Origin of the sequence: Cryobacterium sp. W22_MBD10_FK3 (genome assembly GCF_052113745.1) — a bacterium.
Lineage (GTDB): Bacteria > Actinomycetota > Actinomycetes > Actinomycetales > Microbacteriaceae > Cryobacterium.
Window position 1 is genome coordinate 1 of record NZ_JBGQOH010000007.1, and the last position, 56230, is coordinate 56230.

Annotated in this window: 57 protein-coding genes and 1 tRNA gene; 37 read left to right on the plus strand and 21 right to left on the minus strand. The window is 64.9% G+C overall.

Annotation, left to right across the window (positions count from 1 at the left end):
* Positions 1–114: 114 nt before the first annotated feature.
* The 5 genes from ACEN2M_RS09040 to ACEN2M_RS09060 all read right to left on the minus strand — a co-directional run bounded on the left by ACEN2M_RS09040 (position 115) and on the right by ACEN2M_RS09060 (position 4943).
* Positions 115–267: a hypothetical protein gene (locus tag ACEN2M_RS09040; RefSeq protein WP_441647789.1), complete on the minus strand. Its 153-nt coding sequence runs from the start codon at positions 265–267 to the stop codon at positions 115–117.
* Between the two features lie 157 nt (positions 268–424).
* The gene (locus tag ACEN2M_RS09045; RefSeq protein ID WP_441647790.1) at positions 425–1087 is read right to left on the minus strand and encodes a hypothetical protein; all 663 of its coding nucleotides are present in this window, start codon (positions 1085–1087) and stop codon (positions 425–427) included.
* A gap of 724 nt (positions 1088–1811) precedes the next feature.
* Positions 1812–2381: a hypothetical protein gene (locus ACEN2M_RS09050; RefSeq protein ID WP_441647791.1), complete on the minus strand. Its 570-nt coding sequence runs from the start codon at positions 2379–2381 to the stop codon at positions 1812–1814.
* 268 nt (positions 2382–2649) lie between these two features.
* Positions 2650–3258, minus strand: a complete 609-nt coding sequence (locus ACEN2M_RS09055) for a DUF4232 domain-containing protein (RefSeq protein WP_441647792.1) — start codon at positions 3256–3258, stop codon at positions 2650–2652.
* Between the two features lie 1019 nt (positions 3259–4277).
* Positions 4278–4943, minus strand: a complete 666-nt coding sequence (locus ACEN2M_RS09060; protein ID WP_441647793.1) for a DUF6226 family protein — start codon at positions 4941–4943, stop codon at positions 4278–4280.
* Positions 4944–5121: 178 nt separating this feature from the next.
* Between ACEN2M_RS09060 and ACEN2M_RS09065 the strand changes: the two genes are divergently transcribed.
* Positions 5122–5415 carry a hypothetical protein gene (locus ACEN2M_RS09065; protein ID WP_441647794.1) on the plus strand — a complete coding sequence of 98 codons (294 nt, stop codon included), beginning with the start codon at positions 5122–5124 and terminating at the stop codon, positions 5413–5415.
* A gap of 182 nt (positions 5416–5597) precedes the next feature.
* Positions 5598–6353, plus strand: coding sequence for a hypothetical protein (locus tag ACEN2M_RS09070; protein WP_441647795.1), 756 nt, complete (start codon positions 5598–5600; stop codon positions 6351–6353).
* A 799-nt stretch (positions 6354–7152) separates the two neighbouring features.
* Here ACEN2M_RS09070 and ACEN2M_RS09075 read toward each other — a convergent pair.
* The 3 genes from ACEN2M_RS09075 to ACEN2M_RS09085 all read right to left on the minus strand — a co-directional run bounded on the left by ACEN2M_RS09075 (position 7153) and on the right by ACEN2M_RS09085 (position 9369).
* Complete coding sequence (locus tag ACEN2M_RS09075) at positions 7153–7458, minus strand: hypothetical protein (protein ID WP_441647796.1); 306 nt, start codon at positions 7456–7458, stop codon at positions 7153–7155.
* A 511-nt stretch (positions 7459–7969) separates the two neighbouring features.
* Positions 7970–8785 (minus strand): class I SAM-dependent methyltransferase, encoded by an 816-nt coding sequence (locus tag ACEN2M_RS09080; RefSeq protein ID WP_441647797.1) that lies wholly within the window; start codon positions 8783–8785, stop codon positions 7970–7972.
* A 167-nt stretch (positions 8786–8952) separates the two neighbouring features.
* On the minus strand, positions 8953–9369 hold the full coding sequence (locus tag ACEN2M_RS09085; protein WP_220607240.1) for a hypothetical protein: 417 nt from the start codon (positions 9367–9369) through the stop codon (positions 8953–8955).
* 552 nt (positions 9370–9921) lie between these two features.
* Here ACEN2M_RS09085 and ACEN2M_RS09090 point away from each other — a divergent pair.
* Positions 9922–10281 carry a hypothetical protein gene (locus ACEN2M_RS09090; RefSeq protein WP_441647798.1) on the plus strand — a complete coding sequence of 120 codons (360 nt, stop codon included), beginning with the start codon at positions 9922–9924 and terminating at the stop codon, positions 10279–10281.
* 157 nt (positions 10282–10438) lie between these two features.
* Here ACEN2M_RS09090 and ACEN2M_RS09095 read toward each other — a convergent pair whose 3' ends face one another.
* On the minus strand, positions 10439–11104 hold the full coding sequence (locus tag ACEN2M_RS09095) for a DUF6226 family protein (protein ID WP_441647799.1): 666 nt from the start codon (positions 11102–11104) through the stop codon (positions 10439–10441).
* 469 nt (positions 11105–11573) lie between these two features.
* Between ACEN2M_RS09095 and ACEN2M_RS09100 the strand changes: the two genes are divergently transcribed.
* Positions 11574–11885: a SecDF P1 head subdomain-containing protein gene (locus ACEN2M_RS09100; RefSeq protein WP_441647800.1), complete on the plus strand. Its 312-nt coding sequence runs from the start codon at positions 11574–11576 to the stop codon at positions 11883–11885.
* A 284-nt stretch (positions 11886–12169) separates the two neighbouring features.
* On the opposite strand, the gene murJ is transcribed toward ACEN2M_RS09100, so the two are convergent.
* Positions 12170–13720, minus strand: coding sequence for a murein biosynthesis integral membrane protein MurJ (murJ, locus tag ACEN2M_RS09105; protein WP_441647801.1), 1551 nt, complete (start codon positions 13718–13720; stop codon positions 12170–12172).
* A gap of 429 nt (positions 13721–14149) precedes the next feature.
* On the opposite strand from murJ, the gene ACEN2M_RS09110 reads away from it, so the two are divergent.
* Both ACEN2M_RS09110 and ACEN2M_RS09115 read left to right on the plus strand, forming a co-directional pair.
* Positions 14150–14572 carry a nucleotidyltransferase domain-containing protein gene (locus ACEN2M_RS09110; protein WP_441647802.1) on the plus strand — a complete coding sequence of 141 codons (423 nt, stop codon included), beginning with the start codon at positions 14150–14152 and terminating at the stop codon, positions 14570–14572.
* A gap of 406 nt (positions 14573–14978) precedes the next feature.
* A complete protein-coding gene (locus ACEN2M_RS09115; RefSeq protein WP_441647803.1) occupies positions 14979–15245 on the plus strand; it encodes a hypothetical protein in 267 nt (88 codons plus the stop codon).
* A gap of 291 nt (positions 15246–15536) precedes the next feature.
* On the opposite strand, the gene ACEN2M_RS09120 is transcribed toward ACEN2M_RS09115, so the two are convergent.
* Positions 15537–16013 carry a hypothetical protein gene (locus ACEN2M_RS09120; RefSeq protein ID WP_441647804.1) on the minus strand — a complete coding sequence of 159 codons (477 nt, stop codon included), beginning with the start codon at positions 16011–16013 and terminating at the stop codon, positions 15537–15539.
* Between the two features lie 180 nt (positions 16014–16193).
* Complete coding sequence (locus ACEN2M_RS09125) at positions 16194–16625, minus strand: hypothetical protein (RefSeq protein WP_441647805.1); 432 nt, start codon at positions 16623–16625, stop codon at positions 16194–16196.
* A 162-nt stretch (positions 16626–16787) separates the two neighbouring features.
* On the opposite strand from ACEN2M_RS09125, the gene ACEN2M_RS09130 reads away from it, so the two are divergent.
* From ACEN2M_RS09130 to ACEN2M_RS09145, 4 genes are all read left to right on the plus strand, one after another.
* Positions 16788–17195 carry a RidA family protein gene (locus tag ACEN2M_RS09130; protein WP_441647806.1) on the plus strand — a complete coding sequence of 136 codons (408 nt, stop codon included), beginning with the start codon at positions 16788–16790 and terminating at the stop codon, positions 17193–17195.
* 164 nt (positions 17196–17359) lie between these two features.
* A complete protein-coding gene (locus ACEN2M_RS09135; RefSeq protein ID WP_441647807.1) occupies positions 17360–17698 on the plus strand; it encodes a hypothetical protein in 339 nt (112 codons plus the stop codon).
* A gap of 429 nt (positions 17699–18127) precedes the next feature.
* Positions 18128–18292, plus strand: coding sequence for a hypothetical protein (locus ACEN2M_RS09140; RefSeq protein ID WP_441647808.1), 165 nt, complete (start codon positions 18128–18130; stop codon positions 18290–18292).
* A gap of 355 nt (positions 18293–18647) precedes the next feature.
* Positions 18648–19277 (plus strand): recombinase family protein, encoded by a 630-nt coding sequence (locus ACEN2M_RS09145; RefSeq protein ID WP_441647809.1) that lies wholly within the window; start codon positions 18648–18650, stop codon positions 19275–19277.
* 45 nt (positions 19278–19322) lie between these two features.
* Here the strand turns inward: ACEN2M_RS09145 and ACEN2M_RS09150 are convergent.
* The 3 genes from ACEN2M_RS09150 to ACEN2M_RS09160 form a co-directional block, all read right to left on the minus strand.
* Positions 19323–19394: transfer RNA gene (locus tag ACEN2M_RS09150), tRNA-Arg, on the minus strand.
* A 128-nt stretch (positions 19395–19522) separates the two neighbouring features.
* Positions 19523–21043 carry a DUF222 domain-containing protein gene (locus ACEN2M_RS09155; RefSeq protein WP_441647810.1) on the minus strand — a complete coding sequence of 507 codons (1521 nt, stop codon included), beginning with the start codon at positions 21041–21043 and terminating at the stop codon, positions 19523–19525.
* A gap of 178 nt (positions 21044–21221) precedes the next feature.
* The gene (locus ACEN2M_RS09160; protein ID WP_441647811.1) at positions 21222–21854 is read right to left on the minus strand and encodes an iron ABC transporter ATP-binding protein; all 633 of its coding nucleotides are present in this window, start codon (positions 21852–21854) and stop codon (positions 21222–21224) included.
* A 43-nt stretch (positions 21855–21897) separates the two neighbouring features.
* Here ACEN2M_RS09160 and argS point away from each other — a divergent pair, with 43 nt between their 5' ends.
* The 9 genes from argS to ACEN2M_RS09205 all read left to right on the plus strand — a co-directional run bounded on the left by argS (position 21898) and on the right by ACEN2M_RS09205 (position 34015).
* A complete protein-coding gene (gene argS, locus ACEN2M_RS09165; RefSeq protein WP_441647812.1) occupies positions 21898–23574 on the plus strand; it encodes an arginine--tRNA ligase in 1677 nt (558 codons plus the stop codon).
* A 2-nt stretch (positions 23575–23576) separates the two neighbouring features.
* Positions 23577–24365 carry an LmeA family phospholipid-binding protein gene (locus tag ACEN2M_RS09170; RefSeq protein WP_441647813.1) on the plus strand — a complete coding sequence of 263 codons (789 nt, stop codon included), beginning with the start codon at positions 23577–23579 and terminating at the stop codon, positions 24363–24365.
* 143 nt (positions 24366–24508) lie between these two features.
* Positions 24509–25981, plus strand: coding sequence for a diaminopimelate decarboxylase (lysA, locus tag ACEN2M_RS09175; RefSeq protein WP_441647814.1), 1473 nt, complete (start codon positions 24509–24511; stop codon positions 25979–25981).
* Positions 25978–27315 carry a homoserine dehydrogenase gene (locus tag ACEN2M_RS09180; RefSeq protein ID WP_441647815.1) on the plus strand — a complete coding sequence of 446 codons (1338 nt, stop codon included), beginning with the start codon at positions 25978–25980 and terminating at the stop codon, positions 27313–27315. The genes lysA and ACEN2M_RS09180 overlap by 4 nt, the downstream gene beginning before the upstream one ends.
* A complete protein-coding gene (gene thrC / locus ACEN2M_RS09185; RefSeq protein ID WP_441647816.1) occupies positions 27315–28436 on the plus strand; it encodes a threonine synthase in 1122 nt (373 codons plus the stop codon). The genes ACEN2M_RS09180 and thrC overlap by 1 nt, the downstream gene beginning before the upstream one ends.
* Positions 28433–29386, plus strand: coding sequence for a homoserine kinase (gene thrB, locus ACEN2M_RS09190; protein ID WP_441647817.1), 954 nt, complete (start codon positions 28433–28435; stop codon positions 29384–29386). Before thrC ends, thrB begins: the two co-directional genes overlap by 4 nt.
* Before the next feature lie 345 nt (positions 29387–29731).
* The gene (gene rho, locus ACEN2M_RS09195) at positions 29732–32356 is read left to right on the plus strand and encodes a transcription termination factor Rho (RefSeq protein ID WP_441647938.1); all 2625 of its coding nucleotides are present in this window, start codon (positions 29732–29734) and stop codon (positions 32354–32356) included.
* On the plus strand, positions 32356–33435 hold the full coding sequence (gene prfA / locus ACEN2M_RS09200; protein WP_441647818.1) for a peptide chain release factor 1: 1080 nt from the start codon (positions 32356–32358) through the stop codon (positions 33433–33435). Before rho ends, prfA begins: the two co-directional genes overlap by 1 nt.
* 97 nt (positions 33436–33532) lie before the next feature.
* The gene (locus ACEN2M_RS09205; protein WP_441647819.1) at positions 33533–34015 is read left to right on the plus strand and encodes a GNAT family N-acetyltransferase; all 483 of its coding nucleotides are present in this window, start codon (positions 33533–33535) and stop codon (positions 34013–34015) included.
* A gap of 45 nt (positions 34016–34060) precedes the next feature.
* Here ACEN2M_RS09205 and ACEN2M_RS09210 read toward each other — a convergent pair whose 3' ends face one another.
* From ACEN2M_RS09210 to cysK, 3 genes are all read right to left on the minus strand, one after another.
* Positions 34061–35089: an isopenicillin N synthase family dioxygenase gene (locus ACEN2M_RS09210; protein WP_441647820.1), complete on the minus strand. Its 1029-nt coding sequence runs from the start codon at positions 35087–35089 to the stop codon at positions 34061–34063.
* Between the two features lie 127 nt (positions 35090–35216).
* Positions 35217–35795, minus strand: coding sequence for a serine O-acetyltransferase EpsC (gene epsC, locus ACEN2M_RS09215; RefSeq protein WP_441647821.1), 579 nt, complete (start codon positions 35793–35795; stop codon positions 35217–35219).
* 39 nt (positions 35796–35834) lie between these two features.
* Positions 35835–36770 carry a cysteine synthase A gene (cysK, locus tag ACEN2M_RS09220; RefSeq protein ID WP_441647822.1) on the minus strand — a complete coding sequence of 312 codons (936 nt, stop codon included), beginning with the start codon at positions 36768–36770 and terminating at the stop codon, positions 35835–35837.
* 136 nt (positions 36771–36906) lie between these two features.
* On the opposite strand from cysK, the gene prmC reads away from it, so the two are divergent.
* The 15 genes from prmC to ACEN2M_RS09295 all read left to right on the plus strand — a co-directional run bounded on the left by prmC (position 36907) and on the right by ACEN2M_RS09295 (position 49563).
* Positions 36907–37749 (plus strand): peptide chain release factor N(5)-glutamine methyltransferase, encoded by an 843-nt coding sequence (gene prmC, locus ACEN2M_RS09225; protein ID WP_441647823.1) that lies wholly within the window; start codon positions 36907–36909, stop codon positions 37747–37749.
* Positions 37746–38225: a GNAT family N-acetyltransferase gene (locus ACEN2M_RS09230; RefSeq protein ID WP_441647824.1), complete on the plus strand. Its 480-nt coding sequence runs from the start codon at positions 37746–37748 to the stop codon at positions 38223–38225. The genes prmC and ACEN2M_RS09230 overlap by 4 nt, the downstream gene beginning before the upstream one ends.
* Positions 38226–38281: 56 nt before the next feature.
* Positions 38282–38983, plus strand: coding sequence for an L-threonylcarbamoyladenylate synthase (locus tag ACEN2M_RS09235; protein WP_441647825.1), 702 nt, complete (start codon positions 38282–38284; stop codon positions 38981–38983).
* The gene (locus ACEN2M_RS09240) at positions 38980–40206 is read left to right on the plus strand and encodes an MraY family glycosyltransferase (RefSeq protein ID WP_441647826.1); all 1227 of its coding nucleotides are present in this window, start codon (positions 38980–38982) and stop codon (positions 40204–40206) included. Before ACEN2M_RS09235 ends, ACEN2M_RS09240 begins: the two co-directional genes overlap by 4 nt.
* On the plus strand, positions 40203–40694 hold the full coding sequence (locus tag ACEN2M_RS09245) for a hypothetical protein (protein WP_441647827.1): 492 nt from the start codon (positions 40203–40205) through the stop codon (positions 40692–40694). The genes ACEN2M_RS09240 and ACEN2M_RS09245 overlap by 4 nt, the downstream gene beginning before the upstream one ends.
* Positions 40695–40872: 178 nt before the next feature.
* A complete protein-coding gene (gene atpB / locus ACEN2M_RS09250) occupies positions 40873–41658 on the plus strand; it encodes a F0F1 ATP synthase subunit A (protein WP_441647828.1) in 786 nt (261 codons plus the stop codon).
* A 57-nt stretch (positions 41659–41715) separates the two neighbouring features.
* Complete coding sequence (gene atpE, locus ACEN2M_RS09255; protein WP_088455448.1) at positions 41716–41946, plus strand: ATP synthase F0 subunit C; 231 nt, start codon at positions 41716–41718, stop codon at positions 41944–41946.
* Positions 41947–41957: 11 nt separating this feature from the next.
* Positions 41958–42515, plus strand: a complete 558-nt coding sequence (locus ACEN2M_RS09260) for a F0F1 ATP synthase subunit B (protein ID WP_441647829.1) — start codon at positions 41958–41960, stop codon at positions 42513–42515.
* Between the two features lie 5 nt (positions 42516–42520).
* A complete protein-coding gene (locus ACEN2M_RS09265) occupies positions 42521–43318 on the plus strand; it encodes a F0F1 ATP synthase subunit delta (RefSeq protein WP_441647830.1) in 798 nt (265 codons plus the stop codon).
* A gap of 87 nt (positions 43319–43405) precedes the next feature.
* Entirely contained in the window at positions 43406–45043 is a 1638-nt protein-coding gene (gene atpA, locus ACEN2M_RS09270; protein ID WP_441647831.1) for a F0F1 ATP synthase subunit alpha, read from the plus strand.
* 88 nt (positions 45044–45131) lie between these two features.
* On the plus strand, positions 45132–46031 hold the full coding sequence (locus ACEN2M_RS09275; protein WP_441647832.1) for a F0F1 ATP synthase subunit gamma: 900 nt from the start codon (positions 45132–45134) through the stop codon (positions 46029–46031).
* 18 nt (positions 46032–46049) lie between these two features.
* Positions 46050–47513 (plus strand): F0F1 ATP synthase subunit beta, encoded by a 1464-nt coding sequence (gene atpD / locus ACEN2M_RS09280; RefSeq protein WP_066593686.1) that lies wholly within the window; start codon positions 46050–46052, stop codon positions 47511–47513.
* Positions 47514–47515: 2 nt separating this feature from the next.
* Positions 47516–47782, plus strand: coding sequence for a F0F1 ATP synthase subunit epsilon (locus ACEN2M_RS09285; RefSeq protein WP_441647833.1), 267 nt, complete (start codon positions 47516–47518; stop codon positions 47780–47782).
* Between the two features lie 32 nt (positions 47783–47814).
* Complete coding sequence (locus ACEN2M_RS09290; RefSeq protein ID WP_441647939.1) at positions 47815–48561, plus strand: YaaA family protein; 747 nt, start codon at positions 47815–47817, stop codon at positions 48559–48561.
* Between the two features lie 9 nt (positions 48562–48570).
* Positions 48571–49563 (plus strand): malate dehydrogenase, encoded by a 993-nt coding sequence (locus ACEN2M_RS09295; protein WP_441647834.1) that lies wholly within the window; start codon positions 48571–48573, stop codon positions 49561–49563.
* A gap of 4 nt (positions 49564–49567) precedes the next feature.
* On the opposite strand, the gene ACEN2M_RS09300 is transcribed toward ACEN2M_RS09295, so the two are convergent.
* Together ACEN2M_RS09300 and ACEN2M_RS09305 are read right to left on the minus strand one after the other, a co-directional pair.
* Positions 49568–50170, minus strand: a complete 603-nt coding sequence (locus tag ACEN2M_RS09300; protein ID WP_441647835.1) for a DNA-3-methyladenine glycosylase I — start codon at positions 50168–50170, stop codon at positions 49568–49570.
* Positions 50167–50676: a methylated-DNA--[protein]-cysteine S-methyltransferase gene (locus ACEN2M_RS09305; RefSeq protein WP_441647836.1), complete on the minus strand. Its 510-nt coding sequence runs from the start codon at positions 50674–50676 to the stop codon at positions 50167–50169. The genes ACEN2M_RS09300 and ACEN2M_RS09305 overlap by 4 nt, the downstream gene beginning before the upstream one ends.
* Before the next feature lie 132 nt (positions 50677–50808).
* On the opposite strand from ACEN2M_RS09305, the gene ACEN2M_RS09310 reads away from it, so the two are divergent.
* Genes ACEN2M_RS09310 through ACEN2M_RS09320 form a run of 3 tightly spaced genes read left to right on the plus strand, consistent with a single transcriptional unit; the run spans position 50809 to position 55507 of the window.
* On the plus strand, positions 50809–51771 hold the full coding sequence (locus tag ACEN2M_RS09310) for an aldo/keto reductase (protein ID WP_441647837.1): 963 nt from the start codon (positions 50809–50811) through the stop codon (positions 51769–51771).
* A gap of 35 nt (positions 51772–51806) precedes the next feature.
* Positions 51807–53540 (plus strand): ABC transporter ATP-binding protein, encoded by a 1734-nt coding sequence (locus ACEN2M_RS09315; RefSeq protein WP_441647838.1) that lies wholly within the window; start codon positions 51807–51809, stop codon positions 53538–53540.
* Complete coding sequence (locus ACEN2M_RS09320) at positions 53537–55507, plus strand: ABC transporter ATP-binding protein (protein ID WP_441647839.1); 1971 nt, start codon at positions 53537–53539, stop codon at positions 55505–55507. The genes ACEN2M_RS09315 and ACEN2M_RS09320 overlap by 4 nt, the downstream gene beginning before the upstream one ends.
* 87 nt (positions 55508–55594) lie before the next feature.
* On the opposite strand, the gene ACEN2M_RS09325 is transcribed toward ACEN2M_RS09320, so the two are convergent.
* A complete protein-coding gene (locus ACEN2M_RS09325; protein ID WP_441647840.1) occupies positions 55595–56227 on the minus strand; it encodes an acetate uptake transporter in 633 nt (210 codons plus the stop codon).
* Positions 56228–56230: the final 3 nt, after the last annotated feature.

A 56230-nucleotide genomic window follows, 5' to 3' on the forward strand; every position in this document is an offset into this window, starting at 1 on the left:
ATGAGTGGGCAGTTTCCATGGCCACCAGCGGGCAATTCTGCTGGCCGCCTACGGGCAGTTCCTAATGGCCATTGACACATCCCGCCGGGCACTTTCAAGCGGGGCTTGCAACGCCTAGATTCTGGGTGCCTTGTCGGCAACTTGCGCTTCCAATATGGCCAAGGTTTTCTCGCTTGCATTGCGAATGCGATGTAGGGCACCAATGATGCTGATGCTGGCGAAGAGGACCACGAGTACCAGGGCCAAGAGAAGAAAGTTCGGATCCATGGGGACGATTCTTGCATGACTGTTCACGCCCGATTGATGAGCGTCATTTCTGCAGCGAATATGTCTCGTATCCCATGGGTTTCGAGGCGCTCAGGTTGCGAGACATTTTGGCCCGTTGGATCGCCGAAACACTCCCCAGCCGTCACCGCAGGGAGGGTCATTCCACCAGCCGGTAACCCTGCACTTCGGGAGCTCCGCGCAAGACGTGCTTCATGATGACCCGGCCGTACCAGCCGATGTCGAACTCGTACTCGGCGCCAACTTGAAAAGAGGACGCAAGCTCCTCTTGCTCATCGGAAGTCACACCTCTGGAAATTCCCAAGGGACCGCAGTTCGCCGTCGAGATGACGACCGCGGGCGTCGACACCGACCCTCTCAAACCGCCCGACGCTGTCCTCGGCTCTGCCGACACCACCACACAGCGCACGCTTTCAACAGCGATCGTGTTCCACAGCGGGCTGAACAACACACCCACAGCAACCACGACCGTAACTAGGAATACCCCGAAGGATAACCAGAAAGTTCTTGGCTTGGTCGCCTTCGGTCTTGCAGGGTTACCCGTTGTCGGCATTTCCTTCTTCACCTTTTCCACTACCAGCCACCTGCATGAAGGCCCGATGAAGGCCGGCTCCAGTCCTTGGTTCCCCACCGCAACGACGAGCCCGCCAAAACGGTCGACCAGCGGCTCCGCCGAACTTCTCGAACAGGCCTCACTCCAGCTTTTCAGAGGACCATTGAACTGGTGCAGACGACCTCTAAAACGGAAACCGTTTGCTAAACCTATCGAATGCAGGACCCCAGGACGCGGGGACAGCCGCATAACAAGTCTCTATGTCTCGAAACCCTACGGATGCGAGACAGGTGCAGATGCGCGACACGTCGCATGTCGCTCGTCACGTTAACAGGCGGCTTCCTGCGTCGCGTATCCCATGGGATACGAGGCACATAAGATACGAGACATCTCGTCTTAGTTCGTGCTCGGGCCAGATGACTCTTTTGTACGCTCAGCCAGGGTTTGCACATAGTGCGATGGCACGAGGAGGGTAGTGATTCGGTGGATCCAGTGGAGTCTCCCGTTGGTTCAGTTGTGTTCTGGCTCGTCATCGCTATCTCATTGACCCTCATCCCGGCAATATTCACTTGGTGGCTTCTCGCCCAGCACATGAACAACCGCTTAGCAAACACCGAAACCCCACCACGCGGAGTCCGCTGGCATTTCCTGCGGTTCGGCCCGACCGCACTGCTCGTCTCTGCCGCTGGGTTCTCATGCGGGCTTTGGATATATTCAATGTCGGAGAGAATGGGCAGATTCAGTCCGTACCTGATAGTGCCCGCGATGGCCTTGATGGGGAGTGGCGTTCTTGCGTTCATGATGAGTATGGTGCTGTGGGCGTACTCCAACTCGCCACCAAAACGGGCATGGGACGCTGACTAGCTGCGTCACGTAACCCATGCGTTTCGACACACCGAGGTTGCGAGACACTTCACCCGTGAAAAAATGGAACGGCTTGGGCCCGCTGAAGCGGGCGTTGTTGCGAGGCGTATTATGCACCTACGCTGCTTGGCTTCCCCGGAGTCACCATCAAGTAGATTCCGCCGATGAGAAGGACCACCAGCGCGAAGATTACTGCGCTCAGTGCCGTGGACTCGAGCCCAGCTAGAACGACAGCGGACGGCTCCGTTCCGATGCTGCAGTGGATCTGTGTCGGTAGGAGCGTCGTAGACATTTTGAGGGTCTTGCCCACCCCGCCGTCGGCATCGACAAGTGCGGACCAGCAAACCGAGCGCCATTCCTCGCCACTTGGGAGCATGAAAGCGGTGAGGGCGAAAGGCCAAATAGCAAGACCGAGTGCACCGCCGGCGGCAGACAGCGCGCCCGCCACGAAGCGTGCAGTCTGCCCGATATCTGTCGTCCAGACGAAGAATGATGAGACGAATGCAACGCCGGCGCCAGCCAGCAGAAGGATGAGAGCTGAACCGCTGGCGTAGTTGGTCTCCGGAAGGTCGAAGCAGGAGACGATGAAAGACGCGATGAGGACGGACAAGCCGACCCCGTAGCCGCCGATGGCGGCGCGTGCCTCTCCTTGGGTTACCTTCTGTTCTTCGACGGTCACGGTTGAATCCTAGCCATCGGGTATCTGGGTGATGAGGCCTCGCGGTCCTGCCCCGTGGAAAACCCATGCTGGCATTCGACGGCAGCGCGTTCAGACGCAGCGAAGCCGCGCACAACGTCCCTGCGGATGCCGTACTAGATGAACCCAGGAGGCGGCCCCAGTCTCAAAACTAATGGGATATGAAACACGTGAGTAACGAGACAGTGCTTCAGATGTGCAGTCTCAACAGGACTACGGCCTGCCGAGCGCAGCGCGGCATCCGGCGGAGTCAGGATACAGGAACGAGTGACCCGACCGTGAAGTCGGTCCAAGCGTCGCCGCAGACCTGCAGATCCGCTGGCGCGTCAATGCCCGGGCCAGCACCGTCCGATGTGACGAGCACCTGGATTGTCGTCACGGTCGCCGGTGTGCAGTCGTACGTTGCGACGTACGTGAGGAGCGCTTCTGCCTGTGCCGACTCGCCCGGGGCGAGCGCCCCGGCCTCCGGCTCGATGGGGCCCAATATCTTGTCGTCACGGCTGGCGAGATGGGTGCCGTCGGCGCCGAGCAACAGCACACCGGGGCTTCCGGAATACGTGCAGGATCGCTCCGACACGTTCGTGAGCACGATCGCGAGGCCCTCCCGGGTCGCTGTAGAAAGGTCGGGACGCTCCACAAGCTCAGCGGCGAGCTGTTCGTCCTGACACCGGTCGTTTGGCCACACAGGTTCCGCCGCTCCGGCGTGGGGGGTTGCAGTCGGGGTCAAGCTCGACGCGGGTGCGCTGGCCACAGTGGGCTCCGGAGCCTCGGCGGCCCCATCGGCGCATCCTACGAGCGCGAAAGTGGGCAGCATCAGCAGCGCGGTTAGAGCGATGCGGCCAGTCCAGGTCATGAGCATAGGGCGAATCCTTTCAACGCACGGGACAGGTCTGGGACAGTCGATGACGACTGTCCCGTACTGCAGCGTCCAGATCTGAGCAAAGAGTCCCCCGTCCGTGTAGATCAGGAGCTGCCCCGCTCGTAGCCTGCCGTTGCTGCAACGACCGAACTCACTGCGCGTCCCTATCCTCCCAGCGCGCCATAGCCGGCGTGTCCTCCGGAACGCACCCATTTCAGGTGACACCAGAAGCGGGTCTCACCGACCATGCACCTTTTGGTCCCCTTCCAACGCAGTACGTGGAGAGGGGGTACATGCCAGCTCGACGTCAGATCGCGCCGCTAAATCATGCGACTCGAAGCGCATTGTGGCGGCGTTCTGTATCGCCATCTGGCACACCGACCTGAGCGCCCACGGTGGCTCAGAGCGTTTGGCCAGCGTCTTGTATTCCCTGGGTTATGAAGCACTCAGGTTATGAGGGACCTTGGCGGCATCGGCTCATACAGTCGGGGCGAGACTTCATAACCCTCGCTGGCCACGCTCGATGTCGGCTCGCAGGTCCGACATGGCTCGAGCCAGTTCCGGGTCGGAGGATTGAAGATCCCGAGCAGCTGATGGGCTGAGCCGCCGCCGCGAGGACAAAAAATAGAAAGCCGCCAGAATCACGAGAGCGAGCCCCAGACCACCTCCAGAGATGAGCACAATCATGAGAGCACCGGCAGTCATAGGAGTTCCATTCATCGGTATTTGGCGAACCTGTCGCCTCCAGACTCACATAAAGGGCAGATCAATGATATTTATTGACCGAATTGAGCACCTAAATTTGAGGGCAAGAATGCTCCCTCAACCCAGCTCAGCGCTCTGCCCGAGGGTTGTGCGGTGTAGTCCCATATCCCATGGGTTTGTAGACAGGGAGGTTACGAGACAGTCGATCTGAACTGGGGCGGTAGACACACGACGTGTGCCATATCGAGAACTCGTCGAGGAAGTTGATTTCGGGGCTGAGATTCGGTGTGACCGAGGCACCTTGGTTACGAGCGTCAGGGGACGGCGTTGGCATCGTGTTGGGAGCGCAATGGCCAGGAGTTCCACTGGCCCGAAGCCGGTATTGCAGTTCGCGCAGCCACCACCCGCTCGGTGGGTAGCTCCTGGGTGCTTGTGCGCCCGGCTTGCATCCCACCGCCCAAATCATCGAGCCGATATTCGATCCAATCGCCCGACCCAGGCGCGAAGCTCTCTGAGTAGCCCCCGGACACCACGGTACGCACGGTCCATTCGAGCTGATCTATCAGTTCCGTGACGTTGTCGTCACAAGCGTCGCAGCCGCACGCGGGGAAATGGAAATCGTGTAGGGAACCCGCGTGGAGAAATACACCAGGAAACCGCGAGAGGACAAAGGTGAGCGGGGCCGCTGCATGCTCCCGTGGCACGATCCTTACTGCTTGAACAACATCTCGCGGCTGGAGAAGAAGGTCGGCAGCGGCGCTCGATGATCTCTCGACGTCAACGTCGAAAGTGCTCCGCAACCACTCGACGAGTGCGAGGGCGACGTCGTGAAGTGGCGCGAAGCGTTCCAGATTACTCAATCGCGAATAGGCGTCTTCGGGTGGGGACTCCCCTCCCCATCGATTGCCGTAATCGATTGGGACGCCCTGCTCGTCGCGATAGATCCCCACTGGGATCGTGGGGCGTCGATACTCACTCATGGTCACACGCTAGTCGTCAGCGTTCTCATCATAGAGCGATCCCTCCCGGGCGCTCCTCCGCCGTCTCGAAACCCATGGGTTATGAGGCCGTTGGGTTAATAGAAAGTCTGCGGTCGCCAGTTGCAGCGGCCCCGAGGAGCGCCCAACTCAAGCCCACAGCCTGAGTACGATCGACGCCATGAGCGGAATCAACGAAGCCTCCAAAGCCCCGGACTGGATCATTGACCTGAGTCGTCCCGTTCGTCAGCCCATGAGAGATTCACGACTGGACGACGCTCGAGCGGCGCTCATCCAATTGCAGGACCAATTGAGTCCGCTGGACACGGCAGCAAAGCGAGTGGAGGCCGTGCTCCGAGACTGCGCAGAGATCGGAATGACTAGCGATGAAATCGCGGACCAGATCTCCTTATCGATGGAAGTCGTCAAACGCGTACTAAACGGCGGTTCCCTGCTGGGATTGGACTACGACTAATCCGTCTCGTATCGCATGGGTTTCGAGGCGCTTGGGTTTCGAGACATCTGGCCTGCGGATCAAGCCAACGTTCCCGACACACAGACAGGCAGGGGCGTGCCTACGCCCCGCGTAGTCGGTAGAGTCGGGCGTGCACGGGGGTCGTGCGGGGTGCCGTGTCGGGCGCCGGATATGGGGGGATCATGCGTCGTTCGAAATCAGCCCTGGTCAGATCAGTGGCCTGCCTGCTCGGGGTGGCCCTCGCGCTGACGGCGTGCACCGCCTCGCCGCCGGATGCCGGTGGGACCGAGAGCGCCGAGAGCGTGAACTCGGCGGACTGGCCCGCCGTTGAGCTCAACGGCACCGGTCCTGTCGAGAAGATGATCGACGTGCCAGAGGGCGCAGCGTCGTTCCGGGTGAGCTTCGTCTGCGTGCGCGGCAATTTCAGCCTCTCTTTCAGCGGTGCCAAGCAGAGTGACCGCCGCGGCGGCTGCCAGGGCACGCGTACCTACCTGTTTCCGGCGCCCGAATCCGCGCTGATGCAGCTGTACATCTCCGTGCCGGCCGACTCGCATTTCGCGTTGACTGGCGAGTTCACCACTGACGTCTTCAGCCCCGATCCGCTCATCACCGACGCGTGCACGCAGCTGTCGGAGTACATGAGTGTCTATCTCAACGCCGACCAGGGTTACCTACAGGGCGACGTGAGCGCCGAGGAGTGGCGCGTGCAGATGGATGAGGCTGCGGGCATCATCACTGAGCTGCAGGACACGGCCACCGGGCTCATCGCCCTGCAGCTGCCCGCGCTGGTGGAGGGGATGTCCTCGCCCGTCGTCGTGCCCGGCTACTTTCACGAGCAGCACTCACCGACCGAGATGGATGCGGCGGGCACGATCGTCGGGGACGTCTGCGGCGACAACGGCTCCGGGATTGTGATCATGGCCGCCTACGGCGGCTGACCCCTTTAGCGACTTGTCTCAGAGCGCGCTTTGGGAGGCTTCAAAGGGACGATTTGCGGCAAGTGGCGGTGGGGAGCGCATCTTTTGGTGCTACTTGGCGGTGGACTTTGATCGTGGTGGGGCGTTTGAGAATTCCGACAGAACGGCGCTTATTACAAGTGCAACGAGTCCTGCTATCCCCATGATCATCAGACAGAACCTGATGGACGGACTGAGCATTTCTCTGTCAGGGCGTATAGACCAGAAAGGCAACCCGCACAAGGTGACTATGGCGCAGATGAGTGGTGCTGTCGGGCCGTACCGGAGGAAGTGCCAGCGGCTCCCGCCTGTTGGGGCTCCGACCTTTCTCCGCCGCCTGTTCACGAGTAGAGCGATGAGCCACCAGATGATCATGACAGGGATGATGGCTAGCGTTACAAAGGCGATGATGTAGAAATAGGTGTTGTCGAAAGGACCGTAATACGGGTCCGCCTCCACTAGTTCACCTCCACAGTCCGTACATCATTTGCATCCAGTGGGTCTTAGCTGCCTAAGCGCTCAAGTATTCCAGTTTCTCGGCTGGCGTTTCGTGAGATCTCGTTTAGCCTTCAACCTGGTGGAGTCCCGTCTCCGACTTTCAACGGTCGGAACCCGCTCGGTTCCGCGCGGTGTCTCGAAACCTTAGAGATGCGAAACAGGTCCAGTTAGGAGACAAGTCACCTGCCGCAGGTCGCTTGAGCAGGCAATGCACCGCTCTCGACATGTGATGTCGTGTGCAGCAGCCACTCGAGGTTTCAACAAGACGTATTTGGAGTGCTGCCTACAGTTTGAGGGAAGTCTGGGCTGCCGCATCCCCTGTGCAGCGAATATTCCGCCTGAAGAGGTGACCATGAATCGTCTCCGCGATACAAGCAAAAAGAACGCCCAGACCGACAGAGAGCACTGAGACGAATAGAGCCGCAATGGTCCCAAATGAGCCCGTCGCCAGCAAGGACTCCCAGGTCTCGGCCGTGACTTCCAGCTGGAGCGTTGCTAGCAGACCTGTTGTCACGAAGTATCCCAGGCCGAGACCGGCGACGCCAGCAAGCGTCCTGACCGTGGCGGCAATCGCCGAAACCTTACTCATGGACCCAATTATGTCGTCAGTAGGAGAGTTGCGCCCCGGCATGCTGACGAGCGAGCGGCGGCGCGCGCTCAGAGGACCCCCCCCGAGAGATAACCGAGCTCCTGCCTCCAGTTGGCCGCATACAGAATCGCTCCTGCCTGAGTTGAGTTGGCCGCACCCTGGGCCTCCTCCCAGAATCTGCACCTTTGGCGCGACGACGGAGCGGGACTGAGCGCCTCGGAGCTGAACCGTGACGTCAGCACCGGCCGACACTCAGACCTAAGCTTCCGCGCCTACTCATCAAGCACCGTCAGCCAAGGCTTCGGTGTCTCGTATCCCTACCGATGCGAGACAGGTCAGGTTGCGAGACAAGTCAGCTGCCGCTCGTTTAGTGGATAGGAGAGATCTCCCACGTCTCGTATCCCATGGGTTTCGACACCATGAGGTAACGAGACACCCACCTGCGCGAAGCAGATTGCACCGTGCGAGATGCTCGGCACCTGGTGTACCGGGCTCCCGGCCAAAAGAGCCATCAGCGGGACGCGTCGTAGACCAATGAATACCGCCAAAAGAGCCGTCGACGAATTCGTGCTCCGGGTAGGAAACGTGCAGCCTCAGCAGCTATCTCTGAGAGCGATTCGCGTGCTGGTGCGGTAGGAGCGGTCATGCCCTCCGGAGCGTCACGTGCGCGTCGAGGGTGCTTTATCAGACCCATCATCGGATTCGACAAGAGCGCTCCGAACGAGACCAGGCGATCAGCTCGCGTTGACTCGCGATAACACCCCACGATCACGAGACGTCCACCGGGGTCAAGAGCCGAAGCGAGATCTTTCATCGTTTCTTGAAGCGGTAGATGGTGCAGCACTGCGACGAGCGTGATGGCCCCGAATTTGTCGCCTCGGTCTCTCAGCTCGAAGGACTCCGGTCGGATCTCGACGGCCTCATTGTCCGCGAATCGTTCGGCCGCGATTCTCGCGGTTGCTTCGTGGGGTTCCAAACCCGTGATCGTCCCTGCCCACGGAATCAGACGAGCTACAAGGTTTCCGGTTCCGCACCCTACGTCAAGAACTTTTTGAGCTCCACTCGACCTCACCTGGCGGACAACCCACGGGCCGTAGAAGTCGTTATGGCTCCAAGCGTGAGCGGCATTGAAGCGATTGAGCCAAGCAATGAAGTACACCGGCTCAGCGTACCGAGTGGGTTCCGCTGGGACGCCCACAAGCGAGCCTTTCAGACGGGCACTCACCCAAAACTGGTGGCTCCAACATCGTCGGGTAGCGGCGGCAGCGGTTTGAATGTCTTGGCATCGAGCCCGATGACCCTGGGTCACACGCACAAGGTCGTGCACGTCCCTCCGGTGTCTCGTATCCCTACGGATGCGAGACAGGTCCAGATACGAGACAAGTCACCTGCCACGCGCCGCGTGAACGAAAGATCTCAAGTGTCTCGTATCCCATGGGATACAAGACGCTCTGGTTTCGAGACACCTTGCGCATGCTCAGTCGCCGACGTCGATCAGCCTTCGGGACCGTTTTCTAGCGCGCATTTTTCCGGGTCGATCCCAGCCTCAATCATTTGCGCCCAGACCTGTTCGGACGACTCTTTCGGTGGCACTCCGGCCGCGGTTAGGCAGGCCTGATAAATGATGGTGGCGGTTGAGCTGTCTTTGTTCTGGAACTGCCATCGCTCATCGACGCGTTGGAACTCGCCAAAGTAACACCGGTCATAGTCGCCGGAATCATAGGCAGCACTCGACATTGAGAACGTAATGATGTCCGCATCCTTCTCAACACCCACCAGCGGCTGCTCGGCTTTCACCATGCACGCCTCGAAGCGGTCGAAGGCCGCCGTGTACTCCTCTTCCGACACGCCGCCTACCAACTCATCCAGCTGCTGATCCGACGCCACAACTTCCGGCAGGTTGTCAAGCACGACAGGTGCGTTATCTCCCGACGCTGGGGAGGCTGAACATCCTGCGAGCGACAGCATCAACATCGCTGCGACAGCAAGCGCAACAGAAGCTGACTGAGACATGTTCGCGGCGCTTGTGTACATGAGTCCCCCCAAGAGTCGGCTGCTACGTCACAACCTGGCTGAACTCTAGATGGCACTGCCCATGCGGTCAATGGTGCTGGTGCTCGGAAGAGGCGAGCGAGCGGTCAACGAGCCACGTTCGGGCGGCTCAAGGAGGTATCACCAGTCTCATATGGCATGGGATACGAGGCACTTGGGTTTCGAGACACCTCACTTCGAGAGTTACGGGGTCGAGGGGCTTGCGACCGACGCACGTTCAGGTGAATCCTGAGCCACTGACACTCGACGTGTTGGGAAGCACATCACCGACGAAGGCGGCCAGAAATGATTCTCTTGAGCCCCACCGATCCATCCGTCCCGATAGCTTGGGACGCGGGTTCGACGCCCGGCACGGACATCTCAATACGTGTCGGAGCGGACGTTGAGCCGTCTGCTTTCATCATTCGCACTATGGAGCGCACCGGTCAGCGGATGAACGACGCGGGGCAGGTCACAGGGGTCGTCGATGACGCACGAACTATGGCGGAGCTGGCCGTTAGAGAAGCCCTTCTTGTCATGCTTGACCAGACCTACTCGCGAGACTCGCTGGCCATCCGAATGGAAGAGATTGCCGAGGAGGCCAGTGTCGTGGACTGGTCGGAGTGGGAGTTCACTCAGATCGTTGTCGATGGAGTCGGCTTCGCTCTTCGAGTTCGGCACCAGCAGCCGCCAGGTTTCGTAGCCATCGCCGACTTGGGTACCGCCGTGGTCACCATGCGCGGGAAGGAACTGCCTGCTGACCGCCGGTTCACTCTTCATCGCCGCCTGTAGAGTCTCACAACCAATGGGTTTGTAGACAGGGAGGTTACGAGACAGTCGATCTGAACTGGGGCGATAGACACACGACGTGTGCCATATCGAGAACTCGTCGAGGAAGTTGATTTCGGGGCTGAGATTCGGTGTGACCGAGGCACCTTGGTTACGAGCGTCAGGGGACGGCGTTGGCATCGTGTTGGGAGCGCAATGGCCAGGAGTTCCACTGGCCCGAAGCCGGTATTGCAGTTCGTGCAGCCACCACCCGCTCGGTGGGTAGCTCCTGGGTGCTTGTGCGCCCGGCTTGCATCCCACCGCCCAAATCATCGAGCCGATATTCGATCCAATCGCCCGACCCCGGCGCGAAGGTCTCTGAGTAGCCCCCGGACACCACGGTACGCACGGTCCATTCGAGCTGATCTATCAGTTCCGTGACGTTGTCGTCACAAGCGTCGCAGCCGCACGCGGGGAAATGGAAATCGTGTAGGGAACCCGCGTGGAGAAATACACCAGGAAACCGCGAGAGGACAAAGGTGAGCGGGGCCGCTGCATGCTCCCGTGGCACGATCCTTACTGCTTGAACAACATCTCGCGGCTGGAGAAGAAGGTCGGCAGCGGCGCTCGATGATCTCTCGACATCAACGTCGAAAGTGCTCCGCAACCACTCGACGAGTGCGAGGGCGACGTCGTGAAGTGGCGCGAAGCGTTCCAGATTACTCAATCGCGAATAGGCGTCTTCGGGTGGGGACTCCCCTCCCCATCGATTGCCGTAATCGATAGGGACGCCCTGCTCGTCGCGATAGATCCCCACTGGGATCGTGGGGCGTCGATACTCACTCATGGTCACACGCTAGTCGTCAGCGTTCTCTTCATCGAGCGATCCCTCCCGGGCGCTCCTCCACCGTCTCGAAACCCATGGGTAACAAGACACGTGAGCTACGAGACGCGAGGAAGCCGTTCTGAGGTGTCGATACCAGCTCGAATAGTCGCAGCTGTGGTTGATGTGGCCCGAGATTATCGGCTGCCCGAAGTGGGGCGGCGCGCGAGCCAGCGGGAACTAGGAGATGCTGGCGCTTAGCTCCGCTGCGCCCTACGGTCGCAGTGGGGGCTAAGTCGGCCGTTGAAACCCACTTAGAGAACGGACGATCATGTCTTTCCGGACTACAAGGCTCACCTTGGCCGCATTCATGCTGCTCGCGCTTAGCGCCTGCTCGTCTTCCGCTGGTGCTGACGAGACATCGTCGGGGACAGGGGGAACTATCGATATGGCGGTCTCGGACACATGCATTGCTGGGTCGGACTCTCAGTGCGTGGTGGTCGACGGCGACAGTGTTCTGCTTCCCTCCACATTCCGAGAAGCCGGCGTTAAGAGTTCCAGTGTTGCCGAGGGCGGGCAGAGCGCGGTTGACGTGACTTTCACCGAGGACGGCGCAAAGGCGTGGCAGGAGCTCACGGAAGAGGCCGCCGGGGCTGGGGACTCGGCGCGCCTACTCATCAAGGTCGGTGGCGAGGTGCAAACCGCGGTCCGCGTTATGGAAGCGATGAAAGGCGATGAGGTGCAAATCGCTCTAGGGCCAGACGAGAGCGCCCAAGACCTCGTCGACCTAATTCAGGGAAACTAGGGCGGCGGATACCGTCCCACCCAAATGCGAAATCCCGGCGGCACGATCGAAACGGAATGCTGCTTCCGAGGTGTCTCGAAACCCTACCGATACGAGACAGGTCTGGATGCGAGACAAATCAACTGCCGCTCATCGTTTGAAAAGTGAGTTCCCGCGTCTCGAATCCCATGGGTTTCGACACTCGGAGGTTATGACACAGGAGTTGGGTCCCCACCGTCGTGATGTTCCCCGAAAGAGGAACTTGTTCGCGTAGTTTGTGCGTTTTACGATCTACGCCACGGCCGCTACCTTCGGCGTAGGTCGTTCAGTGTTCGGTCGCCGAGTATCCAGCTCACCGAGATGAAGACTGCCAGAATGCTTAAACCAGCGGCTACCAGAAGAGCGGCCTGGTTGACGAAACCTGTCGGGATGCCGGTGTGGGTAATCAGTGATAGCCCGGCTGCGGCACTGGCTATGGCCGCGACGAGAAGTCGCGAGTAGGTGAGCGCGAGGGAGCGTTGACCAGCGGGGACGTAACCGCGGTCTCGGAGCGTTCGCTGTAGTGACAGGTGTGCCGTAAGCCAGCCGGCGAAGTTCGCGATAGAGATTCCGGCTGCAATGCCGATCACGGTGAGGTCAGGTGGAAGGAGGAGTGCTGATGCGGCGCCGACGGCGGATAGCCCGGCTATGACGAGTTGGGTGGCGAAGGGGCCGCGCGCGTCCTGGAGCGCGAACGATGTGCGGTTGAGTACGTAGGCCTGGCTGAACCCAACGAGCCCGATTGCCAGAACCTGGAGCACGTGCCCAATGATCGGATTCCCCAGGAGTACCTCAGTGATCAGCGGGCCCAGCACGACGAAGGCTGACGTGGCGGCGATTGCGACAAAAGCGACTGGTTTGCTGGCCAAGGTGGAGAGCGCATCGATCTCGGCGAGGTTATTTCGTGCGGCGGCTCCGCTCATCCGCGTGTAGAGGGCTGTCGTCAGCGACACGGTGACGATGCCATGGGGCAGGAGCATCAGCAGGTACGCCATCGAAAGTGAATTTAGGCTGGGTCCGTCGACGTGCAACTGGTGGAGGATATTCCCAGCGTTACTGGCGACGTTCGACGTGATCAGGTACGAGGCCTGGCCTGCGATGACTCCGAGAAGGGTCCAGCCCGCCAGCGCGGACATACGCCCGAGGCCACCAAAGCCCCCGCGAAAACGGATCCGAAACCCAATTTTCCGCAGCGGGATGAGGAGTAGCAGGGCTTGGATCGCGATGGCCAGAGTCGCCGAGCCGCAGAGCACGGTGATCATCAGGGGACTCCATGAGTCCACAGGGCCGAGTCCGGTCGGCAGAAAGAACAGAAAAACCATGATCCCGCTGATCCCCAGCAGGTTGGATATCGCGGGGGCCCACGCTGGTGCGCCGAACACACCTCGCGCGTTCAGGACCTGGGACAGAACGGCGAACGCGATTAGGAAAAAGATCTGCGGCAGGCACCAGTACGCCATTGACGTTGCGAGTTCCCGCCACTGCGCGGACCAGGGACTTGCGTAGATCCAGACAATTCCCGGAGCGCACAGGGTGAGGATGATTGTCGCCACGGCCCCGCCAATTAGGACGATCGTGAGGAGTCGGTCCGTGTTTTCTCGACCAGCCGGGCCGTCGTGTAGGTTCCGAACGATCTGGGGAACCAGTACTGCGCCCAAGACGCCGCCCGCGATTAGAGCGAAGAGGTAGGTAGGTGCTGAGTTTGCGATTTCGAAGGCTTGCCCACCGACAGCCTTGCTCGTCCCGCCAATCGCAGCGATGAGCAGGGTTGCCTTTAAGAAACCCAGCGCCCGGGAGACGAATGTGGCCGCCATCATCGACCCAATCGAGTTTCGCGCACTCATTGGTCAAGCTCCGCACTAGCCCCGAAAAGTTGGCTGGCCGATTTGAAATCCCCCATTCGCCAACATTCCCACATCGGCCGAGGAGCCAAGACCAATCAGTCGCAAATCCGCCTCCCACCGAACCTAGCAAAGCCAGCGCCGCACGATGACGGAACGGGTTCGAGCGCGTCGCCAGTTGTCTCGAAACCCTACCGATGCGAGACAGGTGAGGATGCGAGACAAATCAGGTAGCCGCTGGTCGTGTGGCAGGTGATCCCTTAGGTCTCATATCCCATGGGATACGAGGCGCTCAGGTTACGAGACAGTTCACAGGCGACCAGGGCCGGCCTCGTGCAGCCGTGAACGGTACACACCAGGGGTAACTGAGCTGGCCGAGGGCGGGAACGCGCAATAATCGAGCACGTGACCGTGAGATTGAAAGGGCGACAGAGGGCTGTTCGTGCCGTTATCGCCGTTGTCAGGGCGTGGGCTACGGAGCGCGACGATGTGCAGGCCGTAGTGCTGGTCGGTTCATACGCGCGCCATGCGGAGCGCATGGGTAGCGACGTCGATCTGACGGTCCTGACCGACGAGCCGGATCGGCTCGCCGACTCCGGGTGGTTCGAGATCTTACGCCCGGGTGCTCAGTTGGTTCGGGCAATGAACTGGGGTCCCGTCCGAGAGAGAAGGATGCGATTGCGGTCGGGGCTTCAGGTCGAACTGGGCATCGCACCGATCAGCTGGGCTGCTGTGCCTCTCGACGCAGGCACGCGGCGTGTTTTGAGCGACGGTCACCGCGTCATCTACGACACGGGAGTGCTCGCGTCCGCCGTCGCCACCCTCTGACTCTCCTCTTGGTGGCGGTACAAGAACAAATTTGGAGCGGGCCTGGACTGACTGGGGTGGGTACGTTATCGCGCCGATTCCGGCCAGCTGTACGTGCCAACCAGTGCGATAGCAATCACAGCAATTGGTTGTCGTGGTCCACGCAATGCCAGGTAACTAAGTCTCGTGTCGCATGGGATAAGAGGCACCTGGCTTATGAGACGAATCGGTCTCTGCCAGCATTCGCGAAGGCAGGCGACACTCTGAGCTCGATCTCGACATGAACAGAACGTGAATGATTCTGAGATGAGGCACCCGGACGCCCCTGAGCGGTGGAGTATGTCTATCCTCGTGATCAGACCTGAGCCACTAGCCGCGTTCGCTAGGGCCGCGTCCCCGCTCACGGCAGGTCTGGAGAAGTCCGCAAATGAAAGCCAAGCGCGCACTGATGATTGGGATTCTCATGGCCGCCCTTTCCCTAGCCGGCTGCGCCACGGGGCCGTCAGATGAAGACCTCAAGAGTGAAGCCGAGTGCCTGGAGGCGATCGGCCTAAGTGATGTGCATATTGTGGACGGCCGCGTCCTGTACACCATTGATCCGTTGGACGCCGATCTCCCCACATTCAAAGCGGCGATCGCAGCCTGCAAGCCGGGGGCGACCCCGGACTCGGTTTACAAGGCTGTTACGGGGTAGCCGCAGCTGACCACGAAGAGCCTACGCGCACGCAAACCAAGAGGATCGCGGCGCGCTTCTTCACCCTCGTGTATCGGTTCGCGTATCTTGCGCCGCTGAAGTTCCACATCGAGGTGCTTCACCGCGTGGAGCACCTCGTGTGGTCGCAATGTCTCGAAACCCTAGAGATGCGAGACAGGTCCAGATGCGCGATAAGTCACGTGGCACTAGTCACCCAACAGGCGACTTCCTGGGTCTCGTATCCCATGGGATATGAGGCAGCTGGGTTGCGAGACACGCCAAGGGGGCTGCTCAGGGACGAACTGAAGTCATCAGCTCTTCCAAAGTGACCATGGCGTTGCTCGGCGTTTTCGGTATTGACCGGAATGTGTGAGCCAGGTCCGGATCAGCTGCGGTGGCCAGGAGGTACCGCTCGATGTCGGCGCGAGTTGCGAAGTTGAAAGGCTTGACTCTTAGGGCGGCCAGCGGCGCTTCCTCTTGGAATGCGATGCTGTGGGCATCCTCAGGATGATTAGCGAGGGCGGCCTCGAGAAGAGCGGACGGGATTTCTCGATGAATGTTGTAGACCATATGTCTGACATCCTCATTCTCGTCCAGGACTAGCCGGGCGATCAGCTCAAGCGAGAGGTCGGGCTGAAGTGCGACTTCTGCACGTTCCTCCCATGCAGAACTCGCCATGAAAGTCGCGCGCATCTCTGCTGTTAGGCGAGGACTCGGCGCGCTGCTTCGTCGATAGACCGGGGCAGGAGGGGAATCATCGTCCATCACGGGATCAGTCAACCATCGATGCTGCTGCTGCTGTGTATCAGCGACTGTTCAGGCGGTTTTGAACGCCTCTGATCTCATGGCTTGTGAGGCGTCTCGTGTGCTCGTGTTAGATTCCGTAAATAGCGATCTCGAGCGCACTACGGCGAACAGTTGCACCAGAGCCTCCAGCACGCGATTTCTTCAGCGGGGGTGGAACTGGGGCAAAACCACCGCGATGTCGTAGACCTCAACCTCAAGCAGACGCACTAACTCATCTCCCGTCGCCAACCATCGAGTCCGATTCCTGGATTCGTCCCAGCCGTCAAACGGGTCACAGTGACGTTGCCAGAAAAGCGACCACTCGTTAAGGCGTCGGCCCAGTTCAGAGGAGATGCCATAATCGTCCGGCTCCATTGCGTACTTGTCAGTGAAGCTCTCCCATAACGGATAGTCATGGCCCCAGTCCAGGAAGAACCGGATCCGGTGCAGCTCGCCTGCTTGCTCCCGCCGGGCATGGTCGACGGCGCGATCGTCTGAGATTTCCGCGGGCACGAGCATCTCAACCTGCGTCCCCGGGTCGACCACGCGGCGGTACTGGCCGTCACTCTCACTTACAGGCTGCTCCTCAGTCACGATTCGAGGCTACGGTACTGGTGTGAACTGGGGCCCAGTCGCCCAGAGCCAGTTCGCTGCGGCCGAATGCGGACCACCGACCTTGAGCTTCGACCCGACGCGACTGTTACTGGGTTCACCTCTTTGCTGGCGACGAGACGAGTCCTCAAATAGGTTGAGTGCATGTCCCAAGCAGTGTCCCTTATTCGCTCAGCTGACCTTTCCGACGTTGCACAGTATGCCTACGCCGCAACCGCTCCCCCCGGAGCGCGCCTCATCTTCTTGGCCGGGGCATGCCCGCTGGAGCTCGATGGCAGCGTGGTTGGAGTCGGAGACTACGTCGCGCAGGCCGGCAAGGCCATGGAGAACCTCCGTATCGCCCTGAAGGCGGCAGGAGCCCAACTCGATGACGTCGTGAACACCCGTGTCCTCGTGGCATCCTCCAGGCAAAAAGACCTTGTCGACGCGTGGACGGTCGTTAGGGAGGCGTTCGGCCAACACGATGTGCCGAGCACGCTCATGGGGGTCACCGTACTCGGCTACACAGATCAGCTTGTCGAGATCGAAGCTGTGGCGGCCGTAATCGACTGAAGTCGTCCCAATCGGCACCTAACCACGGCGCAACGCGGTCGCATAACTCATGGGTTTTGAGGCACTTTGGTTAGGAGACACCGTGCTGGATGATGTAGGTGAGCGACCGCCGGAGATCACACCACTCTCGGGTACGTAGCCGTCGATTCCAACCAGGAGATCAAGTGAAAGCCGAATGGGATGAGTCCTTTTTTGATGCGCAGCAGGAAGAGGCGTCGGTCTACTGGGTCTGCTTCTGGACTGGCGACGATATCGAACAACCTGCGCGACACGATCCGCCACGGATTACGGGTGTCACCTCAATCGAAGAAGTCCTAACTTGGCTGCACACGACCAAGGGCGAACGGCTGTTCGAGCTGTTCGTGGAGACCACCGACCGTACTGAAACGCGCGACCTCGGGTGGATCTCATACCGCAATCTCATCCGTCTAGCTGGCGATTTCCGGCCCGCGGGATCCTCCTTCTCGATTGGCCTCACCCGGCCCGAATCAGATCCCGTCTGATTCGTGACGTGCACGCGGGAGCCCAAAAACGATCATTTGTGGCCACGTCGTTGGTATGCCACAGAGTGGGTGACTCTTAGAGCTTTGTGGCGGCGTTCTGTGATCGCTTTCTGGCGCATCGACTCGGTTCCCACATCTGGCTCAGAGGGCTAGTTAGCGTCTTGTATCCCATGGGGGGGGCGAGGCACTCAGGTTACGGGACAGGCCCGCGAACAAGTCCAGGCATATGGTGCCCGATACCCGCGGTTCGTTCGCGGCCAGGTCTGCGCATCGAGCCGCTTCCGTTCGAACTGGGGTGTTCTTGGGGCAGACTGTTCCCATTGCAACGAGCCGGCTTCTCGGATCGAGAGCAACAAAACTTGGGGGTTCTGTATGTGGGGTCGCATTTGGAGTTTGGTAAGCGCGGCAATCGGACTAGTCATACTGGTCGTGCTTTCTTTCTACGGCACGGAGTACGGCACATGGCTGGACGAGGCCGGCAAGCTCGAGACCTCGCCGCCGTCCTTCGTGCTGCCGTTCGTCATAGGTGGTCTAGGCGCGTTTCTCGTTCTCGGTGGGCTAGTAACTGCGCTCAGCAAGCGCGACGACAACTAAATCCGAGAGAGGATCGGCTGGCGGATATCCTGCCGGCCCGGCGACGACCAGACGCGCTCATTTAGGAGCGGGCCGCACCCGAATCAAGACGCGGTTGCCGTCAACGCTGTGACAGCTGCGCCTCTCGGCACCGCGGGGGGATCAGCGATCGCTATGTGGCGTATCGATGTGATTAGTCGCAGCAGGTAGTCGGTGTCTCGAAACCCTAGGGATTCGAGACGACTCCTCGCCGTGATCTGGACTTCCTACGAAAACACGTGAATCTCGCGACGGGCCGAGTGTCATAACTACGTCGCATAACCCTCGACGTGAATTACAGTGCGCATCGTTAGTTATGAGACGACTAAGGAGTGCTGTGATCAAGCTGATTGGCTACGCGCGGATTTCGACTCGGCAGCAAGACACGGACGTGCAGAGGGCCGAACTTTTGGCGGCGGGTGTGCGACGTGACGACCTATATATCGATCAGGGGAGTTCTGGAGCGCGGGCAGCTCGTCCTGAGCTTCATGCCGCACTCACCGCGCTTGAACCTGGCGACACACTCGTGATCGCGACGCTGGATCGGCTTGGGCAGTCGACGCAGAACGTTCTTGCCTTAGCCAAAAGGCTTAGCGAACGCGGTGTTGAGCTTCGCATCCTCAATTTTGGCGGCGGCGATGTCGACACAGCGACAGCGACGGGATCCATGCTGTACGCGACCCTGGCTGCTCTCGGGCAGATGGAACAAGACATCAAGCGAGAGCGCGTGCTCGACTCGATCGATAGACGCCGAAAGGCCGGCAAGAACCTTGGTGGCCGACCGCGAAGAATCACGAACCGACAAATCCGTAACGCCAACCGACTCATCGAAGCCGGTGAACCAACGGCACAGGTCACGCGTGACTTCGGGATGTCCCGAGCCACGTTCTACCGCCGGGCCCGGGCTCTGGGATTGATGCCAGATCAATCCGATGACGAGACCTCGGATGGCGACGGTGCCCGCTAAGCACTACGTGGCAGAAGTTCGAACTAGCGTGTCACGTGACAAGTGTGCCCCCAGGCAGATTCGAACTGCCGCCCCTGCCTCCGGAGGGCAGTGCTCTATCCCCTGAGCTATGGGGGCCCAGGAACCTCTAGGTTAGCATCCCTGGGCGGACGCCTTTGCGCCGATTGATGGGCCGGGTATCGAACTGGGGTGTCGAACTTGGACGGCCGGAGGGGGCGGCTGGAGGAGAAGGCTGGGCGGAGCGGTCAGAACGGGGGAGGGTCGTCGTTGCTGCGTCGCTGCGCTAAAGGCGACGGCTTGACCGGGGGCGACATCGGTGGTGCCGGCGGCGTGGTCGGCGAGACTGCCGGCTTGGTGGGGCCGGGTGGGCGGCTGTTGATGCCGACGAGGTCGTCAGCGCCGGGGGATGCGACGGGCTCGTAGGTGGCGGGCTCGTTGTTGGCGGGCTCGTTGTCGGCGGGGGATGAACCGTATTTCTTGCCGCCGGGGGTGGTCCAGGTGAGGGCGCCGCCGGGGCCTTGGCTGGTGCTGAAGCTGGTTTGGTGTTTGAGGCGGTGGCAGGGTTTGCAGAGGTGCACGAGGTTGTCGACGTCGGTTCGACCGCCGGTGTTCCAGGGTTGGGTGTGGTCGATTTCGCTGAGGGTGGCACGCCGGTTGCAGCCGATGCCCTGGCAGGTTTGGTCGCGGATCCCGACGTAGCGGCGCATGTCGGCGGGCGGGGCGTATTGCTCACGGCCGACGGAGAGCCGGCAGCCGGTTTCGGGGTGGGTGAGGATGCGGGTCCAGCTGGTCGCGGTGCCGGCGATGCGGCGGGCGGTTTCGGGGTCGATGGGGCCGTAGCCCTCGAGGATGGCGGGTTCGTCGCTGCGGCCCAGCAGGGTCAGCGCGGGAACGGTGATGTGCACGGTGCCGCGGATGCCGTGGCCGAGCCCGGTCGGGCCCACGCCCTCCAGGAGCAGGTCGCGGTAGGCGTCGGCGCGACGCTGGTCCTTGGTGCGCACCGGCACAGGCGCCTCGGCACCGGGCGCCGGGGCGGCATCGCCGTCGTCGGCGAGGTTCTTCGCGACCTGGCTGAGCCGGTCGTAGATCGCCTGGGCATCCTCGGCCTTCAAATAGGCGTTCAGCCAGGCCATGCCGTCGGCGTCGGGGGTGAGCAGCACCCGGCGTTTGGTGAAGCCGGCGTCGGCCCGTTCCTGCAGCGGCACCGGGTGCATCCGCTCGAGGATGCGGCCGGCGACCCGGACGAACTGGGTGGAGGTGAGTTTCTGGGCCGCGGGCAGCGCCTTCAGCTCGAACGCCTGCAGGATGTGGTCGGGCACCCCGTCGGTGAGCGCGAGCATCTTCACCGCGTGACCCCAGGTGATGCTGCCCCGGCCGAGGGCGGCGTGGAAGCGGGGGAGCTGATGGGTGAGGCGGGTGGCCTCGACGATCATGATGCCGGCGGTGCTGGCCGTCAACCGCAACGCACCCGCGGCCTCGGCGGCCATGCAGCGGCGGGCGAGTTCCTCGTCGTTCCAGGCCGGCCCGTGTGCCTGGGTGTCGGGGTCGTCCCGACCGCTCTCGACCGGGTCGCCGCAGAGCCCGGCGAGGATGCGCGGCTCCTGGCCGAGCCGATCCAGCTCGGCCAACAGACGCACGCGTTCGGCGTAGCCGGCGGCGATCACCTTCTCGTTTTCGATCAGCGGGTCGATGACCGCGCTGATCGCCGCCGCAGTGGGATCCGCGGCCGGGTCGGTGTCTTCGGGTGTGGCATCCGAGGTGGCCATGAGGACAGTGAACCACCGACCACTGACACTCCAGGGCCCGAAAAGACGACTGTGGAAAGGTCGTCAACAGACCCGCCCGTGGAGGAGCGACGAGCCAGAAAACCGCTCTTCAGCCCGCTTTTCAACCCGCCCACAAGAGCGCCAAGCACGACCAGACGAACAAGCCCGGAGGCCAGCGCTACAGGTTGCCGAGAACAGCGCTCATGATGCGTTCGGCGTCGCCGGGCTCGATCATCTCGGGCGTCACGACCGCAACCCAGTAGCCGCCGGAGAACACCTGAGCGGTGCCGGTGCCGGCGCTGAAGTAGCCCTCAACCTCGGGTGCGGCGCCGTAGGTGGGCACGATCTCGCCACCGGCCAGGGCAGCATCCTTGAGCGAATTGGTGAGTGTCTCGTTGGGCATGGCCAGCGATACCTCGATGACCTCGCCGCTGGACTGGTTGAGCCAGCCGCAGGAGATCCCGTTATAGGTTGTCGCGGTGACGGCCGTGTCGCTCGTCGCGGAGTAGTCCGGGTCGACACCGACATTGGGGTTCAGGGCGTACACGTCATCTGCCGTGAGCACCTGGTCACACTTCTTGTCAACGTCGGCGCCCTCGGGCTTCGGCGCCGGTGACTCCGACGCCGTGGGTTCCGCGGTGGCGGTGGCGGTGGGCTCTGTGGTCGCGGTGCTGCTGGGAGTGGCCGAAGCGGTGGGCTCCGTGCCGTTCGTCGGGGCGCAGCCGGCCAGGGCGATCAGAGCGAGCGAGGTGCCAGTGAGGGCGAGCGCTGTGCGCAGCCGGCGGAACGAGGACGAGCTGGAGTGGGTCACGGGTTGACCTTACCAACTGGGACGGCGGGTAAGCTTGACCGCCGTGACCCCTGCCGAACTTTCTCAGTCCCTGCTCGACCTCGTCAACTCTATGGTCGAGCGCCGACGTGGCGAGGGTGCGGAGATCGCCGACCTCGGTCTGACCGTGGCCGATATGTCGCTGGAGCGCCCGCGCAACCGCGACCACGGCGACTGGGCGTCGAGCGTCTCGATGAAGATCGCCAAGCCGCTGGGCACCAACCCTCGCGCCGTCGCCGCCGAGCTCGCCGCGGGCCTGGAAGCCATGCCAGAGGTCGCCTCCGTGGAGATCGCCGGCCCCGGCTTCATCAACATCCGCCTCGAGGCATCCGCCGCCGGCGCCCTGGCCCAGACCATCGTCAACGCCGGCCCGGTCTACGGCACCGGCCACATGTACGACGGCATCAAGATCAACCTCGAGTTCGTCTCGGCCAACCCCACCGGCCCCATCCACATGGGTGGCGTGCGCTGGGCTGCCGTGGGCGACAGCCTCGCCCGCGTGCTCAAGGCCGAGGGCGCGGATGTGACGCGCGAGTACTACTTCAACGACCACGGTTCGCAGATCGACCGGTTCGCCCGCAGCGTGCTGGCCGCGTACCTCGGCGAGCCCACTCCCGAAGACGGCTACGGCGGAGCGTACATCGGCGACATCGCCGACAAGGTCGTGGAGATCTACGACGGCGACATCAAGGCTCTGCCCCGCGACGAACAGCAGGAGATCTTCCGCTCCATCGGCGTCGACCTCATGTTCACCGAGATCAAGGAGAAGCTGCACGGCTTCGGCGTGGACTTCGACGTCTTCTTCCACGAAGACTCCCTGCACGAGTCCGGCGCCGTCGACCGCGCCATCGCCCGGCTGCGCGAACTCGGCCACATCTTCGAAGAGGATGGCGCCATCTGGCTGCGCACCACCACCTTCGGCGACGACCGCGACCGCGTGATCATTCGCTCCAACGGCGAACCGGCGTACATCTCCGGTGACCTGGGCTACTACCTGAACAAGCGTGAGCGCGGCTTCGACCAGAACCTGATCATGCTCGGCGCCGACCACCACGGCTACATCGGCCGCATGATGGCCATGGTGGAGGCGTTCGGCGACGTGCCCGGCGTCAACCTGCAGATTCTGATCGGCCAGATGGTCAACCTGCTCAAGGGCGGCGAGCCCGTGCGCATGTCGAAGCGCAATGGCACCATCGTGACCCTCGACGACCTCGTCGACGCCGTGGGCGTGGACGCCGGCCGCTACTCGCTGGTGCGCTCCTCGAGCGACTCGCAGCTGGACATCGACCTCGACCTGCTCGGCAAGCGCACCAACGAGAACCCGGTCTTCTACGTGCAGTACGCCCATGCCCGCACCTGCTCCGTCGGCCGCAATGCCGTGGACTCCGGCGTGGACCGCAGTGCCTTCGCTCCCGAACTGCTCACCCACGACAGCGAATCCGCGTTGCTGGGCGTGCTGCAGGAGTACCCGCGCGTGGTGGCCCAGGCCGCCGAGCTGCGCGAGCCGCACCGCATCGCCCGCTACATCGAAGAGGTCGCCGGCTACTACCACCGCTGGTACGACAACTGCCGCGTCATCCCGCTGGGCGAGGAGCCGGTCACCGACCTGCACCGCACCCGGCTGTGGCTGAACGACGCCACCGGCCAGGTCATTCGCAACGGCCTCGGCCTGCTCGGCGTCAGCGCCCCCGAGCGGATGTAGGCATGTCCCGACGTCGCCGCGGAGGATGCCTGATCATCACGGGTGTGCTTGTCGTGGCGCTGGTTGGTGCGTTTTTCATCGTGGATGGCGCCCTCCGCGGCTTCGCGCAGGGCCGGGCGGAGGCGGAGATCGCCAATCGCCTGCCGGCGAACGTGACCGGTGACGTTTCCGTGAAGATCGGGGGCCTCTCCGTGATCGCCCAGTACCTCACCGGATCGTTCGAGCAGGTGGAACTGACAGCGCCCCAGCTCACCGTCGACGGCGCCGCGGCGTCGGTGCGCATCCGCGCCGCCCAGGTTCCGGTGGACACCTCCCAGCCGATTGGACACGTCTCCGGCACCATCGACCTGGACGAGGCTGCGCTCAACACGCTGCTGCAGGCCAGCCAGGAGCAAGGCGACGACGCATCCGCCGGGCCGATCGAGGCGGGCGCCACAGAGCTCAAGCTCGGCGCCAACGAGGTCACCTACGCCGGCACGGCGTCGGTGTTCGGCATTGAGGTGGGCTACCGGGCCACGGCCACTCCGTCGACGAGCGCCGACTCGCTCGTACTGACCCCCACCGAGGCGGAGCTGAGTGGCTTCGGGGGCAGTCTCGATGCAAGCGGACTGCTGCAGCTGCTCCTGGGTGAGAAACCCGTGAGCGTCTGCGTGGCCAAATACCTGCCGCAGGGCGTCACGCTGACCGGCGTGGATGTCACGCCGGACCGCGCACGCATTACGCTGGAGTCGAGCACATTGACGCTCAACGAACAGTCGCTCACCACCCTGGGCAGCTGTTCCACCGCTTGATTCGGCGCGCGCAACTCGCAGTCGCTAGAATTCCGGTAGATTCCCGCGCCTTTCGGCGCGTCTCTTCGCTGGCTTCAGGGACCAATCCGGGTTCGCTCGCCACTTCGTGAGACACCCACTTGACTCCTGTGAGGTTTTCACCCGTGGCCCATAATCCACTCGCCCCCGAGTGGCTCAGTTTCCCCGCTGACGCCAACACGCTCGCCGACGGCCTTTGGCCCCAATCTGCGCACCGCACCGACTCCGGCGCCATCACGATCGGCGGCGTCAGCGCCCCCGATCTCGCGGCCCGGTTCGGCACCCCGCTCTATGTGATCGACGAAACGGATGCCCGCGGCCGCGCCACCGAGCTCCGCACCGCCTTCGACACCGAGTTCGCCCGCATCGGCACCACCGTCAAGGTGTATTACGCCGCCAAAGCCTTCCTCTCTACCGAGGTCGCGCGCTGGATGGTGGACGCCGGCCTGAACATCGACGTCTGCAGCGGCGGCGAACTCGCCGTGGCCCTAGCCGCCGGCGTCACGCCCGGCCGGATCGGCTTCCACGGCAACAACAAGTCGGTCGCCGAGATCGACGACGCCACCCGCGTGGGCGTCGGCACGATCATCATCGACAGCCCGATCGAGATCGTGCGCGTCGCCGACGCCGCCCGCCGGCACGGCACCGTGCAGAACGTGCGGCTGCGCGTGAACAGCGGCGTGCACGCGCACACCCACGAATTCCTGGCCACGTCGCACGAAGACCAGAAGTTCGGTGTGGTCTTCGAAGACGCCCCGGCCCTGGTCGCCGCGATCCGCGCCGAGGGCAGCCTCAACTTCCTCGGCCTGCACTGCCATATCGGCTCGCAGATCTTCGGCGTCGACGGCTTCGCCGAGTCGGCGTCGCGCCTGCTCAGCCTGCACGCCGAGCTGCTCGCCGACGGTCCGGTGCCCGAGCTCAACCTCGGCGGCGGCTTCGGCATCGCCTACACCAGTGCAGACGACCCCAGCCCGATCGGCGACCTGGCCGCGGGCCTGGCCGACATCGTCGCCGCCGAATGCGCCCGCCGCGGCATCCAGCTGCCCGTGATCGCCATCGAACCGGGCCGGGTGATCATCGGACGAGCGGGCGTGACCCTCTACGAGGTGGGCACCACCAAGCCTGTGCGCGTCGGCGAGGCCACCCGGCTCTACGTGAGCGTCGACGGCGGCATGAGCGACAACGCCCGCCCCGCACTCTACGGCGCCGACTTCTCGGTGCGCCTGGCCGACCGGGTGTCGGATGCCGAGCCCGCCCTGGTGCGCATCGCCGGCAAGCACTGCGAAAGCGGCGACATCGTCGTGGACGCCGACTACCTGCCCGGGGACGTGGCACCTGGCGACCTGGTGATGGTGCCCGCGACCGGCGCGTACTGCTGGTCGTTGGCGAGCAACTACAACTATTTGGGGCGGCCGGCTGTTGTAGCGGTCGTCGACGGCGAAGCCAGGGTCATCGTTCGTGGGGAGACGATCGACGATCTGCTGGCGCGGGACGTGGGCGTGGCGACACGCTCGACCAACGGGGTCTCGACAAGCTCGACCAGCGGTGGGGGCTTGACAAGTACGACTAGCGAAGATGTGAAGGAAACAACCCGATGATCGAATACCGCAATCTGCGCGTCGCCCTGCTCGGCGGTGGTTCGGTCGGTGCTCAGGTGGCCCGCCTGCTGCTCGAGCACAGCGACGAGCTCGCCAACCGGGTGGGCGCGAGCCTCGAGCTCGTCGGCATTCTGGTGCGCGATCTCGACGCCCCGCGCACCGTCGACCTGCCCCGTGAGCTGCTCACCACCGACGCCGACTCGCTGATCCTCGGCGCCGACATCGTGATCGAGCTGATGGGCGGCATCGAGCCCGCTCGCAGCTACATCCTCACGGCCATCAACTCCGGCGCCGATGTGGTCACCGCCAACAAGGCGCTGCTCGCCCAGCACGGCGCCGAACTCTTCGAAGCCGCCGACCAGGTGGGCGCCCAGCTCAACTACGAGGCCGCCGTGGCCGGGGCCATCCCCATCGTTCGTCCGCTGCGCGACAGCCTCGCCGGCGACACCGTCAACCGCATCCTCGGCATCGTCAACGGCACCACCAACTTCATCCTCGACCGCATGGATGTGGCCGGCGACACCCTCGACGAGGCCCTCGCCACCGCCACCGAGCTCGGCTACGCCGAAGCCGACCCCACCGCCGACATCGAAGGTTACGACGCCGCGCAGAAGGCCGCGCTGCTGGCCAGCCTCGCTTTCCACACCAACGTTCCCCTCGACAAGGTCTACCGCGAGGGCATCACTCAGATCACTCCGCAGCAGATCGAGTCGGCCAGGAAGGCCGGCTACGTCGTGAAGCTGCTCGCCATCTGCGAACGCCTCACCGACCCGGTGACCGGCGAACATGGGGTTTCCGCCCGCGTGTACCCCGCGATGGTGCACCGCGGCCACCCGCTCGCCTCTGTGCACGGCGCCAACAACGCCGTCTTCGTCGAGGCCGAGGCCGCCGGTCCGCTGATGTTCTACGGCGCAGGCGCCGGGGGAGTGCAGACCGCCTCCGCCGTGCTCGGTGACCTCGTCTCCGTTGCCCGTCGCCACGTCATGGGCGGCCCCGGCTACGCCGCCTCCAGCCACGCCGACCTGCCGGTGCTCGACATCGGCAAGGTCACCACGCGTTACGCCGTGACCCTCGAGGTGACGGACGAGCCCGGCGTGCTCGCCACGATCGCCGGAGTGTTCAGCAAAAACAACGTCTCGCTCGCCCAGGTCGAGCAGTCGATGACGCCTGAAACACCCGGAACAGCCAGTCACGAGCCCGTGTCGGGCACAGCTACCCTAGTCATTGGAACGCACGAGGCCACGGAGGCTGCGCTTGCCGCGACCGTGAACGACCTTGCCGCCAACAGTGTCGTCACCAATGTCGCATCCGTTTTGAGAGTTGAAGGAGTCTGATGTCCAGCGAACGAGAGACCGGTCAGCACCAGAGGGTCTTGACCCAGTCCCGTCAGTGGCGCGGTGTGTTGCGCGAGTACGCCGACCGGCTGAACGTCAGCGACGCCACCCCGATCATCACCCTCGGCGAGGGCGGCACCCCGCTGATCCCCGCCGCCGCGCTGTCTGCGCGCACCGGCGCCAAGGTGTGGGTGAAGTACGAAGGCATGAACCCCACCGGGTCGTTCAAGGACCGCGGCATGACGATGGCCATCTCCAAGGCCGTCGAAGACGGCGCCAAGGCCGTCATCTGCGCCTCCACCGGCAACACCTCGGCATCCGCCGCCGCCTACGCCACCCACGCCGGCATCAAGGCCGTCGTGCTGGTGCCCGAGGGCAAGATCGCCATGGGCAAGCTCAGCCAGGCCATCGCGCACAACGCGCAGCTGCTGCAGGTGCAGGGCAACTTCGACGACTGCCTCGACATCGCCCGCGACCTCGCCAAGAACTACCCTGTGCACCTGGTCAACTCGGTCAACCCCGACCGCATCGAGGGCCAGAAGACCGCGGCCTTCGAGGTCGTCGAGGTTCTCGAAGACGCCCCGGACTTCCACATCGTCCCGGTCGGCAACGCCGGCAACTACACCGCCTACTTCCGCGGCTACAGCGAAGAGCTCGAGCGCGGCGCCACCACGAAACTGCCGCGGATGTTCGGCTTCCAGGCCGCGGGCAGCGCCCCGATCGTGCTCGGTCACCGCGTGGAGCACCCCGAGACCATCGCCAGCGCCATCCGCATCGGCAACCCGGCCTCGTGGGACCTCGCCCTGAACGCCCGTGAGGTGAGCGACGGCTACTTCGGCGCGATCAGCGACGAGAAGATTCTCGAGGCCTACCGCATCCTCTCCGCCGAGGTGGGCATCTTCGTGGAGCCGGCCTCCGCGATCAGCGTCGCGGGCCTTCTCGAACGCGCCGACGCCGGCAAGATCCCCGCCGGCGCCACCGTGGTGCTCACCGTCACCGGCCACGGCCTGAAGGACCCGCAGTGGGCACTTCGCACCGCGGACGGCAGCGACGTGAAGCCCACGATCGTTCCCGTGGACACCGCTGCCATCGCCGAGCTGTTGGGTCTGGGCCAGAAATGACCACGGCGCTCCCCGTCGTGGGACGCAACGCGCTCGCCGGCCGTTCGGTCGTCGTGAAGGTTCCGGCCACCACCGCGAACCTCGGCCCCGGCTTCGACACCCTGGGGCTCGCCCTCGCGCACTACGACCACCTGCAGGTGGAAGTGACCGACGAACACGGCGTGTTCGTTGAGGTGCACGGCATCGGCGCCGGGGAGGTGCCCACCGACGAGACCAACCTCGTGGTGCGTGCCATCGCGCACACCTTCGCCGCCTACGACATTCCCCTGCCGGGGTTGAAGTTGGTGGCCGAGAACGTGATCCCGCACGGCCGCGGCATGGGGTCGTCCGGCGCCGCGATCGTCTCGGGCATCATGGCCGCCAAGGGCCTGCTCGAGGGCATCGTCGACATCGACTCCGACGCGCTTCTCGTGCTCGCCACCGAGATGGAGGGGCACCCCGACAATGTGGCGCCCGCCCTGTTCGGCGGCCTGACCATCGCCTGGATGACCCCGGAGGGTCCCAAGCACAAGAAGCTGATGGTGCACCGCGGCGTCTCGCCGATGGTCTTCGTGCCCGTGCACGCCATGTCCACGGCGCTGGCCCGCAGCCTGCAGCCGGTCTCGGTGCCGCACGCCGACGCCGTCTTCAACCTGTCCAGGTCCGCCCTGCTGATCGCCGCGCTCATCCAGAGCCCGGAGTTGCTGCTCGCCGCCACCGAGGACAAGCTGCACCAGAGCTACCGCGCCGCGGCCATGCCCGAGACCAACCGCCTGATCACCCTGCTGCGGGAGAACGGCTTCGCGGCCGTGGTCTCCGGCGCCGGCCCGTCGATCCTGGTTCTGGCCAGCGACCCCGGGCAGCGCCTGGTGGCCGCCGAGCTGGTGGCCCAGACGAGCGAGACGCCCTGGCAGACGCTGATGCTGGCCGTCGATTTCAAGGGCGCCACGGTCATCCGCACCGACGCCTAGGTCGAAGCAGTCGCACGCTCTGACCCGAGCCCCGTCCCGAGCAGGGCGGGGCTCGGGTCAGGTTTACGGTCGTGTCGCCCGAGCGCGAAGTGCGGTGCGAACCTGCTAGAGTGGTTGCGCACCCGATAGAAACCGCCACCGCGGATCTGTTCTCTGGTGTATTCCCTGTAACTCACCGCTATCGCGTATTCGTGCGTGGCTGTGTGTGTTCACTCCAATCCGCCTCTGTGTGGGACTGGATCACCCGCAGCGCACTAGGCGCTGCAACATCTTCTCTGGCCAATTCGTAAGAGCCAGGGGAAAGGACAAGACTTCGTGACCAACGTCAACCTCCACGCCGATGGCGTGGACATCTCACGCCTCTCTACCCTTCGCGTCGCCGAGCTTCAGGCTCTGGCGGGCGAACTGGGTATTCAGGGCGCATCCAAACTTCGTAAAGGAGAGCTCGTGGACGCAATCACCGCGAACCAGTCCCACGCGACCGAGTCGGCCGCGCCCGCCGCTGCCGTCACCGACGCACCGGCAGAGGTCGCGCCCGTAGAGGCCGCCGCCGCCGCCGCCGTCTCCGACGCAGCCGTCGAGGCCGCGCCGAAGAAGCGCGTCTCCCGTCGTGTCAGCACCGCCACCTCGGCACCCGCTGTCGCCCACGTCAACGCCGACGGCGACCTGGGCCTCGGCCTGATCATTCCCGAGGCTGCGAAGACCCGCAAGACCACGGCCCCCACTACCTACGCCGGCGCCTCCGACAAGGGAGCCTCCGACAACCTCGTCGCCGACGCCCCCGTGGTCGAGAAGCCGGTTCGCCAGGCCCGCAAGCGCGCCAGCACCGCCACCATCACCGAGGCCGCCATCTCCGAGGCCGTCGCCAAGGCGAACGCCGCCGAAGCCGCCGCCCCTGTCGCCGAGGCCGTCGCCGTGGTCGCCGAGCCGGCCACAGAGCAGGCCGGCAACGGCCGCAACCGTCGCGGCAACTCGCGCAACGAGAACCGCAACGAGTCGCGCAACGACAACCGCAACGAGAACCGCAACGGTGGCCGCAACGGCGGCAACCGCAACAACAACGCCTCCACCGCCCGCAACGCCTTCGACGCGCGCGCCATGATCGACGCGCAGAACGACGAGGACGGCTACGAGGCCCCCGTCGAGACGATCGACGCCGCACCGGCAGAGACCGACTCCACCGAGACCGTGAGCGCCGAGAGCACCGAGTCCCGCATCCAGCGCCCCGAGGGCGTCGTGCGTGCCGAGCGCAACGAGCGCGGCGGACGCCAGCGCAACCAGCGCGGTGCCCGTGCCGAGCAGGCAGCGCCGACCGAACAGGCCGAGCCGGCCGAGCAGGTTGAGGCGACCGAACAGGCCGACACCAGCTCCACCGAGCAGACCGACGAGCAGTCCGAGCAGGCCGAGCAGCCCCGTCAGGGCCGCAGCCGCAACCGCAGCCGCGGCGGCGACCGCAACCAGGGCGACCGCGCGCAGGGCGACCGCAACCAGGGCGACCGTGCCCAGGGCGACCGTGCCCCGCAGGCCGCCGACGACCGCGGCGACGACCGTCAGCAGAACCAGCGCCAGGGCGGCAACCGCGGCCAGGGCCAGCAGGACCGTCAGAACGACCGCCAGAACGACCGTCAGCAGGGCGACCGCCAGCAGAGCGACCGCCAGCAGAGCGACCGCGCCCAGCAGGAACGTCAGGGCCTGGACCGCAACGCCGGTCCAGAGGACGAGCTGAACGGCCGCAACAACCGCAGCCGTTTCCGTGACCGCAAGCGTCGCGGCGCCACGACCAACGACGACTTCGAGCCCGAGCTGACCGACGATGACGTGCTCATCCCGGTTGCGGGCATCCTCGACGTTCTCGACAACTACGCGTTCGTGCGCACTTCCGGCTACCTGCCCGGCGCCAGCGACGTGTACGTCTCGCTCGGCCAGGTCAAGAAGTACAACCTGCGCAAGGGTGACGCCGTCGTCGGCTCGATCCGTCAGCCGCACGAGGGCGACCAGAGCGGCCGCCAGAAGTACAATGCGATCGTCAAGGTCGACTCCATCAACGGTCTGACCGTCGAGGAAGCCGCCACCCGCGTCGAGTTCCAGAAGCTCACCCCGCTCTACCCGCAGGAGCGCCTCCGCCTCGAGACCGAGCCGGGCAAGCTGACCCAGCGCATCATCGACCTCGTCGCCCCGATCGGTAAGGGCCAGCGCGGCCTGATCGTCGCGCCGCCCAAGGCCGGCAAGACCATCGTCATGCAGCAGATCGCCAACGCCATCGCCACGAACAACCCCGAGGTCCACCTCATGGTCGTCCTGGTCGACGAGCGTCCCGAAGAGGTCACCGACATGCAGCGCACGGTGAAGGGTGAGGTCATCGCCTCCACCTTCGACCGTCCAGCCGAGGACCACACCACCGTCGCCGAGCTCGCCATCGAGCGTGCCAAGCGCCTGGTGGAGCTGGGCCACGACGTCGTCGTGCTGCTCGACTCGATCACGCGCCTCGGCCGTGCCTACAACCTGACGGCTCCGCCGTCGGGTCGCATCCTCTCCGGTGGTGTCGACGCATCCGCGCTGTACCCGCCCAAGCGTTTCTTCGGGGCTGCCCGCAACATCGAGAACGGTGGCTCGCTCACCATCCTCGCCTCCGCGCTGGTGGAGACCGGGTCCAAGATGGACGAGGTCATCTTCGAGGAGTTCAAGGGCACCGGCAACATGGAGCTGCGCCTGTCGCGCCACCTGGCCGACAAGCGCATCTTCCCGGCCGTCGACGTCAACGCATCCGGCACCCGCCGCGAAGAAATGCTGATGAGCGCCGATGAGGTCAAGATCACCTGGAAGCTGCGCCGCGCGCTGGCCGGACTCGAGCAGCAGCAGGCGCTCGAGGTCATCCTGGGCCGGCTGAAGGAGACCTCGTCCAACGTCGAGTTCCTGATGCAGGTTCAGAAGTCGATGCCGACCCCGAACGGGTCAGACAAGGATCACTGATGTTCGAGTCTGTCCTGACTCTGCAGGCTGAGCACGACGAGCTGCAGTCCCAGTTGGCGGACCCGGAGTTGCACGCGAACCCCGCCCGTTCCAAGAAGGTCAACCGTCGTTACGCCGAGCTCAGCCGCATCATCGCCGCGTGGAACGAGTGGAAAGAGATTGGCGACAATCTCGACGCCGCTCGTGAACTCGCCGACGAGGATGAGTCGTTCGCCGACGAGATCCCCGGGCTCGTGGACCAGCTGGAGGACGCAGCCGAAAAGCTGCGCCGCCTGCTGATCCCGCGCGACCCGCTCGATGCCCGCGACGTGATCATGGAGATCAAGATGGGGGAGGGCGGTGCGGAGTCCGCACTGTTCGCCGCCGACCTCCTGCGCATGTACCTGCACTACGCGGAGTCCAAGCGCTGGAAAACCGAGATCATCGAGCAGACCACGAGCGACCTCGGCGGCATCAAGGACATCCAGTTGGCCATCAAGGGCAACTCGGCCGACCCCGCGGAGGGCGTCTGGGCGCACCTCAAGTACGAGGGTGGTGTGCACCGTGTTCAGCGGGTGCCGGCCACCGAGTCGCAGGGACGCATCCACACCTCGGCGGCGGGCGTTCTCGTCTTCCCCGAGGTGGATGAGCCCGAAGAGGTCGAGCTGCACCCGAACGACCTCAAGATCGACGTCTACCGTTCCAGCGGCCCCGGCGGCCAGTCCGTCAACACGACGGACTCCGCCGTGCGGATCACCCACCTTCCCACCGGGATCGTGGTGGCCATGCAGAACGAGAAGAGCCAGCTGCAGAACAAGGAAGCGGGTATGCGAGTGCTTCGCGCCCGCGTTCTCGCCCGGCAGCAGGAAGAGATCGACGAGGCCGCCTCGCTGGTGCGCAAGGGACAGATCCGCACCATGGACCGGTCAGAGCGCATCCGCACGTACAACTTCCCCGAGAACCGGATCGCGGATCACCGCACCGGCTACAAGGCATACAACCTGGACACCGTGATGAACGGCGCCCTGGATGCCGTCATCGACTCGTGCATCACCGCGGACGAGGCCACCCGCCTCGCCGAGATCGGCGACCACGACTAAGTCCCGCTCGTTCGAAGAGGCGCTCCAGCTCCGGCTGGGGCGCCTCTTTGTGTGAGCGGCGCCGGTGCGCGGGTTTGGGCCAAGTAGGCTTTTCGTCATGCCCGGGCTCACCTTCGTCACGACCGACCCGGGTGCGCCCGCCGCAGCGGCGATGTTGTGGGCCTACTACGACGACATCGTCGGCCGCTATTGGGGCCGCGCAGCGCTGCCCGACGAGACCGACGCGGCGATGGCGGATGAGCCCAGCGACGACCTGCAGGGCGACACCGGTGTGCTCGTGCTCGGCCTGCTGGATGGCGTGCCGGTGGCGTGCGGCGGCGTGCGGTTCGCCGGCGACGGCATCGGTGAACTGACCCGGGTGTACGTGGCCGCTGCCGCTCGGGGCAGCGGCGCCGGCGCCGGCCTGCTGGCACACCTGGAGGATCTCGCGACAGTCGCCAGGCTCACCCGGTTGAGGCTGACCGTGCGCAGCGACCTGGTCGAAGCGCGCCGGCTGTACGCCCGCTGCGGTTACCTGGAGGTCGCCCCGTTCAACACCGAACCGTATGCGGAGCACTGGCTCGCGAAGGAGCTGCACTGAGCACATTCGCCCGGGGTCTCGACAACCTCGACCAACGACGGGGTGTTACTTAAGTAGGTCGGAGTGGTGGATCGCCGCCACGTCAGGGTGTGCGCGCATGCGGCTCTTCAGTGAGTTCTCGCCGTAGGTCGCGAAGATGGGGTTCTCCGGGTCCACGGTGATGCCGGGGGCATGCAGCTCCTCGGGCAGGGTCAGCACCGGGATGGTGGCATCCAGGGCCGGGCTGTAGAAGAACGGGATCGAGATACGGTCGGTGCCGATCAGCGGGGAGATCACCCGGTGCACAGTGGCTTTGAGGTAGCCATCCGTCGCCACCTCGAGCAACTCGCCGATGTTCACCACGAACGCGCCGTCCAAAGGCGGAGCGTCGATCCACTCGCCGTCCTTCTCCACCTGCAGGCCGCCCTTGCCGGGCTCGACGAACAACAGCGTGAGCACACCGGAGTCCTTGTGCGCTCCGACGCCCTGCCTGGGGGTGGGGTCTGACTTGCCCGGGTAGCGCACGATCTTGATCAGTGTCGACGGTTTGTGGGCGAACGCCTCGTCGAAGACGTGCTCGTCAGCACCCAGCGAGAGGGCCCACGCCTGCATCAGGCGCAGCGCCACCGCGTTCAGCTCCTCGCGCCACTGGGTCATGACCTCTTCCAGGGCGGGCAGGTTCACCGGCCACTGGTTGGGGCCCTCCAGGCGCAGGTAGTCGGCGTCATCGGCGGTGAGGTCGAGGGCTGGGCGCTCCGGTCCGATGTCGATCTGCTCACGCCAGTCCACCTTGCCCTGGGTGAGTTCACCGCCCACCCGGGTGTAACCGCGGAAGTGCGGGCTCTGCAGGTTCTCGATGGCCATCTTGTCGTCTTCGGGCAGGTTGAAGAAGGCCCTGGAGGTGGTCATCACCCGCTCGATCAGATCGGCCGGCACGCCGTGCCCGGTGAGGTAGAAGAAGCCGTACTCGTGGGTGACCTCGCGCAACTGTGCCCGGAAGGCGTCGGCCTCAGCTCCGCCGGCGTCGAGACGCGACAGGTCCAGGATCGGAAGAGACAGAGCGGCGGATTCGCCAACGGGAGTTGAGGTTGTCATGACAACTATTCTGCCAACAAGCAATCCGCAAAAAACCGTTGTTACACAGGATTGCCGGGTTCGAAGATCCTGCGGGAGAGCAGCCGTACGGTGGCGCGGTATCGCAGAAAACCTCGCGGATGCGAGATCAGAGGCCGGATTTGAGCAGGCCGCGTGCCGCCTTGATTTCTTCCGCGGTGCCGGGCTGGGCGCGGGCGGGAATTCCGAGCAGAATCGACCGGGCCGGGGCGTCCTTGGTGACGACGGCGTTCGCACCCACTGTGCTCCACTCGCCCAACGTGATCGGACCGAGGATCTTGGCCCCCGCGCCCACGGTGACCCCGTCGTGCAGCTGCGGATGGCGGCGGGCGCCGGCGACGACCCCGTGCCGGCTCTTCCCGCCGAGGGTGACCCCGTGGTACAGCATCACGTCGTCGCCGATCACGGCGGTTTCACCGATCACGACACCCATGCCGTGATCGATGAACAGGCGCCGGCCGATGCTCGCACCGGGGTGGATTTCCACCCCGGTGAGGAACCTGGCGAACTGCGACAGCAGCCGGGCAGGCAGGCGCAGCCCGCGCTGCCACAAACGGTGCGTGATTCTGTACGCCCACACGGCGTGCACGCCGCTGTAGGCGAGCAGCACCTCCGCCTTGCTGTGCGCGGCAGGGTCGTGCCTTTGCGCCATCGCGATGTCCTCGCGAACGCGTGCGAACACTCCCATGCCGGGCACCTGTCTGTACTTGGTCGTGCGGAAAATGGCTTAGACGAGATCTTCGTAGAGCACCGTGCTGATGTACCGCTCGCCGAAACCGGGCACGATCACGACGATGGTCTTCCCGGCGTTCTCGGGCAGCTTGGCCTGCTGGAGGGCCGCCCACACCGCGGCGCCGCCGGAGATCCCGGCGAGGATGCCCTCCTCGGTGGCCAGGGCCCGTGCCGTGGCCACGGAGTCGGCGAGGGTCACATCGGTGACCTCGTCGTACACGTGGGTGTCCAGAACGCTCGGCACGAAGTTGGCACCGATGCCCTGGATCTTGTGCGGGCCGGGGGCGCCGCCGTTGAGGATGGGCGAGTCCTTGGGCTCGACGCCGATGATCCGCACCGAGGGCTTGCGCTCCTTGAGCAGCTGACCGGCGCCGGTGATGGTCCCGCCGGTGCCGATGCCCGCCACGAGCAGGTCCACGGCTCCGTCGGTGTCGTCCCAGATCTCCACCCCCGTGGTGGCCTTGTGGATGGCGGGGTTCGCCGGGTTGTCGAACTGACGGGCCCAGATCGCACCCGGTGTGGCCGCGACGATTTCCTTGGCCTTCTCGACGGCGCCGCGCATGCCCTCGGAGCCCGGGGTCAAAACGAGTTCGGCGCCGTAGGCGCGAAGCAGGATCTTGCGTTCCTTGCTCATGGTCTCAGGCATCGCCAGGATGACGGTGTAGCCGCGGGCGGCGCCGACCATGGCCAGGGCGATGCCGGTGTTGCCACTGGTGCCCTCCACGATGGTGCCGCCGGGCTGAAGCTCACCTGACGCCTCGGCGGCGTCGACGATGGCGACCCCGATGCGGTCCTTGACGCTGCTGGAGGGGTTGTAGAACTCGAGCTTGGCCAGCACCGTGGCGGTGGAGTCGCCGGGAAGCCGGTTCAGCCTCACCAACGGGGTGCCGCCGACGGTTTCGGTAATGTCTGAGTAGATCCGTGCGGTCATCGGTCAGCCTTTCCTCGGGTTCGTATTAAGCCTAGAGCCATGACGATACTCAGAGAGTTGCGTAAGATTCCAGTTTGTGACGCCTCCGCATAGCAACTCTGACTCTCCATCCGATATTCCGACGACTGTCGACAAGTTGCGCTCTCTGGCTTCCCAGACACTGGCCCGAGCGGGGATCGAAGACGCCGAGGTGGATGCCGACCTCCTGATCGGTCACGTCCTCGGCCAGAGTCGTGGCCAGGTGCAGGCGGCAGCAATCATGGGCACCGCCCTGACCGCAGCCGACGCGTCCGCCATCGCCGCCCTCGTCGACCGCAGGGCCAAGCGTGAACCGCTGCAGCACATCACCGGCCGCGCGCCGTTCCGGTCCCTGGAGCTGAACGTCGGCCCCGGGGTCTTCGTGCCGCGCCCCGAGACCGAAGGGGTCGCCCAAATCGCCATCGACGCCCTGCGCTCGATGGCGGACCCCGAACCCGTCGGCGTGGACCTCGGCACCGGCAGCGGCGCCATCGCCCTCGCCATGGCCACCGAGGTGCCGCACGCCCGCGTCTTCGCGTGCGAGAACTCGCCGGATGCCTTCCCCTGGACCAGCCGCAACTTCGCCGAGGTGGGCGCCGGGAACGCCACCCTCGTGTTCGCCGACCTGGCCGAGGCGTTCCCCGAGCTCAACGGCACCGTCGCCGTGGTGGTCTCGAACCCGCCGTATATCCCGGCCGACGCCATCCCGCGCGACCCCGAGGTGCGCCTCTTCGACCCCGCCCATGCCCTGTACGGCGGACCTGACGGCCTCGACGTCGTTCGGTTGGTCTCCCAGACGGGCCTGCGGTTGCTGCGCGCCGGGGGAGTGCTCGCGATCGAGCACGGTGAGCTGCAGGGCGCCGAGATCCGGGCGTTGCTGGATGCCGACGGCTGGCGCGCCACCGCCACCCACCGCGACCTCACCACCCGCGATCGCACCACGACGGCCCTGCGCCCGTGACCGGCGAACTCCGCCCGGTCTCAGAGGCCGAACTCGCCGCGTGGTTGGTGTCCAGTGTGGCCGACTACACCGACGACCTCGAGGCCGCCGGGCTCAGCCGGGCCGCTGCCGAGAACAAGGCCACCGAAGCCACCCGGCGTGAGTTCCCGCACGGACGGCCCGCGTCCGGTCAGCACGTCTATTCGATCAGGGTCGCCGACGAGCATGTCGGCGTGCTCTGGCTCTCTGCCGGCCCGGCCGACGACCCCACCAATTGGTGGATCCTCGACATTGTGGTTTTCGAACGGTTCAGGGGCCGCGGCCATGGCCGCCTGGCGATGCTGCTCGCTGAATCCGAAGCTGCCAGGCTGGGTGCGGCCAAACTCACCCTGAACGTCTTCGCCCGCAACGCTGTGGCTCAGGCCCTCTATGCATCCCTCGCCTACGAGCCCACCAAAATCGTGATGGAGAAAACCCTCGTTCCGCCCGTGAGCTGATGAGGAACCGCGTCTCGCCAGGCCCTCACAGGCGGGCTGCACTAGAATCGTGCCCGATGACACGTATCTATGACTGCTCGGTCGACGAGGAACGTTCGACCGGCATGCGACTGGCACGCTCGGCGATCGGCCGCGGTGCGCTCGTCGTCATCCCCACCGACACCGTGTACGGGATTGCCGCCGACGCGTTCAACCCCGAGGCCGTGCAGAAGCTGCTGGATGCCAAGGGCCGCGACCGACAGTCGCCGCCGCCGGTGCTGATCCCCGGGATCCCCACCCTCGACGCCCTCGCCCAGGACATCCCTGAGCCCGTGCGTGCCCTGGTCGCCGAGTTCTGGCCCGGCGGCCTCACCGTGGTGCTCACCGCCCAGTCGTCCCTGGTCTGGGACCTCGGCGAAACCCGCGGCACGGTGGCGCTGCGGATGCCGCGCAACCAGGTGGCCCTCGACCTGCTGGCCGAGACCGGACCGCTCGCCGTCTCGAGTGCCAACACCAGCGGTCTGCCCTCCGCCATCGACGTCATCGGCGCCGAAGAGATGCTCGGCATCAGCGTCGCGGTCTACCTCGACGGGGGAGTGGCGGGCCTGGACTACGAGCCGATCGGCGACCGCGCCGGCGACACCTCCTCCACGATCGTGGACGCCACCGGCTTCGACACCAACGGCGGCAAGATCGTCATCGTGCGCAACGGCGTCATCTCCCGAGCCGCGATCGAGGCTGTCATCGGCGATGCCCTTGCTCCGGTGGGCGAGCAATGACCCTATTCGTCCTACTGGCGCTCGTTTCGGCCGTCGTGACCTTCCTCATGTCGATCGTGGTGCTCAAGCTCACCCACAAGTACCGGTTGTACCCCAAGATCCGCGAACGTGACGTGCACTCCAGGCCCACCCCGCGGCTGGGCGGCATCGCCATGTTCCTCGGCATTGTGGTGGCCTTCGGGGTGTCCTATCTGGTGGCGTCCCAGTTCGCCCCGTTGCGGTTGATCTTCGCCGACCCGCACCAGATCATGGCCATCCTCGGCGCCGCCCTGCTGATCGTGCTGCTCGGTGTGGCCGACGACATCTGGGATCTCGACTGGATGACCAAGCTCTCCGGCCAGTTCATCGCCGCCGGCCTGGTGGCGTGGCAGGGCGTGCAGGTCTTCTCCCTCCCGATCGGCGGCCTCACTGTCGGGTCGTCCTGGATGTCGATCGTGATCACGGTCATGGCCATCGTCATCGTGATGAACATGATCAACTTCATCGACGGGCTCGACGGACTGGTCGCGGGGGTCGCGCTGATCGCAAACGGCGTGTTCTTCATCTACAGCTACCTGCTCGTGCGGGACACCTCGCCCACCAACTACTTCAACCTGGCGTCGCTCATCGCCGCGATCCTGGTCGGCGCCTGCGTGGGCTTCCTGCCGGTGAACTGGCACCCCGCCAAGATGTTCATGGGCGACGCCGGCGCACTCCTGGTGGGCCTCTTGATGGCCACCTCGGCCATCGCGATCACCGGCCAGGTCGACCCCACCGCGGTCAACCGGTCCCAGCTGTTCCCGGCCTTCATCCCGCTGATCCTGCCGGTGGCGATCCTCATCATCCCGCTGCTCGACTTCGGCCTGGCGGTGTTCCGGCGTGTGAGAGCCGGAAAATCGCCGTTCAGCGCCGACCGCAAGCACCTGCACCACCGGCTGCTCGACATGGGGCACTCGCACCTGCACGCCGTGCTGATCTTCTACGGCTGGACCGGCGCCGCCTCGGTCGGCTGCCTGCTGTACTACGTACTGCCGGTGTTCTTCGGCCTGCCCACCTGGTGGGCCACCATCTTCCTGGTGAGCGCCCTGGTCATCTGCACCGTGGTGACCCTCGCCCCGCTGAGCCGCCGCAAGGCCATCGAGGCCGCCAGCCAGCTCGCGCCGGTGACCGGCGCCGTCGGCGTGCCCGCCATTGCCCGACTTGATCCCCTCGACGAGGCGTCTGACGCCAAGGAGCCTGTATGACCCCCGCACCCGTGACCCCCGAGACCCCCGCCACACCGCCGCGCACCACCCCGGTGGACGCCAAGAAGATCCTCACCGAGGTGTTGCGTTACACGGGCCTGCTGGCCATCGCGATCGCCGTTATCGGCGGGGGACTGGGCTACCTGTTCGCCGGCACCGAAGGGCTCATCAGCGCCCTCATCGGTACGGTCCTGGCCGTTCTGTTCGCCTCGATCACCGCCGCCAGCATCATCGGCGCCATGCGATTCGACATCGCCGCGTTCTTCGGAATCGTGATGGGGGCCTGGCTGCTGAAGATCGTCGTCTTCATCGTCATCCTGGCCCTGCTGCGCGACGCACCCTTCGTGCAGACGATGGTGCTCTTCCTCACCGTGATCGCCGGAGCCGTCGGCACCATGCTCATCGACGTGATTGTGGTCTTCAAATCACGTCTGGGCTACGCGAGCAATGTGACCCTTCCGGACGTCCCGGACGAGACCGCGCCCTGACCGCTGCGCGGTCACGTCGATTAGTACCCGCGAGCGATTGTTGGTAAAGTGAAAACACTCTCAGGTGGCAGTGTGCGCCCCCGAGCCGTAGACCGAATTCCCCCACTGTCGCCTATGTGCGTCCGCACAGAAACAGGAGATAGCGCTGTTGTCTAACGCTGCGTACTTGCTGATTCCCATGGCATCCGAGGATGGCGAATTCCACGCTCCGGGGATTGGCGAATTTCTCGGCCTTCCCGCGCTGTTCTTCGCAGACACGCCCTTCGAGATCAACCGCATCATCCTGGTTCGCCTTCTGGCCATCGCCGTGATGATGCTCCTCTTCTGGCTCGCCCTGCGGAAGCCCTCCCGGGTTCCCGGCCGCGGCCAGAGCCTCGCCGAACTGGCCCTGGGCTTTGTTCAGGTGCAGATCGCCGACCAGATCCTGGGCAAGGAAATGGGCCGCCGCTTCCTGCCGCTGTTGGCGGGCATGTTCTTCGGCATCCTCGCCATGAACGTCACCGGCGTCATCCCGCTCCTGAACATCTCGGGCACCGCGATCATCGCCATGCCGCTGCTGCTCGGCATGGTGGCGTACGTCGTGTTCATCTACGCGGGCATCAAGCAGCTCGGCGCCGCGAAGTTCTTCAAGAACTCGCTGTTCCCCGCCGGTGTGCCGTGGCCGATCTACATCCTGCTCGCGCCGATCGAGTTCATCAACATCTTCATCGTGCGGCCGCTCTCGCTGGCCCTTCGACTTCTGCTCAATATGATGGTCGGGCACCTGCTGCTCGTTCTCTGCTTCGGAGCCACAAGCTTCTTCTTCTTCAATGCTGGAGGACTGGTCGGGCTCTTCGGAATCGGAACACTCGCATTCGGGTTCATCTTCACCTTTGTCGAGTTCGCCGTGTTCATCCTCCAGGCGTACATTTTCACCCTTCTGACCGCCGTGTACGTGCAACAAGCCGTTGCTGAAGAGCACTGACACTACTGAACTGGCTACGTCGACCGACGTCGTTTTTCGATTGAAAGGAAACACCTAGTGGAACCCACCATTCTCGCCGAGATCACCGGCAACATCGCCACCGTAGGTTACGGACTTGCCGCGATCGGCCCGGGTATCGGTATCGGTATCGTCGCTGGAAAGACCGTTGAAGCCATGGCTCGCCAGCCTGAGCTCGCCGGCCGTCTCCAGGTCACCATGTTCCTCGGCATCGCGTTCACCGAGCTCCTCGCGTTCATCGGTGTTGCCGTATTCTTCATCTTCGTCTAGGGATTACCACAATGCCTGAGCTTGTTCTCGCAGCGGAAGGGAACACCAACCCGTTCCTTCCCGAAATCTACGACATCACCTGGTCTGCTGTTGTCTTCCTGGTTGTCATGTTCTTCTTCGTGCGCTTCGCGATCCCGCGTTTCCGTCAGATCCTTGACGACCGGGCCGAGGCCATCGAGGGCAACATCGCCAAGGCCGACGACGCCCAGCGGAAGGCGGAAGCTGCTCTCGATCAGTACACCGCTCAGCTGGCCGTCGCGCGCGTCGAAGCGGGCCAGATCCGCGAGCAGGCTCGCGCCGACGGTCAGCGTATCCTCGCCGAGCTCCGGGAACAGGCAACGGCTGAGGCCAACCGAATCACCGCAACAGCGAAGGCACAGATCGAGGCCGAACGTCAGGCCGCCGTGCAGTCACTGCGCAGTGAAGTCGGATCCCTCGCCATCGACCTCGCCTCCGGCGTCATCGGGGAGAGCCTGAACGACGATGCGCGCGCAAGCGCCATGGTCGAGCGGTTCCTCGCCGACATCGAAGCCACCGAGAACACGGCCCCTTCGGCCGGAAAGAACTAAGACACATGGGAAGCGCCACCAGAGAAGCCTTGGCCACGTCGCGGGCGGCACTCGCCGCCCACGCCGAGTGGGCTGATCTGGCGACGGGTGAGAACCTGTTCGACGCCGGTCGGGTCATCGGTGATTCCTCGCAGCTGCTCGCCGCTCTCGGCGACTCGTCTGCGGATGCGTCCCACAAGGTCGCGCTCGTTCGTGCGGTCTTCGGTGCCACGGTCACGCCCGCCGCCCTCGAACTGCTGCTGATCGTCGCCGGCGGCCGCTGGTCGAGCCACCAGGACCTGCTGGCCGCGATCGAGGAACTCGCTCTGCGCGTCACGGCGGATTCGGCTGAGCAGCACGTGTCGATCCGCTCCGAACTGTTCATGTTCGGTGCGGCGGTGTCCTCGGACGCCGAACTCGAGTTGGCCCTGACCAGCAAGCTGGGGCCCGCCTCGGCCAAGGTCGGGCTCACCCAGGCGCTTCTGGCCGGCAAGGTGTCTGCCCAGACCCTCGTGATCGTGCGTCACCTGGTGCAGCAGCCTCGCGGCCGCCGCATCGGCGAGCTGCTCACGGATGCGGCGACCATCGTCGCCGACCAGGCCGACAGCATCATCGCGACGGTCACCGTGGCGGCAGCGCTGCAGCCGGGGCAGCTGGACCGCCTCGCCGCATCGCTCTCGGCACGATACGGACGTAACGTCGCCCTCAACCAGGTCATCGACGCATCCGTCGTCGGCGGCCTCAAAGTACAGATCGGCGATGACGTCATTGACGGCAGCGTCGCCACTCGTCTCAAGGATTTGAGACTGCAGCTTGCTGGGTAACCTCCGGGTCACCCAGAACACACATACTCGAGACGGTAACGTGTCGAAAAGACAAAGCCTGTACTGCTGTACAGAAAAGGGAAGATGATGGCAGAACTAACGATCAGCCCCGATGAGATCCGCGACGCTCTCCAGGACTTCGTCAAGTCCTACGAGCCGAACAAGGCAGCGACGACCGAGGTCGGCTACGTCACCACCGCGGGCGATGGCATCGCCCACGTGCAGGGTCTCCCCGGCGTAATGGCCAACGAGCTCATCAAGTTCGCGGACGGCACCCTCGGCCTCGCGCTGAACCTCGACGAAGACGAGATCGGTGTTGTCGTCCTCGGCGAGTTCGCCGGCATCGTCGAAGGCATGGAGGTGTACCGCACCGGCGAGGTCCTCTCCGTTCCCGTGGGTGACGGCTACCTCGGCCGTGTCGTCGACCCGCTCGGCGCCCCCATCGACGGTCTCGGCGAGATCGCAACCGATGGCCGTCGCGCCCTCGAGCTGCAGGCTCCCGGCGTCATGCACCGCAAGAGCGTGCACGAGCCGATGCAGACCGGCATCAAGGCCATCGACGCGATGATCCCGATCGGTCGCGGCCAGCGCCAGCTGATCATCGGTGACCGCCAGACCGGCAAGACGGCCATCGCCGTCGACACCATCATCAACCAGAAGGCCAACTGGGAGTCCGGCGACACCAACAAGCAGGTTCGCTGCATCTACGTCGCCATCGGCCAGAAGGGCTCCACCATCGCTTCGGTGAAGGGTGCGCTCGAGGATGCCGGAGCGATGGAGTACACCACCATCGTCGCCGCCCCCGCCTCTGACCCGGCCGGCTTCAAGTACCTCGCCCCGTACACCGGCTCGGCCATCGGCCAGCACTGGATGTACGCCGGCAAGCACGTTCTGATCATCTTCGACGACCTGTCCAAGCAGGCCGAGGCCTACCGTGCGGTGTCGCTGCTGCTGCGTCGCCCGCCGGGACGCGAAGCGTACCCCGGCGACGTGTTCTACCTGCACTCGCGTCTGCTCGAGCGTTGTGCCAAGCTCTCCGACGAGCTCGGCGCCGGTTCGATGACCGGCCTGCCGATCATCGAGACCAAGGCCAACGACGTTGCCGCGTACATCCCGACCAACGTGATCTCGATCACCGACGGCCAGATCTTCCTGCAGTCCGACCTCTTCAACGCCAACCAGCGCCCCGCGGTCGACGTGGGAATCTCGGTCTCCCGAGTCGGCGGTGACGCCCAGGTCAAGTCGATCAAGAAGGTCTCCGGTACCCTCAAGCTCGAACTGGCCCAGTACCGCTCGCTCGAGGCGTTCTCGATGTTCGCTTCCGACCTCGACCCGGCCAGCCGTCGCCAGCTTGCTCGCGGCGCCCGCCTGACCGAGCTGCTCAAGCAGCCGCAGTACTCGCCGTACCCCGTCGAAGACCAGGTCGTCTCGATCTGGGCCGGCACCAACGGCAAGCTCGACGAGGTTCCCCTCGAAGACATCCTGCGGTTCGAACGCGAACTGCTCGACTTCCTCGCCCGCACCACCGGCATCCTCACGACGCTGCGCGAGACGAACGTCCTCACCGACGACACCGTCTCCGAGCTGGCCGCCGCGGTCGACGCCTTCAAGCGCGAGTTCCAGACCGGTGAAGGCAAGCCGCTCGCTTCCGTCGGCCGCGAAGAGTTCGTCGCGACGAAGGAAGAAGACGTCAACCAGGAAAAGATCGTCAAGCACAAGCGCTAACGCGCCTCGCGGTTCGCGGCGCCCCGGCGGCGCGAACCGCAGCCCTTGACACTCATCGACACGATATCTAAGCAAGCACAGGAGACACATGGGAGCGCAACTTCGGGTCTACCGGCAGAAGATCAAGTCTGCCCAGACGACCAAGAAGATCACTCGGGCCATGGAGTTGATCTCCGCTTCGCGCATCCAGAAGGCGCAGGCGCGAGTCGCGGCTTCCACCCCGTATTCGCGGGCGATCACGCAGGCAGTATCCGCGGTTGCCACCTACTCGAACGTCGAGCACGTGCTGACGACCGAGCCGGAGGTCATCAACCGCGCCGCAGTCGTGATCTTCGCATCCGACCGCGGCCTGGCCGGAGCCTTCAGCTCCCAAGTGCTGCGCGAGGCCGAGCAGCTCAGCGAACTGCTGCGCAACCAGGGCAAGGACGTCGTCTACTACCTGGTCGGCCGCAAGGCCCTGGCGTACTTCAGCTTCCGCCGTCGCGTGTCCGAGGAATCCTGGACCGGTAGCACGGACCGTCCGGAGTTCGACACCGCCCAGGAGATCGGCGACGCCCTGTTGTCCGCGTTCCTGCGGGAAGCCGATGACGGCGGCGTCGACGAGATCCACATCGTCTACAACCGTTTCGTGAGCATGGTCACCCAGGTTCCCCAGGTCGTGCGCCTGCTGCCGCTGGAGGTCGTCGAGGGTGAAGCCAGCGACGTGCCGTCGACGCTGCCGCTGTACGAATTCGAACCGGACCCCGAGACGGTGCTCGACGCCCTGCTGCCGGTCTACATCGAAAGCCGCATCTTCAACGCCATGTTGCAGTCGGCCGCTTCGGAGCACGCCAGCCGTCAGAAGGCCATGAAGTCGGCCAGCGACAACGCAGACAAGCTCATCAAGGACTTCACTCGGCTGTCGAACAACGCGCGCCAGACCGAGATCACGCAGCAGATTTCCGAGATCGTGGGTGGAGCCGACGCGCTCTCATCCGCCAAGAACTAACCCAGAGAAGAGAGAGCAATGACTGACACCGCAATCGCGCCAGTCCTCGCGGAGGACACAGCAGGCGCTGTGGGCCGGATCGCCCGCGTAACGGGACCCGTGGTGGACATCGAGTTCCCGCACGACTCGATCCCTGGCATGTACAACGCGCTCAAGACGACCATCGTCATTGGCGACGAGTCGACCGAGATCACCCTCGAGGTCGCACTGCACCTCGGTGACGACCTCGTGCGCGCCATCGCCCTGAACCCGACCGACGGACTCGTCCGCGGCCAGGAGGTCCGGGACACCGGCTCGCCCATCATGGTTCCGGTCGGAAACGTCACCAAGGGCCGCGTCTTCAACGTCATCGGCGAGGTGCTCAACGCCAAGCCCGGTGAGAAGATCGAGATCACCGAGCGCTGGCCCATCCACCGCAAGCCGCCGCCCTTCGACCAGCTGGAGTCCAAGACCCAGCTGTTCGAGACCGGCATCAAGGTCATCGACCTGCTCACGCCGTACGTTCTCGGTGGAAAGATCGGACTCTTCGGTGGTGCCGGCGTCGGCAAGACCGTGCTGATCCAGGAAATGATCCAGCGTGTTGCGCAGGACCACGGTGGTGTGTCGGTGTTCGCCGGTGTCGGCGAGCGCACCCGTGAGGGCAACGACCTCATCGGCGAAATGGAAGAGGCCGGCGTCTTCGACAAGACCGCCCTTGTATTCGGCCAGATGGATGAGCCGCCGGGAACGCGTCTGCGTGTCGCGCTCTCCGCGCTGACCATGGCCGAGTACTTCCGTGACGTCGCCAAGCAGGACGTGTTGCTCTTCATCGACAACATCTTCCGCTTCACCCAGGCCGGTTCGGAGGTGTCGACCCTGCTGGGCCGCATGCCGTCCGCCGTGGGTTACCAGCCGAACCTGGCCGACGAGATGGGCATCCTGCAGGAGCGCATCACGTCGACCCGTGGCCACTCGATCACCTCGCTGCAGGCCATCTATGTGCCCGCCGACGACTACACCGACCCCGCCCCGGCGACCACGTTCGCGCACCTCGACGCCACCACCGAGCTCTCGCGTGAGATCGCGTCGAAGGGCCTCTACCCGGCCGTCGACCCGCTCACCTCGTCCAGCCGTATCCTCGACCCCCGCTACCTGGGTGCCGATCACTACAACACGGCCGTTCGCGTCAAGGCGATCCTGCAGAAGAACAAGGAACTCCAGGAGATCATCGCGATCCTCGGTGTTGACGAGCTCTCTGAAGAAGACAAGGTGACCGTGGCCCGCGCCCGGCGCATCCAGCAGTTCCTGTCGCAAAACACCTACATGGCGAAGAAGTTCACCGGCGTCGAGGGTTCGACGGTGTCGCTCAAGGACACCATCGAGTCCTTCACGGCGATCGCCAACGGCGACTTCGACCATGTGTCTGAGCAGGCCTTCTTCAACGTCGGCGGCATCGGCGACGTGGAAGAGAAGTGGGCTCAGATCCAGAAGGAGAACGGCTAAGCATGGCTTCGGCTTCGCTCACCGTGAGTCTCGTCTCGGCGGACCAGCAGGTCTGGTCCGGCGAGGCGTCCATGGTTGTCGCGCGCACGGTGGAAGGCGAGATCGGTATTCTCGTCGGCCACGAGCCGCTGCTGGCGATCCTGTCCAGCGGCGAGGTGCGCATCACGCTGCTCGACGGAACCAAGGTCGTCGCCGAAGCTGACGACGGGTTCCTGTCGGTGGACAACGACATCATCTCCATCGTCGCCCGCCGGGCCGCACTCGTTTAGGCGCTGCCTCATTTAGGACACTCTTGTTTGTATTGTTACCGCCGTCGGAGACTAAACGCTCCGGCGGCGTTTTCATGCCCCTGGCGCTGGACTCGCTGGCGTTCCCCGCCCTCACCGAGCGGCGTCGGGTGCTCGCCGGGGCCCTCGCCGCCCTGGCCGCCGACGCGGATGCGACGGTGCGCGCCCTCAAACTCGGCCGCACCCAGCTTGCCGAGATCGACCGGAACGCCGCCCTGCTGACCTCCGCGACGACCCCGGTCATCGACAGGTACACCGGGGTGCTCTACGACGCCCTGGCGGCCGAGACCCTGACCGTGGCTGCGCGCGCCTTCGCCGGGCGACACCTCCTGGTGCACTCCGCACTGCTCGGACCCGTCGGGGGGCTCGACCTGGTGCCGGCCTACAGGCTCTCGCACGACTCCAGACTGCCCGGCCTGCCGCTCAAGAAGCACTGGGCCGGTGGCGTCTCCGCCGCGCTGGAGGCGACCCCCGGGCTGTTGCTCGACCTGCGGTCGGAGGGGTACGTGGCGCTCGGCCCGGCGGCCGGGCATCCGCAGCGGTTCTTCCTGCGGGTCGTGACCGAGACCGCCGACGGGCGGACCCGCGCCCTCAACCATTTCAACAAGAAGGCCAAGGGTGAATTCACCCGGGCGCTGCTGCAGAACGGCCAGGCCTTCGGCACCGTCGACGAGCTGCTCGCCTGGGCGCCGACGGCCGGGCTCACGCTGCGGCCCGGATCTGCAGGAGAACTCGAACTGGTCGTCGCCGGCCACCTCTAGGATGAACTCGTGCTGAGACAACGAGTAAACGTCACCGTCACCGGAGCCGGAGGCAACATCGGCTATGCCCTGATGTTCCGCATCGCCTCCGGCCAGCTGCTCGGTCCCAACGTTCCCGTCGCCCTACGGCTGCTCGAGATCCCCAGCGGCCTCCAGGCGGCGGAGGGCAGCGCCTTCGAGCTTCAGGACAGCGCGTTCCCGCTGTTGCGCGACGTTGTCGTGACGGATGACCCGATGCAGGCCTTCGACGGCAGCAACGTGGCCATCCTGGTGGGCGCGCGCCCGCGCGGGCCCGGCCAGGAGCGCAAGGACCTGCTCGAGGGCAACGCCCGCATCTTCGGCCCCCAGGGTGCAGCCATCAACGCGGGCGCCGCCGACGACATCCGGGTGGTCGTGGTGGGCAACCCCGCCAACACCAATGCCATGGTGGCCGCCAGCCACGCCCCCGATGTGCCCGCAGACAGGTTCACCGCCCTCACCCGGCTCGACCACAACCGGGCGGTCGCCCAGCTCGCTGCCCACCTCCGCGTGCCGGTCACGTCGGTGACCGGGGTCGCGATCTGGGGCAACCACTCCACGCTGCAGTACCCAGACGTCAGCCACGCCACGGTCGACGGCCGCCCCGTGCTCGAGCTCGTCGACGAGGCCTGGCTGATCAACGAGTTCATTCCGCGGGTGGCCAACCGCGGCGCTGAGATCATCGCGGTGCGCGGCGCGTCGTCGATGGGGTCGGCCGCCAGCGCCACCGTCGACCACGTCTACGACTGGGTGAACGGCACCGGCCACGACTGGACCAGCGCCGGCGTCTTCTCGGACGGCTCCTACGGCGTGCCGGCCGGCCTGGTGTCGTCCTTTCCGGTGCGGTCACTGGGCGGCCGCTGGTCGATCGAACCCGGACTGGAGATCGACGCGTTCTCGCGCGCCCGCATCGACGCGTCGGTCGCCGAGCTGCAGGCTGAGCGCGACGCCGTGGGCGCGTTGGGGCTGCTCGGGCCTCGCTAGAGCGCTACCCGGCCGGCGCCAGGTGGCAGCCGGCCACGTGATCGTTGACGAGGCCGCTGGACTGCATCAGCGCGTACACCGTGGTGGGCCCCACGAACTTGTAGCCGCGGGCCCGGAGCGCGCGGCTCAACGCTGTCGACTCCGGCGTGATCGCCGGAACCTCGCCCAGGTCGCTCAGCGGCGCCGGCCGAGCGGCCGGGGCGAAGCTCCAGATCAGCTCGGTGAGGCTTTCGCCCAGGGCGAGCGTGCTGCGGGCGTTGTCGATGGTGGCGGTGATCTTGCCGCGGTGCCGGATGATGCGTTCGTCGCCGAGCAGCCGCTGGACATCCGCCTCGGTGAAGGCGGCCACGGCCTCGATGTCGAAGCCGGCGAACGCGGCCCGGAACGCCGGTCGGCGGCGCAGGATCGTGATCCAGGACAGACCCGCCTGGAAGCCCTCCAGACACAGTTTCTCGAACAGCGCCCGCTCCTCGCGGAGCGGGCGGCCCCATTCCTCGTCGTGGTAACGGCGGTACTCAGGGTCGTTCGCGGCCCAGCCGCACCGGGCCACGCCATCGTCGCCGACCACCACCGAAACCCGTTGGGCCGGGGGAGTGTGCACGGTCACGCGACGTACTCGATGCCCTCGTGGCGCAGCAGCCACTGCTTGGTGGGGATACCCTCGCCGGCGCTGAACCCGGTGATCCGCCCGTTCGAGGCGAGCACTCGGTGACAGCCCACCAGGATCGGCGCCGGGTTCGCGCCGACGGCGCCGCCGATCGCCCGGCCGGCCCCGCTCTTGCCGATCGAGCGGCCGAGCTCGCCATAGGAGAGATGATCGCCGAACGGGATCGTCGCCAGGCCCTGCCAGACGCTCCGCTGGAACTCGGTGCCGCCGGACAGCCGCACGGGCACGTCGAAGGCGGCCCTGGTACCGGCGAAGTACTCGGTGAGTTCCGCCGCGGCGCGCTGGAGCAGCGCGTTGGGCGCCTCGGGCAGGCCCTCCAACGGAAGATGGCCGTGCCTGGTGATCGACAGGGACCAGACCTCGTCGTCGTCGCCGGTGAGTTCGAGCTCGCCGAGTGGACTGGGCACGCGGATCAGGTTCGGGGGAATGGACGCTGGGCTGTTCATACTGCGACTGTAGTCGGCGCTCATCGGAGGTTCCGGCGGTTTTCGGACAGGGGAATTCTCAGCCTGATCGTGCCCTGTGGAGGAGGGGCCAAAGGGCCTCACAGCGTCGCCGCACAGGCATAGTCTGTAGCAATGGCTCAGATCGACTATCGCACTCTTGGCAACTCCGGCCTCGTCGTCTCCACGATCGGGTTGGGCTGCAACAACTTCGGCCGAAACGGCACGAGCACCGAAAGCCAGGCGGGCACGTCCCTGGTGATCGATGCCGCGATCGACACCGGCGTCACCCTGTTCGACACCGCCGACATCTACGGCGCCGAACGGGGACTCAGCGAGACCCTGATGGGCCACGCCCTGCGCGGCAAGCGCGACCAGATCGTGCTCGCCACCAAATTCGGCATGGACATGGCCGGCGCGAACGGCCCCGATTGGGATGCCCGCGGTTCCAGGCGCTACATCCGCCTGGCCGTGGAGGCCTCGCTCAAGCGGCTGCAGACCGACTGGATCGACCTGTACCAGCTGCACCGGCCGGACCCGAACACCCCCATCGAGGAGACCCTGGAAACCCTGGGCGACCTCATCCGGGAGGGCAAAATCCGCTACATCGGCCACTCCAACCTGGCCGGCTGGCAGATCGCCGAGGCCGAGTTCACGGCCAGGATCAATCATCATCCGGCCTTCATCTCGGCGCAGAACGAGTACAGCCTGCTCGTGCGCGACGCGGAGGAAGAGGTTATGCCCGCCGTGAACGCCTACGGACTGGGTTTCCTGCCGTTCTTCCCGCTCTACAACGGGCTGTTCACCGGCAAGTTCAGCCGCGACGGCGGCCCGGCAGACAGCCGCATCATGATGATCCGCCGGCACCTGCTCGACGACGCCCCCTGGGACACCATCGAACGGTACCAACAGTTCTGCGACGATCGCGGCGTGAGCATGCTCGCCGCGACGCTGGCCTGGCTGCTCGCTCAGCCCGGCCTCACCAGCGTCATCGCCGGCGCCACCAAGCCCGAGCAGATCGTGCAGAACGCCGAGGCCGCCACCACCTGGCGGCCCACCACCGAAGACGTGGCGTACATCTCCGCCCTCTTCGCCTAGATCACCCCACCCGCCCCAGATACCAAGGACACCAGATGCTCTGGAAACTGCTCGTACACTACCTCCGCCCGCACTGGCGGTTACTGGTGGCCGTGGTCGTCTTCCAACTGGCGCAATCGATCGCGTCGCTCTACCTGCCCGCGCTGAACGCCGACATCATCGACGAGGGCGTGGCCACCGGAGACACCGGCTACATCATGCGCGTCGGCGGCGTGATGCTGCTGATCACCCTCGGCCAGATCATCTGCGCCATCATCGCCGTCTACTTCGGCGCCAAGGCGGCCATGGCCCTGGGCCGCGACCTGCGCGGCGCGGTCTTCACCAGGGTGGGCGAATTCTCCGAGCAAGAGGTGAGCCGGTTCGGCGCTCCATCGCTGATCACCCGTTCCACCAACGACGTGCAGCAGGTGCAGATGCTCGTGCTGACCACCTGCACCCTGCTGGTCTCCGCGCCGATCCTCTGCATCGGCGGCGTGATCATGGCGATGCGCCAAGACCTCGAACTGTCCTGGCTGATCGCGGTCAGCGTGCCCGTGCTGCTCGTGGCCGTCGGGCTGATCATCGTGCGGATGGTGCCGTTGTTCCGGGTGATGCAGGAACGCATCGACACCGTCAACCGGGTGCTGCGGGAACAGCTCACCGGCATCCGCGTGATTCGCGCCTTCGTGCGCGAAGACGTGGAGACCCGCCGCTTCGGCCAGGCCAACACCGATGTCACCGAGACCGCCCTGCAGGCCGGCCGGCTGATGGCGCTGATGTTCCCCGTGGTGATGCTGGTGCTGAACGTCTCCAGCGTCGCCGTGATCTGGTTCGGCGCCTTCCGTATCGAGGACGGCTCAATGCAGGTCGGTACCCTGATCGCCTTCCTCAGCTACCTCATGCAGATTCTGATGGCCGTGATGATGGCCACCTTCATGGCCGTGATGATCCCGCGCGCCACGGTGTCGGCCGACCGGATCGGTGAGGTGCTCGACACCGCCTCCAGCGTGCGACCGCCGCAGAACCCCGTGAACGAGACCATCGGGCACGGCGAGCTGGAACTGCGCGGGGTCGGCTTCGCCTACCCGGGCGCCGAACAGCCCGTGCTCAGCGACATCAGCTTCGTGGCCAGGCCCGGTTTCACCACCGCCATCATCGGCAGCACCGGGTCGGGCAAGACCACCCTCGTGAACCTGCTGCCGCGGCTGTTCGACGCCACCAGTGGCTCCGTGCTCTTCGACGGGGTGGATGTGCGCGAGCTCAACCCCGACCTGCTCTGGGGCCATATTGGCCTGGTGCCGCAGAAGCCCTACCTGTTCTCCGGCACCGTGCGCAGCAACCTGCAATACGGCAAACCGGATGCCACCGAGGCCGAGATCTGGCAGGCGCTGGAGACCGCGCAGGCCCGAGAGTTCGTCGAACGTCTCGACGGCGGCCTGGACGCCCCGATCTCGCAGGGCGGCACCAATGTCTCCGGCGGGCAGCGGCAACGTCTCGCGATAGCCAGGGCGCTGGTGAAGCGACCTGAGCTGTACATCTTCGACGACTCGTTCTCCGCCCTCGACCTCGCCACGGATGCCCGCCTGCGGGCGGCCCTGGCCAGGGACGTCGCCGACGCCACCATGATCATCGTCGCCCAGCGGGTGTCGACGATCATCGACGCCGACCAGATCCTCGTCGTCGAAGACGGCCGGATCGTGGCGAGCGGTTCCCATGAGGAGTTGCTGGCGACCTCGACGACCTATCAGGAGATTGCGGCATCCCAGCTGGCAGCGGAGGCCACCAAATGAGCGACAGCATCGACGACGCCACCGACGACGACGTGAAGGTTCCCGCGCGGCCCCCGCGTGGCGGCGGCCCCTTCGGCGGCATGAATATGCCCGCCGAGAAGGCCATGAACTTCGGCCAGAGCGCCAAGCGCCTGGTCGGCAAGCTGCGCCCGGAGCGGGTGTGGCTGGCGCTGGTGCTGGTGCTCGCCGTGATCAGCGTCACCTTCTCGGTGATCGGGCCGCGCCTGCTCGGTGAAGGCACCAACCTGATCTTCGCGGGCATCGTGGGCAAGGGCCTCCCGGCCGGGATGAGCCAGGCCGAGGTGATCGCGGGGCTGCGGGCATCCGGAGAGACCGCACAGGCCGACATGCTCAGCGCCATGACCCTCACCCCCGGCCAGGGCATCGACTTCGCCGCCCTGTCGACCGTGCTGTTCTGGGTGCTGGCGCTGTACATCTTCGCCTCGGTGTTCAGCTGGCTGCAAGCCCTCGTGCTCAACGCCGTCGTGCAGCGCACGGTGTTCCGGCTGCGCGAGGAGATCGAGGCCAAGATCAACCGGCTGCCGTTGGGCTACTTCGACACCGTCAAGCGCGGCGAACTGCTCAGCCGGGTCACCAACGACGTCGATAACATCTCGCAGAGCCTGCAGCAGTCGCTCAGCCAGGTGGTCACGTCGCTGCTCACGGTCATCGGCGTCATCGTGATGATGCTGCTGCTCTCGCCGCTGCTCGCCCTCATCGCGCTGGTCACGGTGCCGCTCACCCTGGTCACCACGGTGCTGATCGCCAAGCGCTCGCAGAAACTCTTCGTGGCGCAGTGGACTCACACCGGCGAGCTCAACGGCCAGATCGAGGAGACCTTCTCCGGGCACGCCCTGGTCAAGGTCTTCGGCCGGCAGAAGGAGGTGGAGCAGCGCTTCGCCTCGAAGAACGACGAACTCTACGAAGCCAGCTTCGGTGCCCAGTTCGTGAGCGGCATGATCATGCCGGCGATGACCTTCATCGGCAACCTGGTCTATGTGGCCATTGCCGTGGTCGGCGGGTTGCAGGTGGCCTCTGGCGCCATGCAGCTCGGTGACGTGCAGGCGTTCATCCAGTATTCGCGGCAGTTCACCCAGCCGCTGGCCCAGCTCGGCTCGATGGCCAACCTGCTGCAGTCCGGTGTCGCCAGTGCCGAGCGGGTCTTCGAACTGCTCGACGCCGAGGAGCAGAGCGCGGACGCCGACCCGAACGAGACGCCGGTGCAGACGCGCGGCCGGCTGGTGTTCGAGGACGTGTCGTTCAGCTACAGCGCCGACAAGCCGCTCATCGAGGGCCTGAACCTGGTGGCCGAACCCGGTCAGACCGTGGCGATCGTGGGCCCGACCGGGGCCGGCAAGACCACCCTGGTGAACCTGATCATGCGCTTCTACGAGCTCGACCGCGGCCGGATCACCCTGGACGGTGTCGACATCGCCCGGATGACGCGCAACGACCTGCGCAGCCGGATGGGTATGGTGCTGCAGGACACCTGGCTGTTCGGCGGCACCATCCGAGACAACATCGCCTACGGTCGGCCGGACGCCACCGAGGAGCAGATCCTCGAGGCGGCGAAGGCCACCTACGTGGACAGGTTCGTACACTCCCTGCCGCAAGGCTACGACACCGTGCTCGACGACGAGGGCAGCAACGTCAGCGCGGGGGAGAAGCAGCTGCTCACCATCGCGCGGGCGTTCCTGGCCCGCCCGAGCGTGCTGATCCTCGACGAGGCCACCAGCTCGGTCGACACCCGCACCGAGGTGCTCGTGCAGCACGCCATGAGCGCCCTGCGCGCCGACCGCACCAGCTTCGTGATCGCGCACCGTCTGTCGACCATCCGCGACGCCGACCTGATCCTGGTCATGGAGGCCGGCCACATCGTGGAGCAGGGCAGCCACGAGCAGCTCCTGGCCGCCGACGGGGCGTACCGTTCGCTCTACGACTCCCAGTTCGCCGCCGCCATCGAGTGAGACCGGGCTCGCGAGCACTGACATGAGAAGGGCCCCGAAAACCTCAGGTTTTCGGGGCCCTTCTTACAACGGGGATGGTGGGTGAGGCTACTTGGACGGCCAGACGGGGAGGACGGCCCGGCCCGCCGTGGAGTTGTAGACCACGGCGAAGGAGCCGTACCAGGCCAGCAGCGCGGTGAGGATGCCGAACCAGCCGCCGAGCTGGTGGATCGCGGTGATCCCGGTGAAGGCGCCGATCGCCAGCAGCAGGAAGGTGATCGAGAGGGCGACGAAGACGGCGAAGATCGAGCCGTTGGTCTTCTTCGCGGCGACGGTCATGTAGACGGTGAAGATGGCCCAGGCGAGCAGGAAGGTGCCCATGCCGGCCGCGCCGGCCTCGACGTTGCCGCCGGTGCTCTCGAGGTACCAGAACGCCAGCCAGAACGCCCCGAACGAGGTGAACGCGGTGGCGCCGAACGTATTGCGGTTGTAGAACTCCCAGATGCCCGCGATGACCTGGGCGATTCCGCCGTAGAACAGCGCGAGGCCCAGCACCGCGGCGCTGGACGGCACGATGCCGGTGTTGGACATGCTGAGCACGAAGGTGGTGAGGGCGAAGGCGGCCAGACCCAGGGCGCCGGGATCGGCGAGGGCGCCGTGGGACGGTGCGGCAGGAACAGGTGCAGGTGCTGGCGCGGAAACCACGGAGGCCTCCGGGACAGTCGTATTAATCTGATTCATTTG

Excerpts from the sequence above, each read along its gene's own strand:
- ACEN2M_RS09060 (WP_441647793.1), bottom strand. The coding sequence starts at position 4,943 with ATGAGTGAGTATCGACGCCCCACGATCCCAGTGGGGATCTATCGCGAC.
- ACEN2M_RS09095 (WP_441647799.1), bottom strand. The coding sequence starts at position 11,104 with ATGAGTGAGTATCGACGCCCCACGATCCCAGTGGGGATCTATCGCGAC.
- ACEN2M_RS09090 (WP_441647798.1), top strand. The coding sequence starts at position 9,922 with ATGGAGCGCACCGGTCAGCGGATGAACGACGCGGGGCAGGTCACAGGG.
- thrC (WP_441647816.1), top strand. The coding sequence starts at position 27,315 with ATGTCCAGCGAACGAGAGACCGGTCAGCACCAGAGGGTCTTGACCCAG.
- ACEN2M_RS09265 (WP_441647830.1), top strand. The coding sequence starts at position 42,521 with ATGGGAAGCGCCACCAGAGAAGCCTTGGCCACGTCGCGGGCGGCACTC.
- ACEN2M_RS09235 (WP_441647825.1), top strand. The coding sequence starts at position 38,282 with ATGACACGTATCTATGACTGCTCGGTCGACGAGGAACGTTCGACCGGC.
- atpD (WP_066593686.1), top strand. The coding sequence starts at position 46,050 with ATGACTGACACCGCAATCGCGCCAGTCCTCGCGGAGGACACAGCAGGC.
- ACEN2M_RS09260 (WP_441647829.1), top strand. The coding sequence starts at position 41,958 with ATGCCTGAGCTTGTTCTCGCAGCGGAAGGGAACACCAACCCGTTCCTT.
- ACEN2M_RS09310 (WP_441647837.1), top strand. The coding sequence starts at position 50,809 with ATGGCTCAGATCGACTATCGCACTCTTGGCAACTCCGGCCTCGTCGTC.
- ACEN2M_RS09065 (WP_441647794.1), top strand. The coding sequence starts at position 5,122 with ATGAGCGGAATCAACGAAGCCTCCAAAGCCCCGGACTGGATCATTGAC.
- ACEN2M_RS09305 (WP_441647836.1), bottom strand. The coding sequence starts at position 50,676 with ATGAACAGCCCAGCGTCCATTCCCCCGAACCTGATCCGCGTGCCCAGT.
- cysK (WP_441647822.1), bottom strand. The coding sequence starts at position 36,770 with ATGACCGCACGGATCTACTCAGACATTACCGAAACCGTCGGCGGCACC.
- ACEN2M_RS09210 (WP_441647820.1), bottom strand. The coding sequence starts at position 35,089 with ATGACAACCTCAACTCCCGTTGGCGAATCCGCCGCTCTGTCTCTTCCG.
- ACEN2M_RS09075 (WP_441647796.1), bottom strand. The coding sequence starts at position 7,458 with ATGAGTAAGGTTTCGGCGATTGCCGCCACGGTCAGGACGCTTGCTGGC.
- thrB (WP_441647817.1), top strand. The coding sequence starts at position 28,433 with ATGACCACGGCGCTCCCCGTCGTGGGACGCAACGCGCTCGCCGGCCGT.
- ACEN2M_RS09155 (WP_441647810.1), bottom strand. The coding sequence starts at position 21,043 with ATGGCCACCTCGGATGCCACACCCGAAGACACCGACCCGGCCGCGGAT.
- ACEN2M_RS09040 (WP_441647789.1), bottom strand. The coding sequence starts at position 267 with ATGGATCCGAACTTTCTTCTCTTGGCCCTGGTACTCGTGGTCCTCTTC.
- atpB (WP_441647828.1), top strand. The coding sequence starts at position 40,873 with ATGGCATCCGAGGATGGCGAATTCCACGCTCCGGGGATTGGCGAATTT.
- ACEN2M_RS09315 (WP_441647838.1), top strand. The coding sequence starts at position 51,807 with ATGCTCTGGAAACTGCTCGTACACTACCTCCGCCCGCACTGGCGGTTA.
- ACEN2M_RS09285 (WP_441647833.1), top strand. The coding sequence starts at position 47,516 with ATGGCTTCGGCTTCGCTCACCGTGAGTCTCGTCTCGGCGGACCAGCAG.
- ACEN2M_RS09240 (WP_441647826.1), top strand. The coding sequence starts at position 38,980 with ATGACCCTATTCGTCCTACTGGCGCTCGTTTCGGCCGTCGTGACCTTC.
- ACEN2M_RS09170 (WP_441647813.1), top strand. The coding sequence starts at position 23,577 with ATGTCCCGACGTCGCCGCGGAGGATGCCTGATCATCACGGGTGTGCTT.
- epsC (WP_441647821.1), bottom strand. The coding sequence starts at position 35,795 with ATGGGAGTGTTCGCACGCGTTCGCGAGGACATCGCGATGGCGCAAAGG.
- ACEN2M_RS09045 (WP_441647790.1), bottom strand. The coding sequence starts at position 1,087 with ATGCGGCTGTCCCCGCGTCCTGGGGTCCTGCATTCGATAGGTTTAGCA.
- ACEN2M_RS09180 (WP_441647815.1), top strand. The coding sequence starts at position 25,978 with ATGATCGAATACCGCAATCTGCGCGTCGCCCTGCTCGGCGGTGGTTCG.
- ACEN2M_RS09320 (WP_441647839.1), top strand. The coding sequence starts at position 53,537 with ATGAGCGACAGCATCGACGACGCCACCGACGACGACGTGAAGGTTCCC.
- ACEN2M_RS09245 (WP_441647827.1), top strand. The coding sequence starts at position 40,203 with ATGACCCCCGCACCCGTGACCCCCGAGACCCCCGCCACACCGCCGCGC.
- prfA (WP_441647818.1), top strand. The coding sequence starts at position 32,356 with ATGTTCGAGTCTGTCCTGACTCTGCAGGCTGAGCACGACGAGCTGCAG.
- ACEN2M_RS09275 (WP_441647832.1), top strand. The coding sequence starts at position 45,132 with ATGGGAGCGCAACTTCGGGTCTACCGGCAGAAGATCAAGTCTGCCCAG.
- ACEN2M_RS09130 (WP_441647806.1), top strand. The coding sequence starts at position 16,788 with ATGTCCCAAGCAGTGTCCCTTATTCGCTCAGCTGACCTTTCCGACGTT.
- atpA (WP_441647831.1), top strand. The coding sequence starts at position 43,406 with ATGGCAGAACTAACGATCAGCCCCGATGAGATCCGCGACGCTCTCCAG.
- ACEN2M_RS09115 (WP_441647803.1), top strand. The coding sequence starts at position 14,979 with ATGAAAGCCAAGCGCGCACTGATGATTGGGATTCTCATGGCCGCCCTT.
- ACEN2M_RS09055 (WP_441647792.1), bottom strand. The coding sequence starts at position 3,258 with ATGCTCATGACCTGGACTGGCCGCATCGCTCTAACCGCGCTGCTGATG.
- ACEN2M_RS09205 (WP_441647819.1), top strand. The coding sequence starts at position 33,533 with ATGCCCGGGCTCACCTTCGTCACGACCGACCCGGGTGCGCCCGCCGCA.
- ACEN2M_RS09325 (WP_441647840.1), bottom strand. The coding sequence starts at position 56,227 with ATGAATCAGATTAATACGACTGTCCCGGAGGCCTCCGTGGTTTCCGCG.
- murJ (WP_441647801.1), bottom strand. The coding sequence starts at position 13,720 with ATGATGGCGGCCACATTCGTCTCCCGGGCGCTGGGTTTCTTAAAGGCA.
- ACEN2M_RS09070 (WP_441647795.1), top strand. The coding sequence starts at position 5,598 with ATGCGTCGTTCGAAATCAGCCCTGGTCAGATCAGTGGCCTGCCTGCTC.